The sequence below is a fragment of the Actinocorallia longicatena genome (genome assembly GCF_039534125.1).
In the GTDB taxonomy this organism is placed as follows: domain Bacteria; phylum Actinomycetota; class Actinomycetes; order Streptosporangiales; family Streptosporangiaceae; genus Actinocorallia; species Actinocorallia longicatena.
Genome location: NZ_BAAAUV010000003.1, coordinates 396,938 through 454,608 on the forward strand (window position 1 = coordinate 396,938; position 57,671 = coordinate 454,608).

Annotated in this window: 45 protein-coding genes (2 of these 45 running past the window's edge); 13 read left to right on the forward strand and 32 right to left on the reverse strand. The window is 70.4% G+C overall.

What is annotated here, in order from left to right:
- The 6 genes from ABD785_RS07485 to ABD785_RS07510 form a co-directional block, all read right to left on the reverse strand.
- A protein-coding gene (locus ABD785_RS07485) for an LLM class flavin-dependent oxidoreductase (protein WP_344823732.1) crosses the window boundary here: on the reverse strand, nucleotides 1-212 show its beginning. 646 nt of this gene lie to the left of the window's left edge; 212 of the gene's 858 nt are visible here — the first part of the coding sequence; the start codon lies at nucleotides 210-212; its stop codon lies off the left edge, out of view.
- Between the two features lie 70 nt (nucleotides 213-282).
- Entirely contained in the window at nucleotides 283-1,362 is a 1,080-nt protein-coding gene (locus ABD785_RS07490; RefSeq protein ID WP_344823735.1) for a hypothetical protein, read from the reverse strand.
- Nucleotides 1,363-1,528: 166 nt separating this feature from the next.
- On the reverse strand, nucleotides 1,529-2,401 hold the full coding sequence (locus ABD785_RS07495) for an aldehyde dehydrogenase family protein (protein ID WP_344823738.1): 873 nt from the start codon (nucleotides 2,399-2,401) through the stop codon (nucleotides 1,529-1,531).
- Nucleotides 2,391-3,812: an aldehyde dehydrogenase family protein gene (locus ABD785_RS07500; RefSeq protein WP_344824143.1), complete on the reverse strand. Its 1,422-nt coding sequence runs from the start codon at nucleotides 3,810-3,812 to the stop codon at nucleotides 2,391-2,393. The genes ABD785_RS07495 and ABD785_RS07500 overlap by 11 nt, the downstream gene beginning before the upstream one ends.
- 20 nt (nucleotides 3,813-3,832) lie before the next feature.
- Nucleotides 3,833-4,756, reverse strand: a complete 924-nt coding sequence (gene deoC / locus ABD785_RS07505; RefSeq protein ID WP_344823741.1) for a deoxyribose-phosphate aldolase — start codon at nucleotides 4,754-4,756, stop codon at nucleotides 3,833-3,835.
- A gap of 101 nt (nucleotides 4,757-4,857) precedes the next feature.
- Nucleotides 4,858-5,184, reverse strand: a complete 327-nt coding sequence (locus ABD785_RS07510; protein WP_344823744.1) for a thioredoxin family protein — start codon at nucleotides 5,182-5,184, stop codon at nucleotides 4,858-4,860.
- 117 nt (nucleotides 5,185-5,301) lie between these two features.
- Here ABD785_RS07510 and ABD785_RS07515 point away from each other — a divergent pair, with 117 nt between their 5' ends.
- Complete coding sequence (locus ABD785_RS07515; RefSeq protein ID WP_344823747.1) at nucleotides 5,302-6,177, forward strand: phenylalanine 4-monooxygenase; 876 nt, start codon at nucleotides 5,302-5,304, stop codon at nucleotides 6,175-6,177.
- A 632-nt stretch (nucleotides 6,178-6,809) separates the two neighbouring features.
- On the opposite strand, the gene ABD785_RS07520 is transcribed toward ABD785_RS07515, so the two are convergent.
- The 15 genes from ABD785_RS07520 to ABD785_RS07590 form a co-directional block, all read right to left on the reverse strand.
- Nucleotides 6,810-8,894 carry a hypothetical protein gene (locus ABD785_RS07520; RefSeq protein WP_344823750.1) on the reverse strand — a complete coding sequence of 695 codons (2,085 nt, stop codon included), beginning with the start codon at nucleotides 8,892-8,894 and terminating at the stop codon, nucleotides 6,810-6,812.
- The gene (locus ABD785_RS07525; protein WP_344823754.1) at nucleotides 8,887-11,163 is read right to left on the reverse strand and encodes an AAA family ATPase; all 2,277 of its coding nucleotides are present in this window, start codon (nucleotides 11,161-11,163) and stop codon (nucleotides 8,887-8,889) included. The genes ABD785_RS07520 and ABD785_RS07525 overlap by 8 nt, the downstream gene beginning before the upstream one ends.
- Nucleotides 11,164-11,186: 23 nt before the next feature.
- Nucleotides 11,187-12,692: a hypothetical protein gene (locus tag ABD785_RS07530; protein WP_344823757.1), complete on the reverse strand. Its 1,506-nt coding sequence runs from the start codon at nucleotides 12,690-12,692 to the stop codon at nucleotides 11,187-11,189.
- The gene (locus tag ABD785_RS07535; RefSeq protein ID WP_344823760.1) at nucleotides 12,658-16,002 is read right to left on the reverse strand and encodes a DEAD/DEAH box helicase; all 3,345 of its coding nucleotides are present in this window, start codon (nucleotides 16,000-16,002) and stop codon (nucleotides 12,658-12,660) included. Before ABD785_RS07535 ends, ABD785_RS07530 begins: the two co-directional genes overlap by 35 nt.
- Before the next feature lie 62 nt (nucleotides 16,003-16,064).
- Nucleotides 16,065-17,426 carry a protein kinase domain-containing protein gene (locus tag ABD785_RS07540; RefSeq protein WP_344823763.1) on the reverse strand — a complete coding sequence of 454 codons (1,362 nt, stop codon included), beginning with the start codon at nucleotides 17,424-17,426 and terminating at the stop codon, nucleotides 16,065-16,067.
- A 31-nt stretch (nucleotides 17,427-17,457) separates the two neighbouring features.
- On the reverse strand, nucleotides 17,458-18,153 hold the full coding sequence (locus ABD785_RS07545; RefSeq protein WP_344823766.1) for a vWA domain-containing protein: 696 nt from the start codon (nucleotides 18,151-18,153) through the stop codon (nucleotides 17,458-17,460).
- A gap of 995 nt (nucleotides 18,154-19,148) precedes the next feature.
- Nucleotides 19,149-21,998 (reverse strand): ATP-binding protein, encoded by a 2,850-nt coding sequence (locus ABD785_RS07550; protein WP_344824146.1) that lies wholly within the window; start codon nucleotides 21,996-21,998, stop codon nucleotides 19,149-19,151.
- A gap of 2 nt (nucleotides 21,999-22,000) precedes the next feature.
- On the reverse strand, nucleotides 22,001-24,793 hold the full coding sequence (locus ABD785_RS07555) for a helix-turn-helix transcriptional regulator (protein WP_344823769.1): 2,793 nt from the start codon (nucleotides 24,791-24,793) through the stop codon (nucleotides 22,001-22,003).
- Nucleotides 24,794-25,060: 267 nt separating this feature from the next.
- On the reverse strand, nucleotides 25,061-27,277 hold the full coding sequence (locus ABD785_RS07560) for an ATP-binding protein (RefSeq protein WP_344823772.1): 2,217 nt from the start codon (nucleotides 27,275-27,277) through the stop codon (nucleotides 25,061-25,063).
- A 57-nt stretch (nucleotides 27,278-27,334) separates the two neighbouring features.
- On the reverse strand, nucleotides 27,335-28,066 hold the full coding sequence (locus ABD785_RS07565; protein WP_344823775.1) for a class I SAM-dependent methyltransferase: 732 nt from the start codon (nucleotides 28,064-28,066) through the stop codon (nucleotides 27,335-27,337).
- An 88-nt stretch (nucleotides 28,067-28,154) separates the two neighbouring features.
- Nucleotides 28,155-28,907, reverse strand: coding sequence for an IclR family transcriptional regulator (locus tag ABD785_RS07570; RefSeq protein ID WP_344823778.1), 753 nt, complete (start codon nucleotides 28,905-28,907; stop codon nucleotides 28,155-28,157).
- 91 nt (nucleotides 28,908-28,998) lie between these two features.
- Complete coding sequence (locus ABD785_RS07575) at nucleotides 28,999-29,334, reverse strand: MerR family transcriptional regulator (RefSeq protein ID WP_344823782.1); 336 nt, start codon at nucleotides 29,332-29,334, stop codon at nucleotides 28,999-29,001.
- Between the two features lie 76 nt (nucleotides 29,335-29,410).
- Nucleotides 29,411-30,148, reverse strand: coding sequence for an enoyl-CoA hydratase/isomerase family protein (locus ABD785_RS07580; protein ID WP_344823785.1), 738 nt, complete (start codon nucleotides 30,146-30,148; stop codon nucleotides 29,411-29,413).
- 145 nt (nucleotides 30,149-30,293) lie between these two features.
- A complete protein-coding gene (locus ABD785_RS07585; RefSeq protein WP_344823788.1) occupies nucleotides 30,294-31,445 on the reverse strand; it encodes an acetyl-CoA C-acetyltransferase in 1,152 nt (383 codons plus the stop codon).
- 123 nt (nucleotides 31,446-31,568) lie between these two features.
- Nucleotides 31,569-33,563: an MFS transporter gene (locus tag ABD785_RS07590; protein WP_344823790.1), complete on the reverse strand. Its 1,995-nt coding sequence runs from the start codon at nucleotides 33,561-33,563 to the stop codon at nucleotides 31,569-31,571.
- Nucleotides 33,564-33,663: 100 nt separating this feature from the next.
- Between ABD785_RS07590 and ABD785_RS07595 the strand changes: the two genes are divergently transcribed.
- Both ABD785_RS07595 and ABD785_RS07600 read left to right on the forward strand, forming a co-directional pair.
- Nucleotides 33,664-33,822, forward strand: a complete 159-nt coding sequence (locus tag ABD785_RS07595) for a hypothetical protein (protein WP_344823792.1) — start codon at nucleotides 33,664-33,666, stop codon at nucleotides 33,820-33,822.
- Nucleotides 33,823-33,934: 112 nt separating this feature from the next.
- Nucleotides 33,935-34,609 carry a class I SAM-dependent methyltransferase gene (locus ABD785_RS07600; RefSeq protein ID WP_344823794.1) on the forward strand — a complete coding sequence of 225 codons (675 nt, stop codon included), beginning with the start codon at nucleotides 33,935-33,937 and terminating at the stop codon, nucleotides 34,607-34,609.
- Between the two features lie 7 nt (nucleotides 34,610-34,616).
- On the opposite strand, the gene ABD785_RS07605 is transcribed toward ABD785_RS07600, so the two are convergent.
- The 3 genes from ABD785_RS07605 to ABD785_RS07615 all read right to left on the reverse strand — a co-directional run bounded on the left by ABD785_RS07605 (nucleotide 34,617) and on the right by ABD785_RS07615 (nucleotide 38,746).
- Entirely contained in the window at nucleotides 34,617-36,770 is a 2,154-nt protein-coding gene (locus tag ABD785_RS07605) for an ATP-binding SpoIIE family protein phosphatase (protein WP_344823797.1), read from the reverse strand.
- 78 nt (nucleotides 36,771-36,848) lie between these two features.
- Nucleotides 36,849-37,550 (reverse strand): iron-dependent transcriptional repressor DtxR, encoded by a 702-nt coding sequence (locus ABD785_RS07610; protein WP_344823800.1) that lies wholly within the window; start codon nucleotides 37,548-37,550, stop codon nucleotides 36,849-36,851.
- Nucleotides 37,551-37,648: 98 nt separating this feature from the next.
- Nucleotides 37,649-38,746, reverse strand: a complete 1,098-nt coding sequence (locus ABD785_RS07615) for a citrate synthase 2 (RefSeq protein WP_344823803.1) — start codon at nucleotides 38,744-38,746, stop codon at nucleotides 37,649-37,651.
- A 106-nt stretch (nucleotides 38,747-38,852) separates the two neighbouring features.
- Between ABD785_RS07615 and pdxH the strand changes: the two genes are divergently transcribed.
- From pdxH to ABD785_RS07640, 5 genes are all read left to right on the forward strand, one after another.
- Complete coding sequence (gene pdxH / locus ABD785_RS07620; RefSeq protein ID WP_425547745.1) at nucleotides 38,853-39,524, forward strand: pyridoxamine 5'-phosphate oxidase; 672 nt, start codon at nucleotides 38,853-38,855, stop codon at nucleotides 39,522-39,524.
- Entirely contained in the window at nucleotides 39,521-40,777 is a 1,257-nt protein-coding gene (locus ABD785_RS07625) for an MFS transporter (protein WP_344823809.1), read from the forward strand. The genes pdxH and ABD785_RS07625 overlap by 4 nt, the downstream gene beginning before the upstream one ends.
- 11 nt (nucleotides 40,778-40,788) lie before the next feature.
- Nucleotides 40,789-41,904, forward strand: a complete 1,116-nt coding sequence (gene serC / locus ABD785_RS07630) for a phosphoserine transaminase (RefSeq protein WP_344823812.1) — start codon at nucleotides 40,789-40,791, stop codon at nucleotides 41,902-41,904.
- Nucleotides 41,905-42,004: 100 nt separating this feature from the next.
- Nucleotides 42,005-42,946, forward strand: coding sequence for a hypothetical protein (locus ABD785_RS07635; protein WP_344823814.1), 942 nt, complete (start codon nucleotides 42,005-42,007; stop codon nucleotides 42,944-42,946).
- A gap of 24 nt (nucleotides 42,947-42,970) precedes the next feature.
- Nucleotides 42,971-44,803: a hypothetical protein gene (locus ABD785_RS07640; RefSeq protein WP_344823816.1), complete on the forward strand. Its 1,833-nt coding sequence runs from the start codon at nucleotides 42,971-42,973 to the stop codon at nucleotides 44,801-44,803.
- Here ABD785_RS07640 and thpR read toward each other — a convergent pair.
- The 6 genes from thpR to ABD785_RS07670 form a co-directional block, all read right to left on the reverse strand.
- Entirely contained in the window at nucleotides 44,800-45,345 is a 546-nt protein-coding gene (gene thpR / locus ABD785_RS07645) for an RNA 2',3'-cyclic phosphodiesterase (protein WP_344823818.1), read from the reverse strand. The genes ABD785_RS07640 and thpR overlap by 4 nt on opposite strands.
- A gap of 1 nt (nucleotide 45,346) precedes the next feature.
- Nucleotides 45,347-46,915 (reverse strand): TerD family protein, encoded by a 1,569-nt coding sequence (locus ABD785_RS07650; protein ID WP_344823820.1) that lies wholly within the window; start codon nucleotides 46,913-46,915, stop codon nucleotides 45,347-45,349.
- A 3-nt stretch (nucleotides 46,916-46,918) separates the two neighbouring features.
- Nucleotides 46,919-47,491: a TerD family protein gene (locus ABD785_RS07655; protein ID WP_344823822.1), complete on the reverse strand. Its 573-nt coding sequence runs from the start codon at nucleotides 47,489-47,491 to the stop codon at nucleotides 46,919-46,921.
- A 47-nt stretch (nucleotides 47,492-47,538) separates the two neighbouring features.
- Complete coding sequence (locus tag ABD785_RS07660; RefSeq protein ID WP_344823824.1) at nucleotides 47,539-48,744, reverse strand: MFS transporter; 1,206 nt, start codon at nucleotides 48,742-48,744, stop codon at nucleotides 47,539-47,541.
- A gap of 38 nt (nucleotides 48,745-48,782) precedes the next feature.
- Nucleotides 48,783-49,202: a MarR family winged helix-turn-helix transcriptional regulator gene (locus tag ABD785_RS07665; protein ID WP_344823826.1), complete on the reverse strand. Its 420-nt coding sequence runs from the start codon at nucleotides 49,200-49,202 to the stop codon at nucleotides 48,783-48,785.
- Nucleotides 49,203-49,319: 117 nt separating this feature from the next.
- Nucleotides 49,320-49,868, reverse strand: a complete 549-nt coding sequence (locus ABD785_RS07670; RefSeq protein ID WP_344823828.1) for a DUF4396 domain-containing protein — start codon at nucleotides 49,866-49,868, stop codon at nucleotides 49,320-49,322.
- A gap of 119 nt (nucleotides 49,869-49,987) precedes the next feature.
- Here ABD785_RS07670 and ABD785_RS07675 point away from each other — a divergent pair, with 119 nt between their 5' ends.
- Nucleotides 49,988-50,323: a DUF2530 domain-containing protein gene (locus ABD785_RS07675; RefSeq protein ID WP_344823830.1), complete on the forward strand. Its 336-nt coding sequence runs from the start codon at nucleotides 49,988-49,990 to the stop codon at nucleotides 50,321-50,323.
- Here the strand turns inward: ABD785_RS07675 and ABD785_RS07680 are convergent.
- Both ABD785_RS07680 and ABD785_RS07685 read right to left on the reverse strand, forming a co-directional pair.
- Nucleotides 50,320-53,178: a sacsin N-terminal ATP-binding-like domain-containing protein gene (locus ABD785_RS07680; protein ID WP_344823832.1), complete on the reverse strand. Its 2,859-nt coding sequence runs from the start codon at nucleotides 53,176-53,178 to the stop codon at nucleotides 50,320-50,322. The genes ABD785_RS07675 and ABD785_RS07680 overlap by 4 nt on opposite strands.
- 93 nt (nucleotides 53,179-53,271) lie before the next feature.
- On the reverse strand, nucleotides 53,272-54,039 hold the full coding sequence (locus ABD785_RS07685) for a DUF3027 domain-containing protein (protein ID WP_425547747.1): 768 nt from the start codon (nucleotides 54,037-54,039) through the stop codon (nucleotides 53,272-53,274).
- A gap of 230 nt (nucleotides 54,040-54,269) precedes the next feature.
- Here ABD785_RS07685 and ABD785_RS07690 point away from each other — a divergent pair, with 230 nt between their 5' ends.
- The 4 genes from ABD785_RS07690 to ABD785_RS07705 form a co-directional block, all read left to right on the forward strand.
- Nucleotides 54,270-54,863, forward strand: a complete 594-nt coding sequence (locus ABD785_RS07690) for an HAD family hydrolase (protein WP_344823837.1) — start codon at nucleotides 54,270-54,272, stop codon at nucleotides 54,861-54,863.
- Between the two features lie 137 nt (nucleotides 54,864-55,000).
- Nucleotides 55,001-55,396, forward strand: a complete 396-nt coding sequence (locus tag ABD785_RS07695) for a cold-shock protein (RefSeq protein ID WP_344823839.1) — start codon at nucleotides 55,001-55,003, stop codon at nucleotides 55,394-55,396.
- A gap of 116 nt (nucleotides 55,397-55,512) precedes the next feature.
- Nucleotides 55,513-56,163, forward strand: a complete 651-nt coding sequence (locus ABD785_RS07700; protein ID WP_344823842.1) for a TetR/AcrR family transcriptional regulator — start codon at nucleotides 55,513-55,515, stop codon at nucleotides 56,161-56,163.
- Nucleotides 56,164-56,175: 12 nt separating this feature from the next.
- A protein-coding gene (locus ABD785_RS07705) for a helicase-associated domain-containing protein (protein ID WP_344823845.1) crosses the window boundary here: on the forward strand, nucleotides 56,176-57,671 show its 5' portion. It continues 808 nt past the right edge of the window; the window shows 1,496 of its 2,304 coding nt (coding positions 1-1,496); it begins with the start codon at nucleotides 56,176-56,178; the stop codon falls past the right edge of the window.

Sequence of the window (57,671 nt, forward strand, 5' to 3'; positions counted from 1 at the left end):
TGGGGCGGCCGCAGCGGCAGGCAGGCGACGTCGGGGAAGACCGTGATCCCGCCGGTCACGGCCAGGACCGTCGCCATCAGGGCCAGGCAGTCCAGCCGGCGCTGGTAGGGATGGTCCTGGACGCCGAGGAGGTCGAGGCCGAGGCGGTCGGCCTCGACGGCGACGCGGACGGCGTCGGGGCCCGGCGCCAGGAAATGGCCGAACTGCGGCAAGGACGGTCCTTCCGGACAAGCGTCAAGGCCCCTTCCCCGGAGGGAAAGGGCCTTGGACGGAACGCGGCTGTTACAGGTCGCCGTAAAGACCGGACAGGAAGCCCGCCTCGCCGGAGGCCGAGTGGTTCATCGGCTCCTCCACGACCACGACGGTGGCCGGGGCTGCGTTGCGGACCGCGGCGCGCCGGGCGGCCGGCTTGCGCGCCGGAGCCTTCTTCGCCGTGGTGGCCTTCGGACGGGTGGTGGCGCGAGCGGTGGTGGCCTTCTTGGCCGCCGCCGGCTTCTTCGCCGCCGAGGTGGTGCTCTTGGCCGCCACGGTACGCGTCGTCGCCGCCTTCTTGGCGGCGGGCTTGCGGACCGCGCGGGTCGCCGTGGTGGTGGCCTTCCTGGCCGCCGCCGTGCGCGTCGTGGTGGCCTTCTTCGCCGCGGCGGGCTTCTTCGCCGCTGTGGTCGCCTTCTTCGCCGCCGGCTTCCTGGCCGCCGTGGTGGCGGTCTTGGTGCCGGTCGTCTTCTTGGCGGCCGTGGCCCGCGTGGTGGTGGTCTTGGCCGCCGTCCTGCGCGCCGGAGCGGCCTTCGCGGCGGTGGTGCGGGCCCTGGCCGCGGCGGGCTTGGCCGCCGTGGCCAGCTTGACCGACTTGATGGCCTTGGCCGCGTCGGACATGGCCTTGGCGGCCGTCGCCATCGACTTGGTCGCCGTCTTCATGGCGGTCATCGCCGAGTTCAGGGCCTTGGCCGAGGTGCCGGCCTTGGTGGCGGCGGCGGTCATCTTGGTGGTGGCCGCCGTCATCTTGGTCGCCGCCGAGCCGACCTTGGTCGCCGCCGCGGCCGGGGTCATCCCCCTGGCCGCGGAGGAGCGCACCGGCGTGGTGCGGGCGGTCGTGGTGCGGGCGGTGGTCGCCCGCGCCGTCGTCGTCCGCTTGGCCGCCGTGGTCTTGCGGGCGGCGGGCTTGCGGGTCGTGGCGGTCTTCGCCGCGGTCCGCGTAGCGGGCTTCTTGGCAGCGGTGCTCTTGGCCGCCGGACGGGTCTTCGACGTCGAAGCCGTGCGGGCCGTGACGGTCCCGGTGGACTTCGCCGCCGCAGAGGTCCGCTTGGCAGCGGTCGCCCTCTTCGGCGCCGCCTTCCGCGCGGCCGTCGTGGTGGCCTTCTTCACGGTCGGCTTCTTGGCCGCCGCGGTGCGAGTCGTCGTAGTGCTACGGCGAGTGGTCGCACGAGTTGTTGATTTGGTAGGCACTGATCCATCCCCCCGTAGTGATCAGCTACGGGGGGAGGTATTCCACGCCTGCGGTAGATCTAAAACACGGAACTGCGAAACTCGTTTACGACCCGATGGGATGCCACACGGTTTTCGTCTCCAGAAGGGCCGTCATACGGGCCGTTCCCGGGTCGGCCGCCCAGTCGTTCGCGGCGGGTCGAAGGACACGCTTCAGATTGCCCGCAGCCTCGATTTCACAGGCCTTCGCGAGTTCTTCCGGAGCGCCCGTGAGGTCGATCGCGTTGACGTCCATGTGCCCCGCGAGCCACGGTGCGAGCTCGGCGTGGCGGCCCGTCAAAATATTCACGACGCCGCCGGGCAGATCCGAGGTCGCGAGCACCTCGGCGAAGGTGACGGCGACCAGCGGCGTCTCGGTGACGACCACGGTCGTGTTGCCGGAGACGATGGCCGGGGCCAGCACGGACACCAGTCCGAGCAGGCCGGAGTCGGTGGGCGCGAGGACCGCGACGACCCCCGTCGGCTCGGGCGAGGAGAGGTTGAGGAACGGCCCCGCGACGGGATTCGCCGAACCGGTGACGGAGCCGATCTTGTCGGCCCATCCGGCGTACCAGACCCACCGGTCGACGGCCGCGTCCACCTCGTTCTCCGCGGCGGCCACCGAAAGGCCCGTGGAGCGCAGTTCCTCGACGAACTGAGAACGCCTTCCCTCGAGCATTTCGGCGATCCTGTAAAGGATCTGACCCCGGTTGTAGGCCGTTCTCGACGACCATCCGCCGAACGCCTTGCGGGCCGCCACGACCGCGTCCCTGACGTCCTTGCGGGACGCCCAGGAAGCGTTGGCGAGGAAATTGCCCTTGCTGTCGTTCACGACGTAGGACCTGCCGGACTCCGAGCGCGGAAAAGCGCCGCCGATGTAGAGCTTGTAGGTCTTGCGCACGGCCAGCCGCTGCGATTCCTTCGACGACTTAGTGGGCAAGGTAGGCCTCCAGACCGTGGCGGCCGCCCTCGCGGCCGAAACCCGACTCCTTGTAGCCGCCGAAGGGCGACGCCGGGTCGAACTGGTTGAACGTGTTGGCCCACACCACGCCCGCGCGGAGCTTGTCGGCCATGGACAGGATCCGGGAGCCCTTCTCGGTCCACACACCGGCGGACAGGCCGTACGGGGTGTTGTTGGCCTTCTCGACGGCCTCGGCGGGCGTCCGGAAGGTCAGCACCGACAGCACGGGGCCGAAGATCTCCTCGCGGGCGATGCGGTGGCTGAGCGCGACCTCGGTGAACAGGGTCGGCGCGAACCAGAAGCCGCTCTCGGGCAGGTCGCACGGCGGCGACCACAGCTCGGCGCCCTCGTCGACGCCGCTGGCGACCAGGTCCCTGATGGTGGAGAGCTGCGCCGCGGAGTTGATCGCGCCGACGTCGGTGTTCTTGTCGAGCGGATCCCCGACGCGCAGCGTCGCCATGCGGATCTTCAGCTTGGCGAGGAGCTCGTCGGCGACGGACTCCTGCACGAGCAGCCGGGAACCGGCGCAGCACACGTGGCCCTGGTTGAAGTAGATCGCGTTGATGATGCCCTCGACGGCCTGGTCGAGCGGGGCGTCGTCGAACACGATGTTCGCGCCCTTGCCGCCGAGTTCCAGCGTGAGGCGCTTGCCGGTGCCCGCGACCGACCGGGCGATCTGCTTGCCGACCTCGGTGGAGCCGGTGAAGGCCACCTTGTCGATGCCGGGGTGCTCGACCAGCGCGCGGCCGGTCTCGCCCGCGCCGGTGACGATGTTGACCACGCCGGGCGGGAGGTCGGCCTGCTGGCACATCTCGGCGAACAGCAGAGCGGTCAGCGGGGTCGTCTCGGCGGGCTTGAGCACGACGGTGTTGCCGCAGGCGAGCGCCGGGGCGATCTTCCACGCGAGCATCATCAGCGGGAAGTTCCACGGGATGACCTGGCCCGCGACCCCGATCGGCCGGGTGCCGAAGCCGGAGTGCTCGAGCTTGTCGGCCCAGCCGGCGTAGTAGAAGAAGTGGGCGGCGACCAGCGGCAGGTCGACGTCGCGGGTCTCGCGGATCGGCTTGCCGTTGTCGATCGACTCCAGCACGGCCAGCTCGCGGGAGCGCTCCTGGATCAGCCGGGCGATCCGGTAGAGGTACTTGGCGCGCTCGCGCCCGGGCATGGGGCCCCAGACGGTGTCGAAGGCGGTCCTCGCGGCGGCGACGGCCCGGTCGACCTCGTCGGCGGTGGCGGAGGCGACCTCGGCCAGCACCTCCTCGGTCGCGGGGTTCACCGTCTTGAAGGACTCCTTGCCGGGGACGAACTCGCCGCCGACGAACAGCCCGTAGGAGTCCTTGATCTGGACGATGCTCCGGGACTCGGGAGCGGGTGCGTAGGAGAAGTCCACTGATTCTGACTCAGACATGTCTAGTCCAGCGTGAAGTAGTCGGGGCCGGAGTACACGCCGGTGGCGAGCTTCTGGCGCTGCATGAGCAGGTCGTTGAGCAGGGTCGACGCGCCGATCCTGAACCAGTGCGGGTCGAGCCAGTCCGGTCCGGCGATCTCGTTCACCAGGACGAGCTGCTTGATCGCGTCCTTGGTGGTGCGGATGCCGCCGGCGGGCTTCACCCCGACCATCCGTCCCCGCTCGGCGCGGAAGTCCCGGACGGCCTGGAGCATCAGCGCGACGACCGGCGCGGTCGCGGCGGGCTGGATCTTGCCGGTGGAGGTCTTGATGAAGTCGCCCCCGGCCAGCATGGCCAGCCAGGACGCCCGGCGCACGTTGTCGTAGGTGACCAGCTCTCCGGTCTCCAGGATGACCTTCAGATGGGCGCCCTCGCCGCCGTTCACCGACCCGGCGCACGCCTCCTTGACGGCCACGATCTCCTCGAAGACCTTGCCGTAGTTCCCGGCGAGGAAGGCTCCGCGGTCGATGACCATGTCGATCTCGGTGGCCCCGTCGGCGACGGCCTGGCGGGTGTCCTCGAGCTTGACCGCGAGCGGGGCGCGCCCGGCCGGGAAGGCCGTGGCGACCGAGGCGATCCCGACACCGGAGCCGCTCAGCTCGTCCGCGGCGATCTTGACCAGATCGGGGTAGACGCACACCGCGGCGACGGTGGGCGCCCCCGGCGCGGTCCGCACGGCCTTGGTGCACATCGCCCGGACCTTGCCCGGCGTGTCCGCGCCCTCCAGGGTGGTCAGGTCGACCATCGAGATGGCCAGGTCGATGGCCCGCGCCTTGGCCTCGTTCTTGATCGACCGGGTGCCGAGCCGGGCCGCCCTGGCGTCCTGGCCGACCTGGTCCACGCCCGGCAGCCCGTGCAGGACCCCGCGCAGCTGTGTTGAGCTCATCACAAGCCCAGCATCCGTCATGCCCATGCCCCCTAACAAACCCAACCTCGAAGTGCGGAGATAGACACTACTGGCAAACATGGGATGACCGGACTGTTTGGTCATTCCGCCAAAGCGGCCGCGATCCGCTGCGCCAGCTCGTCCTCGGTCCTCTCCCCGGCCGTCCTCATGATCACTTTGTCACCCCGCAGGAGCAGGAGGGTCGGCACGTTCGCGACCTCCAGCCGCTCGTCCTCCCAGGACGCCTCGTCGACGTCCACCTGGACGGCCGTGATCGCGTCCCCGAGGGAGCCCGCGAGGTCGTCCACCACGGGGACCATGCGTTTCGCGGCCTCCGAGTGGATCGCCGTGAACAGGGCCAGGACGGGCCGCGACCCGCCGAGCAGCTCGTCGAACTCGTCTTCCGATGCCAGTGAGCGAAGCGTCATGCACCCACAGTAACCAGACGGCGTGCCGGACTTGCCCTGGAGGCTCCCCGTCTGGTGTCCTCGGTCACACAACCTGTTTCACCAGATCAGGGCCGCTCTCAAAGAGGAGGCGCGGACATGTTCGAAGAAGCCCAGTACTTCGCTCCCGTGACCCGGGACGAACACGGGGCCGTAACGGTAGAACTGGCGCAGTCCCACCCCGGATTCGCCGATCCCGTCTACCGCGAACGCCGCAACACGATCGCTCATCTCGCCCTCACCCACCAGCGCGGCGAGCCGATCCCCGAAGCGCACTACACCGCCGAGGAGCAGGAGGTCTGGCGGATCGTCTCGGCCGAGCTCAAGGCCAAGCACGAGACCTACGCCTGCCGCGAGTACCTGGACGCCAAGGACCGGCTCCGGCTCCCCGCCGACCGGGTGCCGCAGCTCGAGGAGGTCTCCGGCCTGCTGGAGCCCCTGACCGGCTACCGCTACCTGCCGGCCGCCGGGCTCGTCCCGCTGCGGGACTTCTACGGGTCGCTGGCCGACGACTACTTCTACTCGACCCAGTACATCCGGCACCACAGCGTCCCGTTCTACACGCCGGAACCCGACGTGATCCACGAGGTGATGGGCCATGCCAACGCACTGGCCTCCGACCGTTTCGCCGCCCTCTACCGGGTCGCCGGGCAGGCCGCGCGGCGGGTCGAGACCACCGAGGCGCTCGAGTTCGTCTCCAAGGTCTTCTGGTTCACCCTGGAGTTCGGCGTCCTGCACGAGGCGGGCGAGCTGAGGGCCTACGGCGCGGGCATCCTGTCGTCCTACGGCGAGATCGAGGAGTTCCGCCACATGGACATCCACCCCCTGGACGTCCGCGAGATGGGCAGCACCGTCTACGACATCACCGCCTACCAGCGCCTGCTGTTCGCCGCCGACTCCCTCGACCACCTCGAGGACGTCGCCGGCACCTTCTGGGACACCTGCACCGACGACTCCATCGCCGCCCTCACCTGACGGAGGCGTCCGGAAACGGAAAAGCGAGGCCCCTTCCGCCTGGAACCTAGGACGGATCTTCAGACTCGCTCGGCGCTCCCTAGCAGCTCAGAGGCCCGATCCTGACGTCAGGGTCGGGCCTCTGATGGGTTGGGAGTCCAACTGGGCGACTGGGGCTTTTCGGGATCACCCGGGAAAATGCGGTTCATGGCCGTCGCACCCTCGTCCATGACGTAACGGATCTGGTGCCGGTACACCTTCTCCGTTACGGATGACCCTCCCACATGCCCGACGAGCCGGGCAATGTTCTGGATGGAAACGCCATCCGCCGACAGCAGAGATACGAACGTGTGCCAGAGAGCGACGCAGCTACCGCATCATTGCCCCTAGCTAGGCTTTAGAGGCTGCCGTACAGCAACCGCATCAGAGCGACGGGTATGCCCAGAGATGTTGAGAGACGAGCTACGGCACGTCAGCCTATAGGGCAGGAGTCCAGCAGAGTGACAGCCGATATTTCGGAACGAAAGGGCCGTGGGTTCGAATCCCACCACCCCGACCAGCGCAAAAGGGTTCTCCACTTGTGGAGGAACCCTTTTGTTTGTCTAGTGGCTGGGTTTCGGACGTCGGGTGACGGCCGATTTCGTGTCTTGATCTTATGTCGGTACTGGTGAGCAGCGGTTGCAGGTGGCCGATGATGGCTCGGGGCATTTGGAGCAGAGCGGGCAGAGCGTGGCCGCAGGGCGGATCCAGCAGCGGGATGTGAGCATTTCGCTGCCGAAGGTCCGGTCGAGAGTATCGCCGTGCGCGGGGGCCGGTGGCTCTTTCCGCGTGTGGAGGACGGGAAAGGGACTGCTGCATCCGGCACATCTGCGGATCTCCCAGGCTTGATCGCAGGAGACGCAGTGGGTCGCGAAAGTGTCGTTGTCGCGGAGGCGAACGGCTCGGATCGGGTCCGCGCACGGTGTGTGGCAGAGCGGGCACCGGGTGGTTTCCGAGGCCTCGAAAGCAGCTGCCGTCAGATCGGTACGGAGCTGATCGATACCGGCGGGACCGCGGGTGCCGACTCTGAGCGGGGCGCTCGATTCCACTCGGCGAACGGCGTCCTGTAGCTCGTACGGCGCCGGCGGCCTGCGAAGGAGCAGGCCATCGGGGGTCGCGGTCAGCCACTCGGAGCCCTCTGCGAGGGCGTTGGCGAGCTTCCTGTCGCACATCACCCGAACGGGGTAGGCCTCGACGCGTTCGCGGACGATCGCCCAGCGCAGGCTCCGTGCCAGCCGGATGACACTGTCGATCTCCAGTGGCGAGACGGGGAGCAGCGCCAATGGGCGGCCGCTGATCGTCGGTGCGGGTGCCTCACACCCTTGGAAGGCCCGGAGCCGAACGTCCAGCGGCAACACGGTGCGCTCCGAGTTCTCCCCGGGGTAGAGGACCAGGGTTCGGGCCGTCGGGCGGGCCGCCTGGAGCACGTCGATCTCGTGGCCGACCGGTCCAGCCTGCCGGGACGCGGTGAATGGATGGGCCAATGGAACCACGCGCAGCAGAGTCCTCGTCCCGCACCGGAGCACGAAGACATCGGCATCGTCCCAGTCCATGGCCAGGTCGCCCATGAGCAGCGTCCGGCCCCGCCCTAGGCTGCCGCTCGTCTCCAGACCGACCAGATCGAGCGCGTGCACGAGCAGCAGCCCGGCGTAGAAGGTAAAAGCCTCACACCATTGTTGTGGCCGCTCCGGATCCTCGGTTCCCGCACTCTCCGCGACCCAGACGCGCCGGAGGTCGGCCGCCTGCCGGTAGCGGGCGTCGTTGGTCAGCACGTTGGTGCTCCGCAGTGCGGATCCCAGATCGGCGTCCCTGCGGACTCCCGGCAGGATCGACGGCCCACGGAGACCGGCAAGCACGTCACGAAGGTCGGCGAAAAGGGCACTCAGCTCCTGGGCCTGCTTGTTCCTCTCGGATTTCTCATACAGGTCGGCGATGATGTGGAACAGGCGCTGGCTATCGCGCCACGGCCTCCCCCCAGCGGCATCCGCGTAGGTCCCGATCTCGCGCAGGAGACGAAAGATCCGTTCGACGTCGGAGAGCCGGTTACGTGCGTGAGCCCAGAGGCCGTCGACGAGCTGGGCGAGCATCCGGTTCTCGTAAAAGTCGAGGTCGCTCTCGCGGACCGGCGACAGGAGACGTGCCGGTCGGACACCGGAGGGAGTCATCCGGGCCCAGTCCTGACTGCGAGCGGAGAGCTCGGCGATCGCGCGAGGAACGATCTGGCGGACCTGACCGATGGGAACGAACCGCTCAACCGAACGCAGCCGGGTGACCGGGCGGTGGCAGGCCGAGCGCAGGGCCGGCAGCGTCTCGGTCAGCGCCTTGTCTAGCCGGAGGAGGTGCAGACGCTGGTCCAGCTCACTGCCGCCCATGAGGGGGGTGCGGACGGCCCATTGCTCGACCGGCTTGCCGTCAAGTTCCCGGAGCTCTCGCCCGAGATTGAAGATCACCTGGCCGCTAGTCGTATCGGCGTCCGCCCGCATGGGTTCGCCCGAGGTTGTGGTTCCGTTGTCCTCGTTTCGGAGAGTCCATGAGCGGTGCTGGATGAGATAGGAACCGGGCACTACCGGTACACCGTCACAAGTCAACGCCAGATCGCCGGGAGCGAAGTACAACCGTCCCGGCTGGACCTGTCCAGAGGGCATGGCGACTTCCGCTCCGGTGACCCGGTCGTGAATCCGCACGCGGAGGTCAGACATCTCCACGCAGCCTGATCTCGTCGTCGAGCTTACGCAGAGACCGGTCGGGCTCTGTGGAGAAGGCTTTACGCCACAGCTGTGGGAGGTCGTCGCGGAGCTCCTTCAGTGATCGGACGGGGATTTCAAACCTGCCGTGCAGCTTGCGCAGCAATCGGCTGGCGAACAAGAAATCGGCGGCTTCGCTCTCGCTGACCCCGGCGGCGCGCGCCACGGGCACGAACGAGTTGAGGTAGACATGAGAGCGAGAGCCGGAGGCGATCTGAAAGTCGCGCAGCATGCGGTCCGTCAGATCCTCATCGAGGAATGCGGCCACTGTCCGGGCTGAATCCCGATGCTCCTGACGCGCCCGCCCGAACGCGGCGTTCAGCGCGGTCAGTGACAAGGGCGGCCGGTCCTGGGTGGCCCTGGTCCGGAACCGCTGTGGCCTCGACGGCAGTTCGATGACATGCGCCCGGTCATAGGTCTTATCCGCGAACGCGACCGTCGTCTCGTCGTGATTGGCGGTACCGAGGAACCACAGATTCGGCGGAAGCACGAGCTTGCGCTCGTCCGCGAACCGGTCGGGAGCCGGTCGGACTGCGGTCGTCATCAAGGTGAGGCTGGGCGGCGGATCGCCGGGTCGGGTCTCCTGCCCGAGCTGGTAGAGCACCTCACTGAAGTACTGCTCGGGATGGGACAGGTTCATCTCGTCCAGGACGACGAAGAATGGCCTGGCCTGGAAGGTCGGGCTGCCGGCCCGATAGACAGCCTGGGTGAACTCCGACTCGTAGAACCGCCGTTCGAAGGCGTTGAAGTAGCCGACCAGGTCCTGCGGGGTCCGCCAGTCCGCCGTGACCGGCACCACAGCGGCCTGTGCGCCGAGGGCCCGCGCGACGACCAACGGAAGCTGGGTCTTGCCGATGCCGCTGATTCCCTGGAGCAGATGGAGCCGTGACGCCGCCAGCCCACCGAAGAAGGTCGCGAGGTCGCTGACGGAGTAGTACATAGCGAACCGGTCGGCGACGAACTCGTGCAACCAGTGGGTCAGCTCCTCCAGGTCGGGAGGGTCCTGCACGGTTTCCACGAGAGGATCGGCGTAGTCGCTGTCCATACTTGAGCACTGAGGGAACGCCGTTTCGTCCTGCTTGCGCTCGGTGAGGACTTCGATGTCCCTGCGGAGATCCTCGATGTGCGCGCGATAGGACCGGACTGTGGACTCGGCCGCATCGTTGACGGTGTTGAGTCGTTCGAGCTCCATGGCCGTGATCTGGTGTCCCTGGAGCCGACGGCGCAGGTGCTCGTTGTCCGCGATGAGCGTCGTTCTCTCCTCATGCCAGAACCGTCTGGCCTCCTCCAGATCGGCGAGCCTGGCCATGGCCGCCTCCGGCATGGTCGGCTGCTCCGCCAGCCGGGTGTTCCGGCTCCGCAGTTCCTCCAGTTCGGCGAGGACCTCTTCCGGGCTTCGGTGGTTGAACGCGCGGGCGGTCCGGTCATACTCGTCCAACTGCTGGCGCAGGGTTCCGGCATGATCGAGTAGGGCCTTGTTACGCGTTTCCAGATGGACGCATTGAAGCCGTGCCTCCGACGCCGCAGCTTCGGACGCGCGCTCCAGTCTCTCGTCGAAGAGCTGCCGGGCGTCCTCCAGGTCCTCTTCCCGGGCGACCAGCGACGTCTCCCAGGTCCTCAATCGGCCTCGCTCGGTTTTAAGAGCGCTCGCCTGTTCCGCCAGAGCGTCGCGTTGCATGTCGAGATCGGCCCGGAGCGCGGTCCTGGTCCGCTCGTGTTCCGCGGCCAGCGCGTGCTGCTGTTCCTCCACTTCTCGCCGTGCGGTCAGCAGGGTCTCCCTGGCACGCTGGAGGAGTGATGCCTTCTCTTCCTCCTGCCTCGTGAGAAGGTCGTGTTCTCCGTCCAGGAGGGCTCGTTCGCGTTCAGCGAGATCGCCCGTGCGCACGGCGAGTTCCGAGGCCTCGCGGGCCGCCTCCGCCAACCGGGCGGCCAGCTCCTCCTCGTGCCGGACCGTAGCGTTGCCACGGCTCTCCAGCTCCTGGACGGCTCGCCGGAAGATGGCGTGGAGCTCGGCGACCTCGGTCCAAGCGGCAGTGATCGCCCCCTCGTCCAGCGGCTCCGAAGGCTCCTGTGTCTCAGCGAGTTCTCCTTCGGTAATCAGCGCGGCTTCCAGCGCGGCCTCCCGAAGGGTCTCGCGGTGCTCCGGCGGTTCCGGGCGCCGGACCTGGGGGCTTCTCCGAGGTTGCGGGTTGGAGCGGCGATTCTTGGTGCGCTTGGACGACACAGCAAGGATTTCCTTTCTCGGGCTCAGGGCAGAAGAAGCAGAGTTCGGACGGCGAGGGCCGCCAGGTCGCGGCACCACCGGGCGTCTTCGGCCGTGGCCGGTTCACCGTCGGCGTGCGCGGCCCGGTTCCGCAGCTGGCCGAGGGTCGCCAGGTCGCTTAGTAGGTCCGGCCGGGACTGCGCCAGCGCGTACAGCGGGTGAGCGGGCGAGTGCGCGGGGGCCGCGGCGCAGGCGAGCACACCCGCCTCCTTCAAGAAGAGGTTCTTATCCGCGTTCAGGTTGCGGAAGCACTGCCCTAGATCCACCCTGAACAGGGAGGGAACACTCTGGAACCCGATCTCCAAAGCGGCCTTGTCGACGACGGCTGAGCTGGTCGCTGATGCCGTGGAACCGAGATGGGAAGGGGGAGGAAAGGCGACCACCAGCTCACGGAAGAGCACCTCGTAGAGCTGGTATGAAACTTGGGCGACTGGCTTGAGCTGATTCTCGAGTAGGGCCTTGTCGACGTTCTTCATCATGTTCAGGGTGTCGCCGACCCTCCGGATGCGATGTCCGAACTCAACGGTGAGCTCGTTCTCCAGCAGAGTGTCGATGTCCCGGCTTGCTTCGGTGAACTTCTTCTTCCTGTGCTCGGCCGTGTCCCGGGCCAGACCGGCGACGTCGGCCGCGAGCTGTTCGTCGGCACGGATACGTCCTTCGAGAAGCTCCTTGAGCATCGCGCTGGTCTCACCTCCGAAGGGGTCGCGGGCGACCAGCGCGCCGTCCGATGAGATTTCGGCGAACGCCAGCAGGAGAACGGGTTCGGGACCGTCGACGAAGGACACCCGGGAGAGGACTTGTGAGTCCGGATCAGGAGCGAGCCGGGCGGCCTCCGGCTGGGGCGCGGCGGCCAGGCCGGACACCTGCTCGAGCTCCCGGATGCGGTTGCGCTCCCGAGCGATCTGGTCAAGGCGCGCGACCTCGACGATCTGCAGTGGCCGGGGACGCGTCGGCAGCCGGTCTCCCGCGGGAAACAGCGTGGCCTCGACATCGTCCGGACGGCCGTGCGTACCGGTTCGCACCCCGATCCGGTCGCCTCTCCGCCAAACCGTCGGGGCTTCGGTCAGTTCGCCGGTCGTGCGCGGCCACAGGTCACCGTCATCGGGGGACTGGAAGACGTAACGGACAGACCAAGAGGTCTCCTCGGCGACGCTGCCGGTCCGCAGTGCGTGCAGCCCTGGGGCGGTGAGCTCGCCTGCGGGCTCCAGCAGCCCCCGATACCTCGCCTGGTCGATGATGTGGCGGCACAGCATCGGGTGCAGGCCGATCCGTGCGCCGATCGCGGCGGGCTCGCGCAGCCCCGATTGGCACAGTCCGAGCACCACCTTCTCGAACAGATCAAGGCCACGGCGCGGCAGCACCGGTGCGGTCACCCGATAGGCCCAGGCGGGAACTGCCACGCAGATCCGGTTCGAGCGGTCATCTGGCGGCTTCGAGAACTGGACCACGCGGGCCTCATGGGGAAAGGACGAGGCCATGATCACCTCCACACAACTGATAGAAGTCAGTGAGCGGCCGGACGTGAAGAGGAGCGGATGCCGGGGCGAACATGGCGGCGTCCCCCACCACGATCAGCATGCGCTTCTGCCGACTCATGGCGACGCAGAGCCGGTTGACCAGGGTGACGTGACCGTAGGTGCGCTTGATCCAGCTCTCATACACCGGGGTGCCGGGCTGTGGTGGCGACGGGTTTCGCGCCGATCTCGTCGCCGATAGCAAGACCACGTCGAACTCCTTGCCCTGAAAGGCGTCCACGCTGCCGACCTTGAGCCGGTCCGCCCTACGCCCCTGGCTGTCGTGCTGGAAGCGTTCGACGGGCTGGAAGCCGTCATCGGTTCGGGTGGCGAGCTTCTGACGAACCAGTTCTTTCCAGATCTCGTCTCGCTGCGAGGAATAGAAGGAGATCACGCCGAAGGTGAGGTCCGGTTCGGCCTTCTCGAGACGGGCCAGCTCCGCGGCGATGATCTTCGCCTCGGCGGGCCGCCGTTTGCTACGGCCTCCTTGCTCCGGACCCTTCTCAGCCGGGACGTTCAGCCATATCGCGACCTTGCCTGCATAGCCGGGAAGGTCATGCGCGAAATCCTCCGCCGGGCGAGGCGAAAGTAGATCATCTCCATAGAAAGTTGTGCTGACGAACTCTCCGAGCGTCGGGTGCATGCGGAACTGCTCGTTGAGGGTGACCGTCCGGGTGATCTCCGAGCTCTCCGCCAGGCTGTCGAACAGGCGTTGGAACAAGCTCTCGCGCAGGAGGCCTCGCGTGGCGGAATCCAGACTCTCGATCTGCTGCTCCACGTCCGGCTCGAGCATGTGCGGCAGCTGCTTGTGGTCGCCCACGAGAATGATCCGCTTGCCGGCCTGGATCAGCGGGATCATCAGGTCAAGAGGGTTCGCACGGGCGGCCTCGTCGATGATTACGGTGTCGAAGACGACGTCCTCCACCCGGGTCTCCTCCTTGGCGTCCCTAATGGCGGGGGACGCGGCCTGTTGAAGGGTCGCGGCGTAGGAGGCGGTGTAGGCGCGCAGCGTCCAGTCGACCGCCACAGGATCGCCGAGCAGGCTCTCCAGATAGTCGAGGATGGCAAGCTCGGCACCGTCTCCCGAGCTGTTGCGCACCTGGTCCTCCATGGCCTCGGCGATTTCGGCCAACAACTCGGCGACGTCGGGATCTACCGCGGGCGGTGCGTGCGCGTCGCCGCTCGGCTGAAGCAAATCGATCAGTCGGTCCCGTGCGGCGGCCATTTCATCGAGGAACGGAGGGGCTTCGTCGTCAGACGCCCAGTCGGCCGCCTGGGCGAGAAGCTCCAGGTCCGCCGCGGCCGCGTACGGGCGGCATCGGCGCCGGGCCTTGGCAGCGGCACGAGGGCCGTCGTCCAGGAACGACTCTGGTACGGTGCGCAACGCTCGCAAGGCCCGGATCGCCAGCTCACGTTCGTCGTCGGCGGTGGCCTGGATACGAGCCATCCCCAAAGTCCAGGCCATGGCCCGTAGCCGGTCGGCCAGCTCCGGCGGCAGAAGGGAGCCGCACAGATCGTCCATTCGGGACAGCAGCCGGGCGGTGCCGTGGGGTGGCGTGGGTGTGATGAGGTATCCAGCGCTACGGGCGGTGACCTCACGGAGCACGGCGAGTCTCTCCCCCACCGAGCCAGTCGCGATCTGGGCGCTCAACGCGGCCACCGTCTCCTCGCGCCACTGGTCGGCCAGGACCGTGGGGCCGTGCTGGACACGTTCCACCTTCTGCGCGGGCAGGCCCAGTACCATTGAGCGCTCGGCGACTTCGTCGACCGCCGCGTGCTGGAAGCTAGAGAGCAGGATGCTGCCCCTGAGCCCGGCGTAGCTCCTGTTCTCCTCGGCCAGCTGGACTTGAAGTGCGGCGATCACCTGCGTCTTGCCCGTTCCCGGCGGACCTTGGATCAGCGCGATGTCCGGCGTTCCCAGTGCAGTTTCGAGGGCCTTCACCTGGAGCGGGGTGGGCACACCGTCCTTGAAGCAGGCCCTGGCGCCTGCCGAGAGAGCGACTGTGCGGATTTCGCCGCCGACTGGTTTGCCCTCGAGCAGAGAAAGGAGGGTAGGAATCCCGGTGCCTCCGCGAAGGATGCGTTCGAAGGCATCCCGGCGACGCTGCATCTGCCTCCGGTCACCGCGGTAGGCCCGGTGCAGGAAGCCCGTCGAGGGAATGTCCTGCGCCTGATCCGCCCCGATACCCACGACGCGGCGGCGGTTCAGACGGATCACCCTGAGGTCGACGGTTCCCGAGTCGGGATCGGCGGCGACCACCTCACCCGTGATGGTCTCCTTGCCCAGGGTGTCGCCGAGCAGGGCCCAGCCCGTCCCGTCCCCGTCGGGCCCGTCGAGCACTTCGGGCCGCTTCCCGGACGCTTCGAGTTCCACTGTCTCGTTCCGATCTAGCTTGCGACGGACCCTCTCGGCGAAGGTCAGGGAATCCGGACCAGGATGCGCATCGACTCGGAATCGGTAGACGTCCTCCGCGATGTGCTCGACGACGTTGTAGGTGGCCTGTCCGAACGAACGGACCTGACGACGAACGAAGTGCGTCTCCAGTCGGTTGTAGTCGTTCCACATCGCGAGAAAACCCTGGCCGGTGGCCAACCGTCCTAGCTGATGACGCATCTCGGCGTGCATGACTGACGCCTGTGAAACGTCGGTGAGCGTGGCGTGGCATTCGGTGAGACGCAGATGGCGCTGTGCGCCGTCGGGCGCCGCACGCCGCAGCCGCGCGATGACGAGGCGGCCGTCGTCGGTGCGGATGTCCGCGATGACCCTCCGGCCGTGCAGACGGTATCCGCTGACATTCGGCGAGGCCTCGGCATGTCCGGCGGAGACGATGAGCCGGCGGGGCGCGTCCGGCCCGGATCCGGGTCTGGGCGGCAGGAACAGCTGGCCGGTCAACCAACGGAGGATCTTCTCTGGACTGTTCCGCAGTTTTGGCTCCATCTCCTCGATGGTCTTGATGACCCGGTCTCCGACGCCGATGGACTGCGGATCCATCGGAGGAGCCGACTCGTATCGGTAAGCGTTGAGACCGATATGCCGGATACCGTTGCTCTCACGAAGCGCGGACAGCAGAACGATTCTCGACCTGTTGGCCAGCGTCGCGGCCAGACGCTCGGTCCCATCACCGCCGTCGGGCACAACGCGGCCGACCTTTCCTCCGACGGAACCGATGACCTCACCGGCCGGGGTGCGAGAGAGGACGATCTCCGCCCAGTCCGGATCACGCCGGATCTCCGGACCGTCCCAGACCGCCCACCAGAAGTCCGAGCGTCCGGGCAGTGGATTCACGGGGGACGTCTGCTGACGTCCGGATTTCTGCCCACTCGTCTGGGGTCGGCGTGGAGGGCTCATCAGGAGCGTCCTTTGAGTGATCGGAAGCGGAGCATCCGGTGAATCTCGGACGGGGCGCCGAAATGGACGGTCCACTCCGGTACTGCCCCGTGGGCGGGAACGGAGATCTCACCATGCGGCTCAACGGACAGCTGAGGGCCGCCGGTGTCGCGGCGCAGCCAGATCGGGCCGTCCCCTTCATTCCGGATGACGAGATGGCGTCCCGGCTCCCAGTGGAGCCATGCCACATGCCTGCCGGGTGGATCCTCCGACGAGACGAGGACGTTGCGCGATCGGACACCGATCCATCGGCCCTGCGGAACGGCCAGCGCCTCGGACAGAGGGGATTCCTCGAGCGCACCCGGTACGGCCAAGCCCACGGCGGCGAGCAACGGTGGTGCGATCGGGGCCCCGCACCACGAGCACCGCGGGTTCACGACGTAGGACGCCTGCGCGCAGGCCGTACAGGGCACGAGGAGATCGGCGGCGGCGCGCAGTTTGGCCCGCCACTCGCCCAGACTGGGCCGGCGGCAGGGCCGATGCAGCCCTTCACCGAAGGTCCTGGCGGCGAGTTTGCGGAGACCCAGAGTGAGCACGACCTCGCGATCCAGTCCGTTGCTGGACCGGTTCCGCGCGTCGTCCGGATCATCGATCCAAGGGAGGCCGCCGGAGAAGGCCCGGTCCTGTTCCTCGGGCCCGGCCTCCTCGACGGCGTCGCCCAGGAACGGGTGAACCAGGGCGATCGTCTCGAGAACGATGACGGCGAAGGCGTGGGCGTCGGAGAGGCTGGAGATCCCGCCGGTTCCGGCGATGAGTTCTGGGGCGCCGTACCCGAAGGTGGCATAGCCGTGCTCGGGAACGTCAGACACGACCCCGAGATTGTCGGCATCAATCAGCCAGATCTCTTCATGAGCGGGATCAGCGGACACCAGAACGTTGGACGGGGAGGGATCCCCGTAGACGATGCCGCGGGCGTGAAGCCGGGCCAGCGCGTCCGCGGCTGCGGCGAGGAGGGTGAGTCGGCGACGCAACCCGCCCGAAGCCGCGTACCAGGTCAGGAGGTCGCGGCTACTGGGTGCGCTCAAAGCCCGGAGGGGGTCCATGTCCGCCAGAAGGTCCATCGTGTAACCGGCGTGGGGCTCCGCGAGCATGGAGTACGGCCTGGAGATCGGCAGCCCGTCCAGAGGAAGCCGCCGTACCACGCCGAGCCGCTCCCGAAGCGCCGCCCGTGCCCGAGGCGTCCGGGCGTTCAGCAGCTTCACCGCGACTCGCGACCCGGACGCCCACACTTCACCCTGTCCGCCCACCCCCAGCAGGCGGTCGAGCCGGAGCGGGCGGCCATGCTCATCTTTGACGACGGATCCCGTGCCCATGCCGCTCATGAGGCGCTCTCCCTTCGAGTCCTGGCCTGGATCAGCCGAGGAGATCGTCCAATTCGTCTTCGGAGAAGGGTGTGTTCGACTCGTTGGGCCTGGTGCTGCGCACTCGCATGGTGACCGACATCGTGACTGCGGCGAAGTAGCGTGAGAGCTCATGTGCCTCGTCGGCTCGACGAGGCCGCAGCGGATGCGCGAACGCGCTGAGAACATCAATCCCCTCGCCATCGTCGGCGCCGACGGACACGGCCATGCGGACGCTCTTGGCACCGCGCGGTGAGGCCAAAAGCCGGTCCATTGGCTCCTGCCACGGGTCGGTGGGCTGCCCATCGGACACGAGAATGAGGGTTGGGACGAATGCCCGGCGGCCGATGACGGCGTCATCGTGCAGGATCTCGTTGGCGAGAGTGAGAGCGTCGCCCATTGGCGTACGGCCGGACGCCCGCATTTCCTGCCACGTGATCCGGGTAGCGGGCTGGAACGGCTGATGGAGCTGAGCTCCTTCGCCGCCGAAAGTCACGACGCCCACATTGATCTCGCCGCGCACGACGTCCTCGGCAGCAAAGGACCGAATCATCGTCGCGACGCATTCGTTCAGCACTTCGATCTTGCCATGCTGACTCATGCTCCCACTGACATCGGCGAGCACGAGAACGGGCAGCGGACGAGGCATCGCTGCCGAGGGGCGCACGCCGCCATAGCCGTGAACCAAGAGAATCTCCTTGTCCCTCACTTCGAGTTAGCCTTACAGGATCTCTGGCAACTGACCTATATGTACGAGAATTTCAAATATTGTGAAATCTACTGTTCATTCCAATGATTCGGCCACCTAAATCACCACATACTTGCCATTCATTGGCGCTGGAAGACCAGAAGGCTGGTCCGAAGATTCTTCGGACCAGCCTTCTGCCGTTGAGAGATGCGTTCGGGGGTGACGAGGGTGGAGGGGCTGAGAGAGCGATGGTGAGGACGAAGGTGGCGCCGAGGGTGGGGCCGTCTTGGATGGTGAGTTCGCCGTTGTGGGAGGCGACGATGTTGTGGGCGACGGCCAGGCCGAGGGTCTATTCGTAGTCCAGGGTCTCCGAACGCGGATCGGGGATACGGGGTCAGCGATCCTCATGAGCAACGCCACCGCTCGATCCGGGGATCCCATCTTTCACCCATGTGTCTGCCTTGCTCGGGCTAGCGCGGTACCCAGCCGAGACTGGCGGGCGTCTACCTGGGTGACGACGGCCATGATCAACGGGAGACGTGCAGCTATGACTAGAGCCCTTCGGCCGCTGGCCAGGGGGTAGAAGGGCATGTGAAAAGCGAGGCCCCTTCCGCCTGGGACGCGGAAGGGACCTCGTCTTTGGGGCCTTTGACGTCCGAGGCCCCAGCCCCCGATCAGCCCGGAGGAGTCAACCCGCGACTCCCCTGGGTCGAAGCCGACCTATCTTCTGGTCGTGCTTCCTTGACCGGAACCAGCGGAACCGCGGGGTCCTGACGACCTGGTGGGCGGCCTCCGCCTGGTAACGCTCGGTCCGTGCGTTCATCTCCGCCCGGGTGAATTCGATGTGCATCTCGGTGTCCTTCGCTGGAGTGCTTCCTGCTGACACCTTCAATCTCTCTCTAAGACCCCCGCCGCCACATGGGGCGGATGCCCTATCTCCCGGGCTCAGATCACCGGGAGGGGCGTCTAAGCACCGTCTTAGGAGTGCTCTGCCCGTTCTAGGCGAGAAGGGCGGCTCAGACGGGGCCCACGCCCAGGCGGCGGGCGGTGGCGGCGGCCTCGGTGCGGCTGGAGGCGCCCAGCTTGGCCAGGATGTTGCTGACGTGGACGCTGGCCGTCTTGGCCGAGATGAACAGCTTCCCGGCGATCTCCTTGTTGGAGTCGCCGAGGCTGAGGTAGCGCAGGACCTCCAGCTCGCGGGCGGTGAGGCCGTGCGAGGGCGAGGCGCGGCCGCCGATGCGGCGGGCCAGGGCCACGGCCTCGGCGCGGAGCAGGTCGGCGCCCAGGCGCTCGGCGAGCTCCACGGCCCGGTCGAGACGGGCGGCGGCGCGCTCGCGCTCGCCCTGCCTGCCGTCGCCGCGGGCCGCGCCGACCAGGACGGTCGCCAGGGTGTGCGGCTGGCCGACGCGCTCCCAGCCGTCCAGGACCGGCTGCCAGTCGGCGACGGTGCCCAGCACCCGGGTCAGCTCCGCCTCGAAGGTGAGCTTCTGGAGTTCCTGGAGCGGCCCGTGCGTGTGCATCGCCTCGGCGCGCACCAGGAACGGCTCGAGCTCCTCCACCGTGGACGCGCACCGGGCGGCGACGATCAGCGCGGGCCAGGTGTAGCGGGAGTCGTCGGGACGGCCGCTGAACGGCAGCACCTCCGCGAGGATCTCCAGCGCCTCCCCCGGACGGCCTTCCGCTGCCGCGAGCTGCGCCTCGATCTGCACCATCGGCAGGTACTCCTGGAGCCTCCTGTCGATCTCCCACGCGCCGATCCGCCGGCACTGGGCGATCCGCTGGGCCGCGCCCTCGAGGTCACCGCGAGCGTAGAGGATGTGGGCCGCGAGCTGGAGGAGGCAGGCCTGGTGCGGGCGCGGCGGATCGGACTCCAGCGCCTGCTCCAGCACGACGAGCGCCTCGTCCCAGCGGCCGAGGGAGTACAGCGACTCGGCGTGGTTGATCGCCAGGAACGACCCCTGGGTCCGGAAGAGCCCCCACCGGCGGGCCTGGTCCATGGCCTTGTACGCCACGTCGACGCTCTCGGCGTGCCGGCCCGAGCCCTCCAGGAAGTGCGACCGGTTGACGGCCGAGCGCAGGATCAGCTGCTCCAGGTTGTGCTCGACCGCGATCCGCTCGGCCTCGTCGAGCTCCGCCGACTGCTCGGGCCCGTAGGCGAGGTGGCCGTGCAGGCAGGCCAGGGTCAGCAGCGCGCTGGACTCGGCCAGCGGGTCGCCGACCTTCCGCGCGGCCGTCAGGGCCTTCCCCGCGGCCTCGTAGGCCTCCTCGCTCGCCCAGCCCATGAACACGTACTGGGCGAACGCGGCGAGGCTGCGGGCCCCCTCCGTGGTGGGCTCCTCGGTGCTGCCGACCAGCCGGGCGGCCTGGCGCATGTCCTCGAGCCAGTCGTCACGGCCCGCGCGGTGCTTCATCCGGCCGCGCCGCTCCAGCACGAACGCCCGCTTGACCGGGTCGTCGCCGAGCTCCTTCAGCAGGGCGTTGGCGATCTTGATTCCGCGTTCGCTGTCGCCCGCGAGGTCGGCCGCGCAGACGGCCTGCTCGTAGACCTCCTGCAGCGGGCTGGAGATCTTCTCCGCGGCGCCGGGCACCAGATCCCACAGCTCCAGGACGCGTTCGAGGAAACGCAGGACCGAGGCGTAGGCGGCGGCCTTGTCCGACTCCGCCGCCGCCCGCCAGGCGCTGATCAGCGCCCATTCGGTGTTGTGCGCGGCGTACCAGTGGTGGGCCAGCTCGGCGGCGGCCCGGCCGGGCGGCACGAGCGTGGGGTCGTCCTCCAGCGCCTCGGCGAAGCGGGTGTGCAGCCGCGTGTGCTCCCCCGGCAGCAGATCCTCGTGGACGGCCTCACGGATCAGGGCGTGCCGGAAGCAGTAGCCGTCGCCGTCCACGGTCAGGATGTTCGCGGCCACGGCGGGCCGCAGGTCACGGGTCATGCCGACCTCGCCGAGCCCGCTCACGACGGCCAGCAGCCGGTGCTCGATCCTGGCCCCGCCCGAGCTGGCGATCCGCAGCAGCTCCTGGGTCTCCTCCGGCAGCCGCTGGACGCCCGCCAGCAGCAGGTCGCGCAGCGACTCGGGGAGATCGGGCGAGATCCGCCCGTCGGCCTCCATCAGGGCCTCGACGAACAGCGGGTTGCCCTCGCTGCGCCCGAAGAACTTCTCGACCTGGACCGGATCGGGTTCGCCGCCGCTCAGGCGCCCCATCAGCTCGCTGACCTCGCGCCGGCTCAGCCGCGCGAGCTCGTGCCTGCTGACCCGGTCGATGCGATCCAGCTCGGCCAGCAGGGGCCGGAGCGGATGGGTGCGGTGCAGCTCGTCCGACCGGTAGGTGACGACGATCATCAGCGCGGCCATCGCGCCCAGGTTCCGGACCAGGAAGGCCAGCAGGTCGCGGGAGGACTTGTCGGCCCAGTGCGCGTCCTCGATCACCAGGACGACCGGGCCCTGCTCGGCGAGCCTGTCGAGCAGCGTGAGGACCAGCTCGAACAGCCGCGCCTGGAACTGGCCGGTCTCGTCGGCCCCCGGCTCGCCGAACTCCGGCACCAGCCGCGCCAGCCCCTCGGTCCGCCCGCCGACCAGTGCCGCGATCCCCTCGGACCCCAGCTCCCTGACGAGCTGCCGCATGACGGCCGTGAAAGGCGCGAAGGGGAATCCGTCGACGCCCAGCTCGAGACAGCCTCCGCTGAGCATCCGGGCGCCCTGCCGGGAGGCCCGCTCGCCGAACTCCCGGATCAGCCGGGTCTTCCCGACCCCGGCCTCGCCGCCGACCAGGACGGTCCGGGCCGTGCCCGCCCGCACCTCGGCGAAGGCGGCGTCGAGCTCCCCGAGCTCCGCCCACCGCCCTACCAGTACCGGGCTCACCACCGACATCGTCACGAGTTAAATATGCCATCCAGTTCCGACAAAATTCCCAGCTGCCTGGCCCGGGCCGCCGCCTGTCCCCTCGTGGCCGTGCCGAGCTTGGTCAGGATGCTGCTCACATGGACGCTCACGGTCTTCGCCGAGATGAAGAGCGTCTCGGCGATCTCCCTGTTCGGCCGTCCCGAGGCCAGTTCCCGCAGCACCTCCAGCTCGCGCGGGGTCAGCCCGTGCGCGGGCGCGGCGGTGCCGAGCCGGGAGCGCAGCGACTGGACCCTGGCCAGCAGCGGCGCGGCCCCCAGCGGGGCGGCGAGCTCGACGGACTCCTCCAGCCAGGCCAGCGCCTGGTCGCGCGAGCCGTTCGCGGCGGCGTGCTCGGCCGAGTGGTAGAGCGCCTTGGCCAGGTCGTAGGGGTGGGACAGCTCCTCCCACGCCTTGCGGACGGAGTCCCAGTCGGGCTCCTCCCCGCGGATCCGGGCGGCGTGCGCGTCGAAGGTCAGCCGGTGCGCCTGCTGGAGGCATCCGCGCACCTCCAGGGAGGCGGCGCGGGCGGCGTAGGGCGCGAACTCCCCGGCGTTCGTGCAGGCCGAGGCCACGGCCGCGAGCCCGGGCCAGGTGTAGCGCGCCTCGTCGCTCATGTCGGCGTGCGTCCGCAGCGGCTCGGCGGCGGCCAGCGCCAGGTCCGGACGGCCCTCGGCCAGCCGCATCAGAATCTCGGTGTGGATCAGCGGGAGATGCTCCTCCGAGCGGCGCAGCCGGCCCATCGCGCAGACCTCCCAGGCCGCGGCCAGATCGGCGGCCGCCCGGTCGAGGTCGCCGCGGGCGATGTGGATCGTCGCGGCCAGGAAGCGCAGGCCGCCCTCGTGGCGCCGCAGCGGACGCCGCTCGAGGGCCAGGGCGATGATCTCCAGCGCCTCGGGCCAGCGGCCGAGCGCGACCATGGGCTCGGCCATGTTGATGCCGAGGACGGTGCCGGTGGTCCGCATCAGGCCGAACTTCTTGGCCTTGGCCACACCGAGCCTGGCCACCCTGATCGCGTCCTCGTGCCGTCCCATGCCCTCCAGGACGTGTGAGCGGGCCAGTTCCAGGCGCAGGACCTCGTCGTAGTCCTCGATGTGGCAGATCAGCGGCTCGATGGCGTCGAGCTGGCGCATCCGCTCCTCGTCCGGCTCCGCGCTGCGGACGGCCAGCGTGATCAGCGCGCTGGCCTCGGCGGTCGCGTCGCCGATCTTCCTGGCCACGACCAGGGCCTCCTCGGCGGCGGCCCTGGCCTCCGGGCCCCGGCCCGCCAGTTTCGACAGGTTCACCGCCAGCATGGCCAGCGCCCTGGCCCTGGCCACGTTCTCGTCGGGCAGCATGTCGATGGTGTCGCGCAGGTCGTCGAAGCCCTCGGGCCTGTTCTGGTCGTAGAGCAGCCAGCCGCGCATCCCGAGCAGGCTGGCCCGCTCGGCCGGGGTCTCGGCCTCCTTGAGCGCCTCGGTGGCGAGCTTGACGCCCCGGGCGTCCTCCCCTGCGAACCTCGCGAGCTCCACCGCCCGGCTCAGCACCTCGAAGTGCCGGACTCCGATCCGGTCCGCCTCCGGGACGCGGTCCCACAGCTCCAGGACGCGTTCGAGCATCCGCAGCGCCTCGGCGTGGGCGAACTGGCGGATCGCCTCCTCGCCGGCCTCCCACGCGCTCTCCAGGGCCTTGGCCAGCTCGTGCGCGGCGTACCAGTGGTAGGCGCGCTCACCGGCGGCCCGTCCGGGCGCGACCAGCGCGGGACGCTCGGTGAGCGCCTCGGCGTAGCGGCGGTGCAGCCGGCTCAGCTCCCCCGGCAGCAGATCGTCGTAGACGGCCTCGCGGATCAGCGCGTGCCGGAAGGCGTAGCCGTCGCCGTCGACCGACAGGACGTTCGCGGCCACCGCCGGGCGCACACAGCGGCTGAGCTCGGCGTCGTCCATCCCGACCACGGCCGACAGCAGCTCGTGCTCGAACCGGGTGCCGCCCGCGGCGGCCACCCGCAGCAGCTCCTGGGTCTCCTCCGGCAGCTTCTGGAAGGAGACGAGCAGCAGGTCGCGCAGCGAGTCGGGCAGCATACGGCCGCCGATCTCGGCGAGCGCCTCGGCGAACAGCGGGTTGCCCTCGCTGCGCGCGAACACCTGGTCGGTGATCCGCTCCTCGGGTCCGCGGCCGAGCACCTGGTGGAGCAGCCGCCGGGTCTCGGCGCGGGTGAAGCGGCGCAGGTCGATCCGGTCGACCATGTCGACCCTGGCCAGCTCGGCGAGCAGGGGACGCAGCGGATGGCCCCGGTCGAGGGCGTCGCTGCGGAAGGTGACCACGACCAGGACCTGCCCGCCGAGGTTCCGGATGAGGAACTCCAGCAGGTCGCGCGAGGACTTGTCGGCCCAGTGCGCGTCCTCGACCACGAGGACCATCGGCGCGAGCCGCTCCAGCAGCGTCAGGACCAGCTCGAACAGCCGCGCCCTGGACTCGACGGTCGTCACGTCGGCGTCCCCGAACTCCGGCAGCAGGCGGGCCAGGCCGCTGGCCCCCGGCAGGAGCTCCCGGACGCCGTCCGCGCCGATCTCCCGGACGAGCGACCGCAGCGCGGCGCTGAACGGAGCGAAGGGGAGCCCGTCGGAGCCCAGCTCGACACAGCCGCCGCTGAGCACCCTGACCCCGGCCTGCGCGCCGAACTCGCGCACCAGGCGGGTCTTGCCGATTCCGGCCTCGCCCCCGACCAGGACGGCCGCCGGCGCGTCGGTGAGCGCCTTGCGCAGACGCTTCATTTCCTTGACGCGGCCTACCAGGGGGTTAGAGGTCACCCCTTCAGCATGCCAGGCGAGATGTCCGTTCTCAGAATGAATATCTTGCTGACTCCACGACAGGGAGGCCCCCTCCCGCCTCCTTGCCGCAGAGCCGTCGGACCACACGGGAACCTGTGGCGGCCTTCGGGAAGTCCGATCCGGGGCAGACCCGTCCCGCATGATGCCCAGCGCTGGACGGAGAGGCGGCCGGAAATCCTTTCGAGCCACTCACAGTCTCGACCACGCGGGTGAGAAACGCATCGGGAGACTCCCGGATCCGTATACCTATTCGCGGATACCTAGCCGCGCCACCCAGGCGGCGACCTGGGCACGGGAGCCGAATCCCAGTTTGTCCAGGATGTGCTCGACATGGGAGTCGACGGTCCGCTTGGAGATCACGAGCCGTTCGGCGATCTCCCGGTTGGACAGGCCCCCCGCGACCAGCTCGGCGATCTCCTGCTGGCGGTGGGTCAGGACCCGCTCGATCTCCGGGCCCGGCCTCGGCTGGGGGATCTCCTCGCCGAACGCGTAGCCGAGGGCGTCCTCGAGGGTGAGCCCGGCGCCGAGCGCGAACTCCGCCTCGAACCGGTCCCTGCCGATGAGGGCGTGCGCCCTGCCCTCCGCGCCGCGGCGCGCCGCGACCAGATCGGGCGAGCCGAGCTGCGGCAGCCCGAACGTGCGCCACAGCCGGTGGGCGGCGCCGAGCAGCCGGGCGGTGCGCGGGCCGTCGCCCTGCTCCCCCGCGACCGCCGCGAGCAGGTCGACGGCCATCGCGACGCCCGCCCTGTCGTACAGCTCCCGCTTGACCTCCAGGGCGGCGAGGGCGTGTGCGGCGGCGGCCGCGGGGCGTCCCATCCCCAGCTCGGTCAGCCCGTAGATCCAGTCGCCGTAGGAGCGGGACCAGCGGTCGCCCCCGGCGGACGCCAGCGCGATCTGCTCCTCCAGCATCCCGATGGCCCGTTCCGGCTGGCCCTCCATCGACAGCGCGAAGGCGTGCCCGGCGAGCGCGAGCGCGGTGCCCGGCAGCGGCGCGCCGAGGCCCCGGTAGCCCCGCAGGGCCGCCGCGTACAGCCGCCGGGCCTCGCTCAGGGCGCCGAGCAGGACCTTGGCGTTGCCGAGGACGTACCCGGTCCATGCCTGGAACTCCGCGTCGCCGTGCCCCTCGGCGGCGGCGGTGAGCTCCTCGATGTCCCGCGGGTCGATGCGGCCCTGGAAGGTCGCCAGCCACATCCGGGCGGTCAGCGCCTCCACGTGACGGTCGGAGGCCAGGATCCGGTCGAGGTAGTAGGCGCCCTCGCGGACCATCCCGAAGGCGCCCCAGAAGAACCGCAGCCGGACGGCCAGCTCCCGGCCGGCGTCGAGCTCGGCGGGCTCGGCCAGGCAGAAGTCGAGGGCCGCGCGCAGGTTGGGGAACTCGGCGTGCATCCGGTCGAACCAGACGAGCTGCTCGGGACCGCCCCAGTCCCGGTCGAAGCGGCGGGCCAGCCGCAGGTAGTGGTCGCGGTGGCGGCTCAGCAGCTGGAGGTCGTCGCCGAGGCTGACCAGCCAGTCCTCGCCGTACTCGCGGACGGTGTCGAGCATCCGGAACCGGGTGGTGCCCGGCTCGCGCGTCACGATGGACTTGTCGACGAGCCCGCCGAGGGCGTCGAGGACCTCGCCCGCGGGCAGCGAGGCGTCGGAGCAGACGAACTCGGCGCCCTCCAGGTCGAAGTCCCAGGCGAACACCGAGAGACGGGCCCACAGCAGCCGCTCGCGCGGCGTGCACAGCTCGTGGCTCCAGCCGATGGTGGTGCGCAGGGTCTGGTGCCGCGTCTTCCCCGGCGACGGGGTCTCCAGCAGCCGGAACCGGTCGTCGAGCCGGACCAGGAGCTGCTCCGGCGTCAGCGTGCGGAGCCTGACCGCGGCCAGCTCGATGGCCAGCGGGATCCCCTCCAGCCGCTCGCACAGCCGCTCGGCGAGGGACCGCTCGCAGTCGAAGGCCTGGTCGACGCCCTGGGCCCGCTCGTAGAAGAGCTCAACGGCGTCCTCTGCCAGCGGCTGCACCCCGAGGACGCGCTCACCGGGGACCCCCAGCGGCTGCCTGCTCGTGACGAGGATCACGACCTTGGGCGCGGCCGACAGCAGCAGCTCCGCGAGGGCGGCGCACGGCCCGACCATGTGCTCGCAGGTGTCCAGGACGATCAGGGTCCGCCGGCCGGAGAGGAACTCGGCCAGCACGTCGGCCTGCGGCCGTACCGACTGGTCCTGGAGACCGAGGACGCCGCCGATGGTGTGGGCCAGCAGCTCGGGATCCTGGAGGCCGGACAGCTCGACGAACCAGACGCCGTCGGGGAAGGCCCGCCTGCTCTCCAGCGCGGCCCTGAGCGCCACCCGGGTCTTGCCGACCCCGCCGACGCCCGTCAGGGTCACCAGCCTCGCCTCGGCCAGCCGGCGGCGGACGTCGGCGATCTCCTGACGTCGTCCGACGAGCCGGTTCAGCTCGGCGGGCAGATTGCCGGTCACGGATCGAAATGATACTCCGCGACCGGCCGATCACACTGGGTTCGGCCGCGACGCGACCTACTCGGGGACGCGGGCGACGGCGAACACCGTCTGGCCGAACGGCGGCCGGACGAGCTTCTCGATGAGGCGCGTCGTCGGGATGACGGTCCGGTCGTAGATCTTGACCAGGCGCGGGTCGGGGTAGCCGACGCCGCCGCGGCGGACGGCGGCCCACCAGGCGATCCCGCCGAGGAAGTTGATCGGCTTGAGGACGTCGGCCTGGAGCCCGGCGGCGGCGATGGTCGCGCCGAGGGTCTTGGGCGTGTAGCGGGTGACGTGCCCGACCTTGCGGTCGAACTCTCCGTAGAGCTGCATGTAGCCGGGCACCCAGATGACGATCCGCCCGCCGGGCTTGACGGCCGCGGCGAGATCCTTGAGCGCCTGGACGTCCTCGGCGATGTGTTCGAGCACGTTCATCATGACGACCGTGTCGACCTTCTCGCGCACGTCGACGGTCGCGGGCAGCGCCAGCGACAGCACGTCGACGTCGGGGTTGTCGGCGTAACGCTTCTGCAGCTGCTCCACGCAGTACGGGTCGTTGTCGCTGACGCACAGGTAGTCGAGGCGTCCGGCGAACTGCTCCGAGAAGTGGCCGAGTCCCGACCCGATCTCCAGCAGGGACCTGCCGACGTGCGGCGCCACCATGTCGTACTCGTACTGCCGGTAGTTCTTCGCCTCGTCACCGCCGAGGTGGTTCTCCAGGGCGCCCTCGCCTGCGGCCGGCTGTACGGGCTGAATGTTCTCTGACATGGGGTCCGCTCGTGATCGGGTCCGTGAACGGGCAGAGTTTACCGGCAGACCGGTAACGCCGACGAGGAAAGGCCGTTACAGAACGCTCTCAGGTCAGCGCGAGCGCCCTGTTGATCTGTTCGGCGGTCTCCCGCATCCGCGCGGCCCCCGCCTCCACCCTGGGCAGACGGCTCGCCCGGCACGACACGGCCAGGGCCCCGACGACGCCCCCTGTGGCGTCGGTCACCGGCACGGCGGCGCAGCCCGTCCCGATGGCGTACTCCTCCTTGTCGAGGGAGACCCCGTCGGGCCGCAGCGTCCTGGTCAGCCTGGCCTCGCTCGTGATCGTGTGCGGGGTCAGGTCGACCAGGGGGTGGCGGGACAGGTAGTCGGTGCGGGCGGCGGGACCGAGCTGGCCGAGGACGCACTTGCCGATCGCGGTGGCGTGCGCGGCGTCGTCGAAGCCGACCCAGAGGTCGACGCGCGGGGTCTTCGGGCCGTCGGCGACGTCGATGATGCGGATCTCGTCCTCTTCGTGGACGGCGAAGTAGGCCGCGACGCTGAGCTCGTCCCTGAGCCGGGACAGCAGCGGGCGGATCCGCGACAGGACGCCCTGGGTCCTGCCCTGGGCGTGCAGCGCCTCGACCCGGTCGCCGAGGACCCACACGCCGTCGGAGAGCTTGGTCACGTAGCCCTCGTGGGCGAGGGTGCGCAGCAGGTGGTAGGCGGTGGCGAGCGGCAGCTTGGCCTCGCGCGCCAGCTGCTTGGCGGGTGCTCCGCTCGGATGCGAGGCCACGGTCTCCATGAGATGCAGCGCACGCTGGACGGAGGCTATGAGCGTGGGTCTGCGTGTCTCGTCCATCACGGAAAGCGAACACCGCCGGGAACGACCGGTCAAGCGGTTTGCGCAACTTCCTCGACGGACCGCGCGGGAATCCGGGCACGGCCCCGGTTCAGGGGATGAACCGCTCGTCGAGGGGCGGGACCGAGGCGCGCTTGCGGGTCTTCGGCATCCGCTTGAGCGCGTCCTCCAGCTCGCGCACCCGGTCCTCCAGTTCGAGGATCTTGCGGACGGCCGCGAGCGTCATGCCCTGCTCCACGAGGTCGTGGACGTACTGGAGCCGCTGGATCTCCAGCCGGGAGTACCGTCGCTGACGGCCCTCGGTCCGCGACGGTGAGAGCACGCCGTGCTCGTCCAGCCTGCGCAGGAACGCCTGCTGGACGCCGAGCATCGATGCCACCTGCCCCACGGTGTACAGGGGTGCGTGATCGTCGTCGATGGCCAGCATGATCAGTAACGTAGACGGCCGTTCCTCACGCTCGGGTGAAATCACGACCGCGCGTCGGTCAGCGGAGGGCAGCCCGTCAGGTGCCGGTGAAGTCGGGGGCGCGCTTCTCCAGGAAGGCCGTGATCCCCTCGCGGGCGTCGTCACTGCCCGCGAGCTCGACGAGCTCGCCGAGCAGGGCCTCGACCTGCTCCTCCAGGGGCATTCCCGCGGTGGCGAAGAACGCGGCGCGCCCTCTGCCGAGCCCGAGCGGGGACTTCGAGGCGATGGTTCGGGCCAGCGCGGCGACGCGGCCGTCGAGGTCGGCGCGCGGCACGGCCTCGGTGACGAGCCCGATGGCGACGCCCTCGGCCGCGGAGATGTACTCGCCGGTGTAGTAGAGCTTGAACGCCTGCTTGGGCGCGATGTTCCGGTTCAGGATCGCCATGATCATCATGGGCCAGAGCCCGACGTTGACCTCGGGCGTCCCGAGTTTCACGTCGTCGGCGGCGATCACGATGTCGGCGCTGACGGCCAGCCCGAGCCCGCCCGCGACCGCGCTCCCGTTCAGCCGCGCGATCAGCGGCTTCCCGAGCCTCGGCGCCGCCGTGAACAGCTTGTACGGCGCGCTGTCCCGGATCGCCCCGCCGGCCCCGTCCAGCCGCAGGCTCCCGAGATCGGCTCCCGAGCAGAACGCCCGGTCCCCGCTCCCGGTCAGCACGACCACCCGCACCTCGGGATCGCCCTTGGCCTTCTCGAACGCGGCCAGCAGCTCAAGGATCATCGCCTCGGAGAGCGAGTTCCTGGCCTCCGGCCGATCCAAGGTGATGGTCGCCACGTGATCGCTCAACTCATACCGAACCGTCACGGGCGACCATCACCTTTCACGGCAGTCACGCTGCCACCGCGGGTCTTCTCAGCCGTCGCCCCGGCATCCCGGCAGGACGGGTGTCCCCGCCGGGCGCCCAGAGCGACGGGCCTCATCAAATACGCTCGATGATGGTGGCGTTGGCCTGGCCGCCGCCCTCGCACATGGTCTGGAGGCCGTAACGGCCGCCGGTGCGCTCGAGCTCGTGCAGGAGCTTGGCCATCAGGATGCCGCCGGTGGCGCCGAGGGGGTGGCCCAGGGCGATCGCGCCGCCGTTGGGGTTGACCTTGGCGGGGTCGGCGCCGAGCTCCTTCTGCCAGGCCAGGACGACCGGGGCGAAGGCCTCGTTGATCTCGGTGACGTCGATGTCGGCCATGGACAGGCCGGACCGCTTCAGCGCCTTCTCGGTGGCGGGGATCGGGCCGGTCAGCATGTAGACCGGGTCGGAGCCCGCCAGGGCGAGGGTGTGGATGCGGGCGCGCGGGGTCAGGTTGTGGGTGCGCACGGCCTCTTCGGAGGCGATGAGCAGCGCCGACGCGCCGACCGCGATCTGGGAGGAGACGGCCGCGGTGATGACGCCGCCCTCGCGGAGGGTCTTGAGGCCCGCCATCTTCTCGAGGGTGGTGTCGGGGCGGGCGCACTCGTCGCGCTCGAGGCCGTTCAGCGGGGCGATCTCGCGGTCGAAGTAACCGGCCTCGATCGCCTTGCCGGCGCGGACGTTGGACTCGAGGGAGAACGCCTCGAGGTCCTCGCGCGACAGGCCCCACTTCTCGGCCATGAGCTCGGCGCCGCGGAACTGGGAGATCTCCTGGTCGCCGTAGCGCTCCTTCCAGCCGGTGCCCCAGGGCATCCCGGCCTTGGCGTTCCAGTTCTCGTCGAGCGGCACCGACGAGCCCATGGGCACGAGGGCCATGTTCTCGACGCCGGCCGCCACGACCAGGTCCTGGGTGCCGGACAGGACGCCCTGCGCGGCGAAGTGGATCGACTGCTGCGAGGAACCGCACTGCCGGTCGATGGTGACGCCCGGCACGGACTCGGGCAGGCCCGCCGACAGCCACGCGGTGCGCGCGACGTCGAGGGTCTGGGCACCGACCTGCATCACACAGCCCATGATCACGTCATCGACGGCTGCCGGGTCGACCCCGGTCCGCTCGATGAGGGACCTGAGCACGTGCGCGCCGAGATCGGCGGAGTGAATGTCCTTGAGAGCACCCTTCTTGGTGCCCACAGGGGTACGGACCGCACCGACGATGTACGCCTCGGCCACGACGCCTCCAATTAGGTCTAGGGGGTTCCGTCCCAAACCGAACGATGTTCGGTCAGTGCGAGCTTACCTCTTCCGGTTCGCCCGCCCAACGGTGACCCTAGACACTGGGGCAGGCGGTGGCACTCAGTCGACGAGGGACTCGGCGTCGGACTCGGAACCGAGGGAGGTGCGGGCGAGCTTTTCCAGAAGCCCGCCCAGTTCCGGGTGCTTCTCGGGCTCCCAGCCGTCCAGGAGGTGCTCCAGACCCTTGCGGCGGGCCTCGACGAGCCGCTCGTTGACCGCGCGGCCCGTATCGGTCAGGACCAGTTCCTCGCCGACCCGGTCGATGTAGCCCTCGGAGACGAGCTGGTCGGTGAACTGGCGGCCGTCCTCGCGGGTGGTGTCGCCGCGGTCGGCGAGGGTCTGGCCGGAGATCGTCCCGTAGGTGGCGACCCGGGACAGCGCCCAGATGCCGCCCGCGGGCAGGTCGAGCCCGGCGCGGTGGCCGAGCTGGGTGTAGAGCACCCGGGCGTCGGGGTCGCGGCGCAGCAGCCGGGCCAGCGCCAGCTCCAGCTCGGCCAGCGACGACCGGGCGCTGCCGGCGCCGAGCGACTCCGACAGGTCGGCCTCGCGGTTGGAGGTCTTCAGCGGGACCTCGCGCAGGAACCAGCTCAGCACGAACGCCACCGCCGCGATCGGGATCGCGTACAGGAAGACGGTCTGGATCGCGTCGGTGTAGGCGCCGAGGATCGCCTCGGAGTCCTGCGGCGGGAGCTGCTTGATCGCCGAGGCGTTCTGCTGGAACGTGCTCGGGTCGACGCCCGGCGGCAGCGTGATCGTCTTCAGCGCGTCCGCCATGTTGGCCGCGAGCTGGTTGCTGAAGACCGCGCCGAAGACCGCGACGCCGAACGAGCCGCCGATCGACCGGAAGAAGGTGTTGCCCGAGGTCGCCACGCCGAGGTCGGCGTAGGGGACGTTGTTCTGCACCGCGATGATCAGCACCTGCATCACGCAGCCGAGCCCGATGCCCAGCAGCGCGAAGTAGACGCTCTGGACCAGGGTGGTGGTGTCCGGGGACAGCCGCGACAGCAGGAACATCGCCAGCGTCGTGATCGCGGTTCCGATGATCGGATAGATCTTGTACCGGCCGGTCCTCGTGATGAGCTGCCCCGAGACGATCGACGTCACGAGCAGGCCGCCCATCATCGGCAGCAGCGCCAGCCCCGACATCGTCGGCGAGACGCCCTTCACCACCTGGAGGTAGACCGACAGGTAGGTCAGGGCGCCGAACATGCCGAAGCCGATGACGAAGGCGATCAGCCCGGCGATGTCGAACACCGAGCTCTTGAACAGGTGCAGCGGCAGCACCGGCTCCGCGGCCCGCCGCTCGGCGAACCACCAGCCCACCAGCAGCAGGACGGCCGCGGCGAACAGCCCGATGATCACCGGTGAGTCCCACGGATACTCCGTGCCGCCCCAGGTCGTGGCGAGGACCAGGCAGACAGCGGCGGCCGCGAGCGTGAAGGTGCCCAGGTAGTCGATCGTGTGCTTGGTGCGCTCGGACTTGGAGTGCAGCGCCGTCGAGATGACGATGAGCGCGATCGCGCCGAGCGGGATGTTCACGTAGAAGACCCAGCGCCACGACAGGTTGTCGACGAAGAACCCGCCGAGCAGCGGCCCCGCGACGCTCGCCACCCCGAAGGTCGCGCCGAACAGGCCCTGGTACCGGCCGCGCTCACGGGGCGGCACGACGTCGCCGACGATGGCCATCGCGAGCACCATCAGTCCGCCGCCGCCCAGGCCCTGGACGCCGCGGAAGGCGATCAGGGACAGCATGTTCCACGACAGGCCGCACAGGATCGACCCGACCAGGAAGATCAGGATCGAGATGATGAACAGCGGCTTGCGCCCGTACTGGTCGCCGAGCTTGCCCCACAGCGGTGTCGAGGCGGTGCTGGCCAGCATGTAGGCGGTGACGACCCACGAGAGGTGGTTCAGCCCGCCGAACTCGCTGACGATCGTCGGCAGAGCGGTCGAGACGATCGTCTGGTCGAGCGCCGCGAGCAGCATCCCGAGCATGAGCGCCACCAGGATCAGGCCGATCCCGCGCTCCTTGGGCGCCGCGTGCTGTCCGGACATCGGCCACCGCCTCTCTGCTAGTCCTCTCCTTCCCTGCTACCCCTGTTGATCTTCAACGGAATCCACAGCGATCCCCTGGAAACCGTCTACTGTGGGCGACATGGACGGCATTGTCATGCTCGTACTCCTCGCCATTCTCTGCGCGTTCGTGGTGCAGAAGGTGACCGGCTGGCTGCGGCTGTCGACCCCCGCCCGCGGCGCCATCATGATCGTCTTCGTGCTGGTCGTGCTCGCGCTGTGGGGGCAGTCACTGAAATGAAAGAGGGGTGAACCGTTGGGCCGCCCGCTCCGTCTCATTGGGTTGGACACCGCGGGAGCCCCCGCGGTGCGCGATCCCACGCGTGGGGCACGAGTTGGACAGGAGGCGAGCGATGACGATCGCCGCTGCGGGCACCCTGGCCGCCTTCCTCGACCGCCTGATCGAGTTCGCCGAGCCCACCCCCGCCGACCACTGCCTGGACGTCGCCTACGGGCCCAGCCCCGTCGCGTCCGCCCTGAGCCCCTCGGTCGGCGACGTGACGACCGTGGGCATCGGCCCCGAGCACTCGGGCGACCTGTCCTCCCACCCCAGCGCGCTCCCTTACAACGACGCCGTGTTCTCGCTGGTCACCGCCCGGTTCTCGCTGCACCGCCTGGCCGATCCGGTGGCCGCGCTCCGCGAGATGATCCGGGTCTGCCATCCGGCCGGGCGCATCGTGATAGCCGATCTCGCCCGCACCAACCACTCGTCGGACCACCGCGACGCCCTGGAGCGCGTCCGCGATCCCAGCTACCGCTCGACGCCCCCGATCGGCGACTTCACCGCCATGATCGAGAGCGCCGGGGCGACCGTCACCCGGCTGGATCTCGTCACCGTCGAGCGTCCGGCGGGGCCCTGGCTGGCCGCGGCCCAGACCCCGCGCATCGCCGACCACCTGCGCGAGGCGCTCATGGCCGAGACCGGCGGCGGCCCCAAGACGGGGGCCCGCCCGCGGCTCATCGGCGGCGAGCTGTGGTTCACCCAGACCTGGGCCCACATCGCCGCCGTCCCGCACCGGGCCCGGTAGCCGGCCCTCAGGTCAGGGGCAGTTCGAACCAGACGGCCTTGCCGTCGGCGGTCGGACGCGAGCCCCAGCGGGTGGCGAGCTGGTCGACCAGGTAGAGGCCGCGGCCGCCCTCGTCGGTCTCGCCCGCGTTGCGGATGCGCGGCAGCCGCAGGTCGGGGTCGAAGACCTCCACCCACAGGGCGTCGTTGCCCTTGCGGAGCCGGAGCCGGAACTCCTGCTTCACCGGCTCGGGACGGCCGAGACCGTTGCCGAGGTCCCAGTCGTCCTCGTCGAAGCTGAGCTCGGGCGCGCCGACCAGGGCCCGTTTCGGGCTCGGGACGTTCGTGGCGTGCAGGACCACGTTGGTGACGACCTCGGACACGAGCAGGCACGCCATCTCGGCCTGGTCGTCGTGCATGCCCCAGGCGGCGAAGGTCTCGGCGGCCAGCCGCCGGGCCTCGGAGACCATGATGGGCTCGGCGGGGAAGATCCGGTCCTCGACCGGGAGCTCCTCGGCCGCCGTACGTATGACGACCAGGGCCACGTCGTCGTCGATGTCGCCCGGAATGGCGTTGAAGATCGCGTTGGCGACGGTCTCGACGTCACGGCGGGCCGCCACGGCGACGGCGTTCTCGATGAGGGTCTTGGACTGCTCCGGCGTGTAGAAGGTGCCGTCGTCGCGCGGGCGCCGCTCGATCAGGCCGTCGGTGTACAGGACCAGGGTGCTCCCCGGGCTCAGCACGACCGAGTCCTCGTTGAACATGATCTCGCCGCCGACCCCCGAGGAGCGGATGCCGAGCATCGCCCCCCGCGCGTCGTTGAAGTCCAGCTCGCCCACGTTGCCGTTGACGACCAGCAGCGGCTGGTCGTGCCCGGCGTTGGCGAAGGTCAGCTCGCGCGACCAGGCGTCGTAGATGAAGTAGGTGCACGACACCAGCGGCGGCCTCGGCCGGTCCGGCTGGGTGACCGTGCGGACCCATTCGTCCAGCTTGCGCATGATGTCGGCCGGGGACTTGTCGTCCTGGGCGAAGGCGCGCAACGCGGCGCGCAGCTGCCCCATGACGGCCGCGGCCATGGCGCCGCGCCCCTCGACGTCGCCGATGACGATCCCGACCCGGCCCGCCGACAGCGGGATGACGTCGTACCAGTCGCCGCCGACCTGGGTCTGGATGCCGTGCGACTCGATCGGCTTGGCCGGCTCGTACCGCCAGGCGATCTGCAGGCCGTCCAGGCGGGGCGGGGTCTCGCCGGGCAGCAGGTGCTTCTGGAAGGCGAGCGCGGTCTCGCGCTCCTCCTCGAACAGCATCGCGTTGTCGACGGCCAGCGCGACCCGGCCGGCGATCGCGCCGACGAGGTCGCGGTCGAAGCCGTCGTAGTGCGGGTCGGGACGGCGGCCCAGATGCGACAGGGCCAGGTTCATGACGCCCAGGAGCTCGCCGCGCGCCACCAGCGGAGCGGCGATCATCGAGGTGACGCCCAGCTCGGCGGAGACCCCGGTCACGGTGTCCTCGAGCACGGCGTCGCGGCGCTGCATGGCCTTGGCCGCCTGGTGCTCGGACGGGTAGTGGACCTGCTCGCCGTTCTCGGCCCAGGTGCCGGGCGGCGGAGCCCAGCCGTCGGTGTGCCGGGACGCCCTGCGCACCAGCTTGTCGCCGGTGAAGAGATCGATGAAGACATGGTCGGCGAACTGCGGGACCAGGGTCTCGGCGACCTGCCGGAGCGTCACCTCGAGTTCGAGGGAGCCCGCGAGCCGGGTGCCGATCCGCTCGAGCAGCCCGTACCGGTCCTGCTCGCGCTGGTTGGACCGCAGGGCCTCGCGGGCGAAGATCGCCACACCGTCGATCGCCCCGGACGGATGACGCAGCGGAACCGCGTGGGCGCGCGTGTAGACCGAGGTGCCGTCGTCCCGCAGGTTGCAGAACGTGCCCTCCCACACCCCGCCCTTGAGCACGTGCTTCGCGAGCTCGGTGGCCTGCTCGTGGTCCTCCTCGGCGATGCCGAGGGAGAGCACGCTCTGGCCGATGAACTCGCTGCCCCCGAAGCCGAACAGCTTCTTCGCGAAGGCGTTGATGTAGATGACGTTGCTGAAGCGGTCGCAGACGATGACCGCCATCTCCATCTGGTTCAGCACGGTCTCAGGCGGTAGCTGAGCCTCGAAGGGCGGTTCGCCCCAGTGCTTCATCCGCTCACCTCCGGCGCCCATTGAACGCCGTATGCGAGGGCGGCGGTGTGAAAAACGCGGAGATCCTCAGCCAAGGTGTCAGCGTTTCGCGACAAAGACGTGCTCGGCGATGCGCCGAGGAAGCTCCGTCGCAGGCCCGTCCGCTGAGTCGTCACAGGTCACTCGCACACCGTCGTCGCCAACCGCGAGGGTCACCTCACGTCCGGGTTGTATCCCGACCTGCTTGAGTCTAAGCATCAGATCGTGGTCGCTCTGTACCTGCTCGGAGATCCGGCGGATGACCGCGTGCTGTCCGTCACTGCTGGCGGCGACCGTCATGGCCTGCAGGCGCTCGGTGCCGGCCTCCTCCGCCGGGCCGCCGAGTTCCTCGAGGCCGGGGATCGGGTTGCCGTGGGGACAGGTGGTGGGGTTGTTCAGCAGCTTGACCAGCCGGGTCTCGACCTGCTCGCTCATCACATGCTCCCAGCGGCACGCCTCGACGTGGACGTCCTCCCAGGGAAGGCCGATCACGTTCACGAGCAGGCATTCGGCCAGCCGGTGCTTGCGCATGACCCGTACGGCCAGATCGCGGCCGGTTTCGGTCAGTTCGAGATGGCGATCCCCCTCGACGCGCAGCAGTCCGTCCCGTTCCATACGAGCAACGGTCTGGCTCACCGTCGGCCCGCTCTGGGAGAGGCGTTCGGCGATTCGGGCGCGCAGCGGGACGATCCCCTCCTCTTCGAGCTCGTACACCGTACGGAGATACATCTCCGTGGTGTCGATCAGGCCGTGTGAGGTCAAGGGTTTCCTCCAGAGTTCCGCTGACGAGTCTACTTGAAACAACGACGCCCCTCGGGAGCTTCCCGAGGGGCGCGTCAAGAGAGCCGGCGGCGGAATTTCTACAGGGCTCCGGCGCCGGTCACCGCGCTGATCGCGCGGGTGCCGGGACCGGTGTAGCGGGCGCTGGGCCGCACGAGCCGCCCGGTGCGCTTCTGCTCCAGGATGTGCGCGGCCCAGCCCGCGGTCCTGCCGCAGGTGAACATGGCGGGCATCATCGCGGTCGGGACCTCGGCGAAGTCGAGGATGACGGCGGCCCAGAACTCGACGTTGGTCTCGATCGGCCGGTCGGGACGGCGCTCGCGCAGCTCGGCGAGGGCCGCGTCCTCCAGCGCCTTGGCCGCCTCGTAGCGGGGTGCGCCCAGCTCGCGGGCGGTGCGCCGCAGCACCCGGGCCCGGGGGTCCTCGGCCCGGTAGACCCGGTGACCGAAACCCATGAGCCGCTCGCCGCCGTCCAGGATGTCGGTGACGACCTTGCGGGCGTCGCCGAGCTGCTCGACCCGCTCGACCATCGGCAGGACACGGGCGGGCGCCCCGCCGTGCAGCGGGCCCGACATCGCGCCGATCGCCCCGGAGATGGAGGCGGCGACGTCCGCGCCGGTCGAGGCGATCACCCGGGCGGTGAAGGTGGAGGCGTTGAGGCCGTGCTCGGCCGCCGAGACCCAGTAGGCGTCGATCGCCCGGACGTGCGCCGGGTCGGGCTCGCCGCGCCAGCGCACCATGAACTGCTCGGTGATGGTCGGGGCCTGGTCGATCCGGCCCTGCGGGACGGCGGGCAGGCCGATCCCCCGGGCGCTCTGGGCGACGAACGACAGCGCCTGGACCGAGGCGCGGGCCAGGTCGGCGCGGGCCTCCTCGTCGGAGATGTCGAGCAGCGGGCGCATCCCGTAGACGGTGGCGATCGTCGGCAGGGCCGCCTGGACGTCCACCCGGACGTCGCCGGAGCGGACCGGCAGCAGATGCGGCTCCGCGGGCGCCAGCCCGGGATCGAAGGAGTCGTCGACCAGCAGGCCCCAGACCCGGCCGAACGGCACCTTCCCGACGAGATCCTCGATGTCGACGCCCCGGTAACGGAGGGAACCGCCCTCCTTGTCGGGCTCGGCGATCTCGGTCTCGAAGGCCACCACTCCCTCTAGGCCTGGCTTGAACTCATCGGACATAGGGTGTGCCTGCCTCTCGGTCCCCCGCACTCGTGATCGGAGGGGCCATTGAACCGCGTTGGTTACTGGCCAGTACCCCAGGGGTTGCGGTCCTACGCCCCGAAAAATGAGAGGCTGGGATGTTGTGGATCGTTCCCCTGCCGACCCGGCCGCGCTGCGCGAGTCCTACGAGGACGGCGAACTCGTCGAGTCCGTCGCGCCGCCGGAGCCGTTCTCGCTGTTCACGGGCTGGTTCGCCGACGCCGTCGGAGCCGGTCTTCCCGACCCCAACGCCATGGTGCTGTCCACCGCGACGGCCGCCGGGGAGCCGCACGCGCGGACCGTCCTGCTGAAGGGCTTCGGCGCCGACGGGTTCCGGTTCTTCACTAACCACACCTCCCGCAAGGGCCTGGACCTCGCGGAGAACCCCAGGGCGAGCCTGCTGTTCCCCTGGCACGCCCGGCAGCGCCAGGTGATCGTCAACGGGACCGTCGAGCGGTTGCCGCAGGCCGAGACCGCCGAGTACTTCCACTCCCGCCCGCACGGCTCCCAGCTCGGCGCCTGGGCCAGCCACCAGTCGACGGTGGTGTCGTCGCGCGAGGAACTGGAGAAACGGTTCACCGAAATCGAGGCCCGCTGGCCGGAAAAGGACAGCGTTCCGGTTCCGGACTTCTGGGGCGGATATCTGGTGGTCCCGACCACCGTCGAGTTCTGGCAGGGCCGCAAGAACCGCCTCCACGACCGGCTCCGTTACCGCCGCGACGACGGCGCCTGGATCCTCGAACGTCTCTCCCCGTGAAGCTGTTCATCGACACCGCCCCCCTCAGGCACGCCGCCTACCGCCGGCTCTGGATCGGCCAGGTCGTGTCGTTCACCGGCGCGCAGGTGACGGCCGTGGCCGTCCCGGTGCAGGTCTACGCGATGACGCGCTCGTCGTTCTGGGTCGGCGTTCTGGGCGTCGCCGGGTTCGTGCCGCTGCTGGTGTTCGGGCTGTGGGGCGGGGCGATCGCCGACCACTTCGACCGGCGCCGGGTGCTGCTGATCTCCTCGCTGGTCTCCTGGGCCGTGACCCTGCTCCTGCTGCTCCAGGCGCTGCTCGGGCTCGACAGCCTGGCCCTGCTGATCGTGTGCGTCGTCGTCCAGTCCGGGGCGTTCGCCATGGCGTCGCCGTCGCGGAACGCGATCATCCCCCGGCTCCTGCCTGACGAGGACATCGCCCCCGCGATGGCCCTCGGCTCGACCGGCATGCACTCCTCCATCCTGCTCGGCCCCCTGCTGGCCGCCGCCGCCCTCACCGCCGACCGCTACTGGATCGCCTACCTGATCGACGCCGTCCTGTTCACCGTCGTGCTGTGGGCCGCCCTGCGGCTGCCCGCGGTCCCGCCGCTCACGACCGCCGACGCCAAGATCTCCGGCTGGCGCTCGGTCAAGGACGGCCTGCGTTACATGTCCTCCCAGCCGGTCCTGCTGATGTCGTTCGTCGTCGACATCATCGCCATGACCGTCGCCATGCCCAGGGCCCTGTTCCCCGAGGTCGCCGACACCCACTTCGGCGGCAGCTCGGCCACCGGCCTGCTCGTGGCGGCGCTCGGCCTCGGCGGGCTGGCCGGCGGCCTCGTCTCGGGCTGGATCGGCCGGGTCGACCGTCAGGGGGCGGCGCTGATCCTCATGGTCGCCGTCTTCGGCGCGGCCGTCGCCGCGGCCGGGCTGACCCGGTCGCTGTGGCCGTGCGTGCTGCTGCTGGGGGTCGCCGGGGCGGCCGACATGATCTCCGGGGTGTTCCGGCAGGCGATCCTCGCCACCTACGCCCCCGACGAGATGCGCGGACGGCTCCAGGGCGTGTTCGTCGTGGTCGTCGCGGGCGGGCCGCGCATCGGCGACCTGCGGGCGGGGGCGATGGCCGCCTCCCTCGGCGCGTCGGCGTCCTGGATCCTCGGCGGCATCGGGTGCGTGGTCCTCGTCGTGGCCGCCGGGCTCGCCTTCCCCGCGCTCCTGAGGTACCGCGTCTCGGCATCCGATACCGGGAAGCGATCTCTTGAGCAGGTCACGTAGGCTTCGGTGACGTGAGCGACATCGTCATTCCCGCAGAGATCAAGCCCGTCGACGGCCGCTTCGGATGCGGTCCGTCCAAGGTCCGGCCCGAGCAGCTCGAGGCGCTCGCCGCCTCCGGTGCCACCTACTTCGGCACCTCGCACCGGCAGAAGCCCGTCAAGTCCCTGTTCGGGCGGATCCGGTCCGGCCTCGGTGACCTGTTCCAGCTTCCGGAGGGCTACGAGGTCCTGCTGTCCAACGGCGGCACCACCGCGTTCTGGGACGCCGCCGCGTTCGGCCTGGTCCGCGAGAAGTCGCAGCACGTCACCTTCGGTGAGTTCTCCTCCAAGTTCGCCAAGGTCGTCGGCGGCGCGCCGTGGCTCGGCGAGCCCACCGTGATCTCCAGCGAGCCGGGCACCCACCCGCTGCCCGTCGCGGAGGAGGGCGTGGACGTCTACGCCCTCACCCACAACGAGACCTCGACCGGCGTCGCGATGCCGATCAAGCGCGTGTCCGCCGACGCCGACTCGCTGGTGCTGGTCGACGCCACCTCGGGCGCGGGCGGCCTGCCGGTGGACGTCTCCGAGACCGACGTCTACTACTTCGCGCCGCAGAAGTGCTTCGCCGCGGACGGCGGCCTGTTCGTGGCCCTCGCCTCGCCGCGCGCCCTCGCCCGGATCGAGGAGATCGGCACGTCCGGCCGGTACATCCCGGAGTTCTTCAACCTCAGGACCGTGGTCGACAACTCCGGCAAGGACCAGACCTACAACACGCCCGCCGTGGGCACCGCGATCCTGTTCGCCGAGCAGATCGAGTGGATGAACAAGAACGGCGGCCTGGCCTGGACCACCGCCCGCACCGCCGACTCGTCCTCCCGGCTGTACGGCTGGGCCGAGAAGTCGGAGTTCGCCACGCCGTTCGTGGCCGACCCCGCCCAGCGCTCCCAGGTCGTCGGCACGATCAACTTCGCCGACTCCGTGGACGCCGCGGCCGTCGCGAAGGTGCTGCGCGCCAACGGGATCGTCGACACCGAGCCCTACCGCAAGCTCGGCAAGAACCAGCTCCGCGTGGGCATGTTCCCGGCCATCGACCCCTCCGACGTCGAGGCCCTCACCGCCTCGATCGACTACGTGGTCGAGCGTCTCTAGGGTCACGTAGGCTTCGGGGCGTGTATCGTCCGTCGCGCTGGCTGCTGCCCACCGTCCTGACCATGCTTGTTCTGGCCGTGGTCGTGGGTACGTTGCTGAGGTGAGCCCGATACTGAACGTGCTGGTCGCCGCCGCCCTCCCGCTCTCGGGGGGCGGCGGCGCACAGGTCGCGTTCACGATCAAAGATCCCGCGATCACCGAGTCGTCGGGGCTGGCGGCCTCCCGGAGGCATCCCGGGATCGTCTACACCCACAACGACTCCGGCGGTTCGCCGAGGATCTTCGCGCTGGACTCCGACGGCCGCACCGAGGCCGTCTTCACCATCGCCGGCGCGAACGCCCGCGACTGGGAGGGCATCGCCCTCGGCAAGGACGAGAAGGGCCGCGACGCCCTGTACATCGCCGACATCGGCGACAACATGCACGGCGCCTGGCCCTACGTGACCGTCTACCGGGTCACCGAGCCCGCGCAGATCAGAAGCCGGACGCTCCAGGCGACGGCCTTCCGCTTCACCTACGCCGACGGCGCCCGCGACGCCGAGACGATCATGATCGATCCGCGGGACAACCGGCTCTACGTCGCCTCGAAGCTGCTCGGCACCGGCAAGCTCTACCAGGCGCCGAAGAGGCTGAGCACGTCGCGGAAGAACGTGCTGAAGCCGGTCGGCTCGGCGCACTCCTTCGCCACCGACGGCGCCTTCGCCCCGGACGGAAGCTCGTTCGTGATCAGGGGTTACTTCTCGGCCACCCTTTACAGCGCTCCGGGCAAGCGCCTGTCCTCCCTGTCGCTGCCCTCGCAGGAGCAGGGCGAGTCGATCACCTACGCCCCGGACGGCCGTTCCCTGCTCGTCAGCTCCGAGGGCGAGGACCGCAAGGTCTGGCGGGTTCCGCTCCCCGAGAAAGCCCTGCCCTCTCCCGAGCCCGTCTCCCAGGACGATGAGACGGAAAAGACACCTGGTAAGGGAACCAATAAGGGGCTCGGGCTGTTCGTCTTGGTTGGAGTGGGTGTGGCCGCGGTCGCGTACGCCCGCAGACGAAAGTGAGTGGAGCGTGTCACTATTCCTCCTGTGGACCACGAGCTCGTCGGCCTGAGGGCTGAGGGCCGGCGCCCCCCGGGGGGTGCCCCCTTCGTCCTTCTGGCCTTCGCCATCGCCCTTGTCCCGATCGACCCGTCCTGGTTGTGGGCGCTGGCCGTCATGGCCGCGGCCCTGGTGCCGCTCGTCGCCCCCGGCGCGCGGCCGGGACCCTCCTGGAAGCTCTCCGCCGACGGCCTCGAGGTCGTCGGGCATGACGGCGAGGTCCGGCAGAACTACGCCTTCGAGCGCATCCAGGAACTGTCGATCACCGCCGACGAGCAGGTGCTGACGGTGCACCACAAGTTCGGCACGACCCAGCTCGGCACGCTGCCGGAGATGGGCTTCGAGCCGCACACCTTCTTCGTCACCGCGCGCCGGCTCGGCCTGCGGATCAGGGTCGTCGACGGCGACTACGCCCCCGACCCCGACGAGGAGCAGGACTACCTGGACGTCGAGGCGGCGCTGATGTCGGCCGTCGTCGAACCGGCCGAGCCCGCGGGCGAGCCCGTGACCCTGACCTCCCAGACCGCCCGCCGCTTCCGGACCAGGGCGCTGCTGGCGACCGGGAGCTTCGTGCTGGTCGCCGCGCTGATGGTGGCCGGGGCCGCCGGGACCGAACCGTCCTTCACCACGCGCTTCGGTGCCGGGCTGTGGGCGCTGGCCGCCTCCGGCGCGCTGTTCGCGGCCCGCCGCAGGCTGCGCAGGTCGGCCCCCAACCGCTGGACGATCTCCGCGACCGCGCTGAAGGACCTGCCCGCCGAGCAGATCGGCGCCGTCCTGGTCGGCCCCGGCCCCGAGCTGAACCCGCTGACCGGCGAGCCCGACTACGCGCCGCTGACCGCCGTCGTCTTCGACCACAGGCTCCGGGTCATGGCCCAGCTCAACGCCCGCGGCCTGGACGAGTTCCAGCTCACCCACACCCTCGACGAGCACGGCTACCGGGTCGTCAGCACCGCCCCCGCGGTGATCAGGCCGTCGGAGTACGGCCTGGACGGCCTGCCGGAGATCTTCTCCCAGGTGCCGGGCGGCCGGCTGGTCGTCGCGGAGGACGGCCTCGGCTGGGCCGACATGGCCGGTGACGTCCTGCTGAAGATGCCCGCCGACCGGATCGGCGCGATCGAGCTGCTGACCGTCGACGGCCACGCCTGGCTGCGGGTCTACGACTCCGACGGTGAGGAGTTCCTGGCCGCGCCGCTCAAGGCCCTGCGGATCGCGCGCACCGACCTGCGCGAGCAGGCCCGCCAGGCCGGGCTGCCGATCACCGACGCCGAGTACGAGGCCTACCTGAGCGCCGCCTTCCACGGAGCGGTCTCCACGATCTCCGCCGACCCGCTGCTCCTGCCGACCCCCGAGGGCGGCCCCGGAGCGCTCCTGGACGCCACCACGCGCTCCCGGGTGTGGGGCTACGGCATGTTCAGCGCCCTGGGCTTCCTCGTCGCCCTGACGATCACCTGGTTCGCCGGGAAGCTGTCCCCCGCGCTGTTCTGGACCGTCCCGGTCGGGATCCTCGCGGGGATCGGCACCGGCTGGCTCCTCGACCGCAACCGCAGCCAGCTCAAGATCAGCATCCATGGGATCGCGTCGGTCACCCGCCTGGGCAAGACCGACTGGAGCCTGCGCCGGGAGACCGTCGGCGGCGTCGGCATCGACCACGGCGGCGAGGGCATCCCCCGCCTGGTCGTCTGGAGCCCCGCGGGCCGTGTCCTGCGCCGCGTCACCTTCGCCCCCGACCTGTCGGAGCTCCGCCGCGCCTGCGAGCAGTACGGCCTGCCCTGGGGCCCGCCCGACTCGGCGGGCCCGGCCTCCCCGCCGCCGGAGATCTAACCGCTCAGCGGATACGAGGTCAGAGTCTCGTAGGCGGCTCGGGGCATCTGGCTGTGGATGAGGGCCACCGAGGCGGCCTGCCAGGGGCGTCCGGCGAAGGAGGCGAGGCGTTCGGTCAGGGTCCGGACGTCGGTGGGGACACGGCAGCGGGCCAGGGTCAGATGCGGGCGGAACGGCTTGGGGTCGGGAGCGCCCGCGCGACGGCCCGTGGCCGCCAGGGAGGCCGCCAGCTGGGCCAGGGGGCGCCGGTCGCCGTAGACGCCCGTCCAGACCACCCGGGCGTGGACTCCGCCGCCGGGGAAGGCTCCTGCGCCCGCGAAGGACAGGTTCAGCACCGGGGTCCGGGACGCCGAGCGCTGGAGGCGCGGCAGGAGACGTTCGTAGGAGCGTTCGTCGGTCTCGCCGTAGAAGGCGACGGTGACGTGCCACAGTTCGCGTCCGGCCCAGCGCAGCTCCGGCCATTCCTTGCGGAGCGGTGCGGTGTAGGCGTCCAGTTCGTCCAGGATCTCGGCGGGCGGGACGAGCGCGGCGAAGAGTCTCATCTCAGGCGCGCTCGATGGCACGGGCGTGTGCCGACAGCACGTGCTGGAGCAGGGAGGGGGCCTGCAGCGCCCCGCCGTCCGGGAGGACGTCGGGGACGAGGGTCCAGTCGCCGCCCACCCAGGCGTCCGACAGGGTGCCGGGCGTGGACGGGAGCGTGTGCGAGGCCTGCCTGATCCGCAGCGCGCGAACGGACTCGCCGGTGAAGGTCTCGTTGTTCACGCAGATCACCGGGACTCCGGCGGCGGGGCCCTCGTCCACGAGCCGGAGGATCTTGTCACCGTGCTGCTCGATGGCCGCGCCGACGTCGAACAGCACGACCAGCCTGACCGGGGGCGCGCCCGCCAGCAGGGGACCGTCCTCGCCGCCGACCGAGCGCAGGTCGATGAGGTTGAGCAGATGGTCGAGGCGGGGCCCGACGGCGGAGCCGTGGGCGACCCCGGCGCCCGCGAGGGGGTGCGGGAGGGAGTTGACCCAGCCGCAGCCCGACAGCCCCGACGGGTCGATGATCTCCAGCGCGGAGCTGCCCGGCGGGACGGCCGCGAAGAACCGGGTGACCAGCGACCAGGCGTAGGCGATCGGGTCGCGCGGGGCGGCCCCCTCGTTGATCCAGATGGGCCGGCGCCACGGCAGCCGCAGCACCAGGGGGATCTGGAGCGCCGGGGTCTCCTCCGCGGTCAGGTCGCCCAGCAGCAGGCCGGGGCCGAGCTCGGTGAGCGGGCCCCAGGTCAGCCAGGACGCGCTGGAGAAGGGGGCGAGCTCGGCGCCGACCCTGCCCTCGTGCTCGGCGAGCTCGCCCGCGAGCTGGGACATGTCGGCGTGCATGCGCTCGGCGGCGGCGGTCATCACCTGCTGGGATCTGCCGGGGACGGCGCGGCCGGCCACCTCGTCGTCGCGGATCGTCAGGGCGTGCTGGACCGAGGAGCGATAGGACTCCAGGGAGCGGCTCGCGTCCTCCCAGACCATCCAGACCCGGTCGGCGTAGGCGAGCTCCCGGGCCCCGGACGGGACGGCCGTCGGAGGCGGGGGCGGGGGCGGAGGAGGGGGCGGCAGGTCGGGCGGATGGACCGTGCGCGGCAGCTCGGGCATGACCGGCGCCGGTTCCGCGGCGGGCTCGTCCACCTGGACGCCGTGGTCGGCCAGCAGCTCGGCGAGACCGCCGGCGTAGCCCTGGCCGACGGCGCGGACCTTCCAGGCGCTGTCGCGCCGGTAGATCTCGAGCGCGACGATCGCCGACTCGGGGCCGAGCCGGTCGGCGGTGAAGGAGTGCTCCTCGACCCGGACGCTCGGCGGCGTGAGCCCCCCGAACGTGCCCTGGTCGAGGCTGAGGGTGATCACGACGGCGTGGACGTCCGCCGGGACCGCGGTGAGGTCCACGGTGACGGCCTCGGCCGTCCAGGTGACGCCGCCCGCCGCGGGGGCGTTGTAGAAGACCAGGTCGTCGTCCGTGCGTGCCTTCATGTCCCGGCCGACCAGCAGCGCGCTGAGGTCGGCCGGGGCGGCGCAGGCACAGGTCACGGTGACCCGGGTGGCGCTCAGCGGGGCGTTCGCGCCGCGGACGAGCTCCGCCATGGCTCAGGCGTGGGCCGCGATCGCCGGAAGCATGTCCTGGAAGGTACGGCCCATGGACGGCTCGCCGATGGCGCCGAGCTTCCACTCCTCGCCGTGCCGGTAGAGCCGGGACATGACCATTCCGGTGTGCGCGCCGCCGCCGGTGAGCGTGTAGCGGGCCAGCTCGGCGCCCGACGACTCGTCGACCAGGCGGCAGAAGGCGTTCTCGACCTCGTTGAAGGTCTGCCCCTGGAAGGAGCTGACGGTGAAGACCAGCGAGCTGATGTGCACCGGGAGGCGGTTCAGATCGACGATGATCGACTCGTCGTCGCCCTCGCCCGCGCCGGTCAGGTTGTCGCCGGTGTGCCGGACGGAGCCGTCGCGGCTGACGAGCTGCCCGAAGTAGACGACATCGGCGATCTGCTGGTCGGCGAACATCACCACGGAGGCGTCGAGGTCGATCTCCTGCTCGCGTGAGCCGAAGAACCCCTTCTTCTTCACCGCGTCCCAGCCCAGGCCCATCCTGACCAGGCTCAGGCCGCCGCCGCCGGGCTTGTTCAGCGAGATCCGCTGACCCTTCTGCAGGGAGACAGTCACGACGTCATCCTCCTCTTACGTTTCGGTTGCCGTCGGGGAGCCCCAGCTTATGGGGTCGCAACCCGCTTTTCCCCATATCGGATAATTGTGATCACGGTAGCGGCCGTGGCGATCGCCACGCACCCTCCCCCGATGATCGACGCCCGGGGCCCGAACGTTTCGGCCACCCAGCCCACCACCGGCGAGGCGATCGGGTTGGTCCCCATGAACACCAGCATGTAGAGGCCCATGACGCGGCCGCGCATGTCGCCGTCCACGCTGAGCTGCAGCGTCGCGTTCGCGGCCGTCGTGAAGGTCATCAGCGCGACGCCCGCGGGCGCCAGCATCGCCAGGAACAGGATCCAGGACGGCATGATCCCGGCCAGCACCTCGAAGATCCCGAAGACGAAGGCCGCCCCGTACAGGAGCTTCCTGCTCGGGGCCGCCCGCCGGGCGGCCAGCAGCGCGCCGGTCAGCGCGCCGACGGCGAGCATCGTGCTGGCCAGCCCGAACTGGGACGCCCCCCGATGGAACACCTCGGTGGCGATCAGCGCGGTCGTGATCTGAAAGTTCATCGAGAAGCCCGCGATCAGCGAGACCGTGACCAGCACCATGACCAGGTCCGGACGGCCCTTGACATAGCGCAGCCCCTCCCGCAGCTGGCCCTTCCCGCGCGGAACCGGCTCCCGGACGCGCAGCTCCCGTTCGCGCATCATCGCCAGCCCGATGATCACCGCGCCGAAACTGGCCGCGTTGACGAGGAAGACGGGGCCCGTGCCGATGAGCGCGATCAGGACTCCGGCGACGGCCGGGCCGAACACGCGCGCGCCGTTGAAGGTGGCGCTGTTCAGGGCGATCGCGTTGGGCAGGTCCTTGCGGCCGACGAGCTCGACGACGAAGGTCTGCCGGGCCGGGTTGTCGAAGACGGTGGCGACGCCGAGGACGAACGCCAGCACGTAGACGTGCCAGACGGCGGCCGTCCCGGTGAGGGCCAGGACGCCCAGCAGCAGCGCCGGGACGCCCATCGCGACCTGGGTGTACATCAGCAGCCTGCGGCGGGGGTACCGGTCGGCGATCACACCGCCCCACAGGCCGAACAGCAGCATCGGCAGGAACTGGAGGCCGGTCGTGACGCCCAGGGCGGTGCCGCTGTTGTGGGTGAGCTGGAGGACCAGCCAGTCCTGGGCGATCCGCTGCATCCAGGTGCCCGTGTTGGAGATCACCTGGCCGGACATGTAGAGCCGGTAGTTGCGGTTGCGCAGGGACCGGAACATCCCGCCCCTGTTCCCCGCGTCCCCGTCCTTACGGGCGTTCAGCTCCGGCTGAGCTTCTCCAGGATCGGCGTCGCCGCCTCCAGGATCTCCCGCTCGCGTTCGGTCAAGGACTGGAGCCTCTGCCACAGCCACGCCTCCTTCAGCCTGCGATGCTCGGCGAGGAGGGCGCGGCCGGAGTCGGTCGCCACCAGGACCACCTGACGGCCGTCCGTGGGGTGCGGGCTCCTGACCACCAGGCCCTCCAGCTCCAGGGCCGCGACCGTCCTGGTCATCGACGGGGGCTGCACCTTCTCGTGGTCGGCGAGCTCGCGGGGCGTCATCTCGCCGTGCTTGTCCAGCACGGCCAGCGCCGCGTACTGGGTGAACGACAGCCTGCCGTTCCCCTGGTTCCGCAGCCTCCGTGACAGACGGGCCACGGCGATCCGCAGCTCCTCGGGCAGTCCCGGCCTGTTCGTCATCTCGTCCATCATCGTCAAAATCGTTAGCAAGAGTCATTACCCTCGCTAACGACCTCCTCCTTCTGCCTATTCCCGGCCGACGGGCCCCCGGGAATACTCCCAGGGACCCCTTCCGGCTCAGGCGTGGTGACCGTGATCCGCGTGGCCGTGATCCGCGTGGCCGTGATCCGCGTGGCCGTGATCCGCGTGGCCGTGGTCCGCGGTGCCGTGGTCGGCGTGGCCGTGGTGGTAGGCGTGGACGACGGCGTGGCCCCGGCCCCTGGCGATCAGCGCCCGGTTGACCGGGACGGTGACCACGAAGGCGATGACGAAGCCTCCGAGCAGCGGGGCCCAGAACAGCACGTCGGCCAGGCCCGCGTGGAGCGCGCCGGGGACGGCCATCATGAAGCCGTTGTCGACGATCTCCATCACCGCGATCGAGACCGTGTCGGCGGCCAGCGCCACGGCGAAGGCCCTGCGCAGCGGCAGCCCGGCGGCCAGGACGGGACGCATCGTCAGCCCGTAACCGAACACGAACGCCAGGCCGACGGCCAGCGCGATCGACGGCACGTCGGGCAGGCCCAGCGCGGTCGCGATCACCATGCCGAGGATCTCGCCGACGGCGCAGCCGGTGAGGCAGTGCAGGGTCGCGCTGACGGCCTGCCGGGTGAGGCTCTGCTGCTTCATCGTCGTTCTTCCTTTCGGCGGGGTGCGTTCGACTCGAGGGAACGCTATACCCCCAGGGGGTATTTCGCCACCAGGGTGTGACCGTGGTCATATCGTGACGGGTGGGTAGTCTGATCGTCATGGCACGACCGCGACAGCCCGAACCGGAACCGCTGAAGACCAATGACGTCCTCATCGCGGTCGCGGGGACCCTCGCGTGGGCGATGGCGCTGGTCGTCCTGCTGGTGATCGGGCTGCCCGAAGACGAACGCTGGTGGTACTGGGTCTGCGGCGCCGGCGTCGTGATCGGGCTGTTCGCCTCCTGGTACACCCCGCGGCTCACCCGCTCCCGCGCCGCCGACGAGGCCCGCCGCGCCGCGGACCGGGCCACGCCTGAGCAGACGACGCCTGAGCAGACGACGGCGGAGCGGACAGCCTCGGACTGGGCGGCTCAGGACCAGGCGGCTCAGGACTAGGCCAGGTCGAACTCGGCGAGGTCGACGGCCGCGGAGCCGGGGTCGGCGAGGATCGCCGAGAGCAGGTGGCGGTCGGACCAGCGGCCGAGTTCCCAGGCCATCGCGCGGGCCAGCCCCTGCGGGGTGCTCGCGTGCGGCGCGCCGTCGTACCACCAGGAGACCTCGTGGCCGTCGACGACCAGCGGCGCGTGGTGGAAGTAGGTCTCGGGCGCCTCGGGGAACAGGTCGAGGACGGTCTGTGGCACCGGCCGCACGGTCCCCTCCGAGGTGATCTCCCCGGCGAGCTCGTCGGTGGCCAGCGGCAGGTCGAGCAGGTCCGACAGGGCCTCCGCCTCGGTGTGCGGCAGCAGGACGAGCGGCTGGGTGATCAGCAGCGGCAGCGTGTAGGGGGCGTCCACGATGATCGCGTCATCGGCCGGGACGATCTCCATGGACTCCCCGACGACGGCCCTGACGCTGTCCGGCGGGGCGAGGTCGGAGGCCCCCGCCAGCCAGGTCCACAGCTCGCGGAGCTGGGTCCGGGTGACGGTGCGCGCCGGGTCGGCCAGCCGGTCGAGGAGCTCGTCGGGCGGGAGGTCGTCGAGGAAGCGGCGGACGCCCAGGGCGCGGGCGAACTCCGGGTCCAGGCCCTCGGGGGCCAGGTCGTAGAGGCCCTCCAGGATCGGGTCGGCGTTCGGGGCGCGGCGCGGCCCGCCCAGGACGTCGTGGGCGGTCAGCCACCACGACGTGTACGACGGGACGGTCGTGCCGTCCAGCATCCGCAGCGGTTCGAGGACGACCTCGCGCAGCGGCGGCGCGGCCAGCAGGCGCAGCGCCGCGGGCCAGTCGCGGACCAGCTCCAGATCGCGGACGGCCGCGAGTTCGGGCAGATGGCCCTGCGGCAGGTCCCAGGCGTCGACGCCGTCGAGGTCGAGCTCGTCGAGGTCGGGGTCCTCGGCGCGCAGGACCGCGAAGGTCCACAGGACGCCCACGGCCTCCAGCGCCGCACGGCCGTAGCGCTCGACCAGCTCGTCGGAGACGATCCCGAAGGGCGAGTCCGGACCCATGATCTCGACCAGCGGCGAGTCGGCGAACAGCAGCTCGCCGGCGGCGTAGGGTTCGCCGTCCCGGCCGGTCAGGGCCAGGTCCGACAGCCACGGTTCCAGGGCGTCGAGGCCCTCGGCCAGGCGCAGGATCGCGTCGGCGATCTCGCCGGAGTCCTCGAAGGAGTTCTCGACCGCGATCCGGACGGCCGGGTCGGACAGGACCTGCCGCGGCCCCGCCTCCACGGCCCCGAGCCTGGTGAGCAGCGGGTGGTCGGCCTCGGGGTCGGCGATCCGCAGGCCCAGGACGTCCAGCCCGGACGGCAGGTCGCGGCCCAGCAGCACGCCGCGCGGTCCGCGCACGACCCGGCCGTCGACCAGCGGGACCGGCAGCGCGCCGAGCTCCCCGAGGTCGCCCGTGGCCAGCACGTCGTACGTCCCGCGCCACCAGGCGGCGTCGCGGCGGACCCCGGCGAGGGCGTCGACCGCGTCGGCGATCCCGATCCGCCGCACCCCCAGCGCCCGCAGGCCCGGGTTCCTGACCGGCCAGCGCTCCGGCAGGACCCCGTCGACGACCTCGCCGACGATCTCCGCGAGCCCCGGCGGGCCGTCGACGACGGCGGCGTCCCTGCCGCGGACCCGTCCTCCCTCGAAGGGCAGCACGGCGGCGCCGGGCAGCAGCCCGGTGATCACGTGGCGCAGCGCGGCGTCGACGGTCCCCGCCGCGACCGGTCCCGGGACGAGCGCGAGCAGCTCGGGGCCGTCGAAACGGCGCAGAAGATCCAGGTAGGCCTCGGCCGCCCGGTCGACGAGGAAGCCGGTGAGCGGGCCCTCGGCGACGTGCCTCCGGTCGGTGCCCATGGGGAAGCCCGCGATCAGCAGGGCGGGCAGGTCCAGCGGCTCGGCGCTGGGCGTGGGGGCGTGGACGACGCGCTCGCCCCAGGTGAAGTCGTCCCTGACGGCCCATCTGACCTGCCAGAACGGGCGTTCACGTTCCTCGACGGGCCGGTCGGCCAGCAGTTCGGCCGCGATCTCGCCGTGCGCCTCGACGGTCCGCCACACGGTGACCTCCGTGCCGACCCCCGAACCGTCGCCGCCGAGCGTCACGGCCGTCTCGGTGATCGTCACATCGCCGTCGCCCGCCCACTCAGAGGCGAGGGTGCGCGTCCCGTTCGCGGTGGTCACGGTGAGGCTCGACAGGCCCGGAAGGGCCAGCAGCAGCGCCGCGCCCACCGCCTCGAGCTGCTCCTCGACGGCCCGGACGGCCTCGGCGGAGGCCAGGGGCAGGGTCACCCGGGTGGTGAAGCCCTCCGGCACGATCCCCGGGACGCCCTCGTAGGGCAGCCGCAGCAGCGGCACCTGGCCCTTGCGGGCCTCGAGCTCCCCGGCGAGCGCGGCGATCCCGGCCACCTCGGCCCTGGTCCGCTCGGCCGACCAGGCGACGGCCGCCCCGCCCGAGGTGATCGAGGGCTCCTCCGACACGGCCACGACGGCGCTGAAACCCACTCCGAACCGGCCGACGGCACCGGTCCCCCGTTTGGTCGAGACCCGCAGCGTGGACAGCGACTCGACCCCGGCGGCGTCCAGGGCGCTGCCGTTGTTGTCGGCGGTCAGCACGTCCCCGGCGAGGCTGAAGACGACGTGCCCGGGCACTCCGGCGCGCACGGCGGCGTCGGCGGCGTTCTGGGCGAGCTCGACGACGACCCGTCCCCGGTAACCGCCGCGCCCGAAGTCCTCCTCGGCGTTCGCGTCCTCGCGGAACCGCGCCGCCCCGGCCTCCCAGCCCGCCAGAACCCGCCGCCGGATCTCGCCGGTCCCGAACACATCGCTCATCCCCCCACCCCATCAGACTTTGACCCGCCCCCGTGCCACCCGGGTGGGGGGACGGGGCGGGCGGGTGGATCAGCGCAGGTGGACCGGGGTGGATCAGTCCTCGGGGAACTGGTCGTAGGCCATCTCGTCGAGGATCAGGGGCGGCGCCTCGGCGGCCGAGGGGACCTCGACGGCCTCGGAATGGCCGCCGCAGCCGTGGTCGACGGCCACGACGCGGCCGTCGTCGGGCACGTAGGCGTTGGCGCAGACACCGAAGAGCTGGCGGAGATCACCGGCCAGCGGGATGAAGAAGCCGCAGGTGCTGCACTGGGCGGGGGCCGAGGTCGCGATCGGGGTGCGGGGACCCGCGGTGCCCTCGTACCAGCGTTCGGCGGCCTGGTCGCGGCCCTCGGGAGAAAGGACGCGGGCGCGGCCGAGGCCGAGCTCCCAGGTGGCCTGCCGGTCGGTCTGCTCGTCCTCGGGCTGGGTGAAGCCCGGGGTCAGGCGGGCGTCGTCGGCCGCGGTGGGCAGCAGGTCGCCGGGGCCCATGTCGCCGGGGCGCAGGCGCTCCAGCCAGGGCACCCAGGCGGGGGGCATGACGGCCTCCTCGCCGGGGAGCAGGACCGCCTCGCTGACCGTGACGTTCTTGGCGCGGGAGGCGCGGGTGACCGTCACGGCCCAGCGCCAGCCCTTGTAACCGGCGTCGGTGCAGGCGAAATAGTGGGTGACGACGCGGTCGCCCTCCACGGCGTGGCCGAGCGGTTCGCCGACCTCGGACGGGGCGGCCACCTCGCGGGCGGCTTCCAGCGCCAGCTCGACGGCCTCGACGCAGGCGGTGTCGGCGGCCGCGGCGCGTGCGCGGCGGGCTGGGGCGGGACGCAGTGAGCTCACCCCCCGATTGTCGCTCATCGGGAGGGATGACCGTGCACCGAGGCGAATGCCGGGAGGGTTGGACGATCCGCCCCCGGGTATATCCGGATCACGGAACCTCTGGTTTCGGACTGGCCGAATTGGCTGGTGCAGTACAGGGCCGCCCGTGTTCTTCCACTCGGATCCCGTCGCATCGCCACTACCGGAAGGGCGCGGGCGAGCCGTTTTCTAGACTGATGCCCATGATGGTGGGTTTCGATCTGGACATGACCCTCGCCGATACGCGCAAGGGAATCGGAGCGGTCTATGCCGCTCTTTCCGCCGAGACCGGCGTTTTCATCGACGTTCCCCTCGTGACGTCCCGGCTGGGGCCTCCGCTGCAGAGCGAACTCGCCCACTGGTATCCGGCCGAGCACATCCCGGCCATGGTCCTGCGTTTCCGCGAGCTGTACCCCGATCTCGCGATTCCGATGACCGAGGCCATGGCGGGGGCGCTGTCCGCGCTGGAGGCGGTGATCGCGGCCGGCGGCCGGACCATGGTCGTCACCGCCAAGAACGAGCGGGACGCCCGGGCCACCGTCGCCTTCCTCGGCCTGCCGGTGGACCTCGTGGCGGGCGGCCTGTGGGCCGCGGCCAAGGGCGTTGCCCTGCGGGAACACGGCGCGGTGACCTACGTGGGCGACCACACCGGCGACGTCGACGCCGCCCGCGCGGCGGGCGCCTTCAGCCTGGGCGTGGCCACGGGCCCGATCGACGCCGAGGCCCTGACGGCCTACGGCGCCGACCACGTCCTGGCCGACCTGACGGCCTTCCCCGCCTGGCTCGCGGGAACCTGACCGGAACCGTTCCTTCCGACCCGGGTCAATCACGATCCTGACCCGGAACAGAGACGGGTCAATAAGGTGTATCGCCCTTTTGCGTTGGCCCGGTAGCCTTGTACGGATCCAGAAGACGCAGACGACAGAGGTCAACCGTGCCCAGTGGCAAGGTCAAGTGGTACGACACCGACAAGGGCTTTGGTTTCCTCACCCGCGACGACGGCGGTGAGGTCTTCGTCCATTCCTCCGCCCTTCCCGGCGGGGTCACCGCTCTCAAGCAGGGGCAGCGCGTCGAATTCGGCGTGATCGAGGGAAGGCGCGGCCAGCAGGCGCTCCAGGTGAGGGTGATCGACACTCCTCCGTCGGTCGAACGGACCCTCGCCAAGGCCAAGCGGAAGAAGCCCGACCAGCTCGCCGAGATGACCGAGGACCTCATCAAGCTGCTCGATCACGTGGGCGACGCCTACAAGCGCGGCAAGTATCCGTCCGGCGCGGAGGCCAAGAAGATCGCGACGGTCTTGCGCGCCGTCGCCGACGACATCGAGCTCTGATCACCGATCCCGCGGACCGGGAGAGGCCTTCACCTGCGGCGGTTCCCCTCCGTGCGGCGCCTGCGCGCCCGCGGGAGGGGACCTCACAGATAGGCTGTTGGGGGAGGATCACAAGAATGAGCATTTCGACGCGCGAACGGATCGTGGCCGAGGCGCTGCGCCTGTTCGCCGACCGGGGCTACGCGGCGACGTCCGTGGCCGAGATCGAGGCCGCCTCGGGCCTGTCTCCCGGCGCGGGGGGCCTCTACCGGCACTTCCCGTCCAAGCAGGAGGTGCTCTCGGCGGCGATCCGCGAGCACATCGACAGGACCCGCGAGCAGGTCGTCACCGTCCTCGCTCAGTCGGAGACGCTGCAGGACAAGCCCGTCGAGCTGCGGCTGCGGATGACCTGCCACGCGGGCATCGCCAAGATGCGCGAGGAGCAGGACCTGATCCGGGTGCTGTTCCGCGATCTCGACCAGTTCCCGCAGCTCGTCGCCGACCTGCGGGACGGCGTGGTGAACCCGCTGTACGACGGCATCGCCATCTGGCTGGGCAGCCAGCCGGAGTTCAAGGACCTCGAAGAGGACTGGCAGGCCATCGCGGCCGTGCTCGGCGGTGCCGTGGTCAACTACTGGCTCGCCAACGAGTCTCTCTACGAGACGCCGATCAAGACCGACGAGAAACGGTTCGTGGCGGCATGGGCCCGCCTCGCGCTGGGCCTCATCGGCGACGTCAGCGTGCACCAGACGGCCCCGGCGGCGGTACCCCAGGCCGGCGGCAAGTAGTACGAGCGGCGTTTGGACAGTTACGGGGACTGGCTGCGCGGGCGCACCGACGAGGAGTTGCGCGCCCTCGTCTCCGCACGCCCCGAACTGATCTCTCCCGTCCCCGCCGACCTCGGCGGGCTCGCCGCCCGCGCCGTGACGCCCGCCGCCGTGGCCCGCGCCCTCGACCGGCTGAGCAGGGCAGAACTCGCCGTGCTGGAGACCATCCTGGTCCTCCCTTCCCCCTCCATCACAGCAGTCCGCAAGGCCCTCGGACCGGCCGCGGCCGAAGTCGTGGACGGCCTCCGCGCCATCGGCCTGGTCTGGAAGGGCGAGCCGTTCTCGGCGTCCAGGCGGGCCTCCCGCGAGAAGCTCCAGGTGGCACCGGGCGTCCGCCAGGCGCTGCCGTCCCCCGCGGGGCTCGGCCCTACCGCCCGCGACGCCCTCGGCGCCGTCCCGCGCGACCGCCTGATCACCCTCGCCGAGGACCTGGGCCTGTCCACCTCGTTCGCCAGCGCGACCGGCCTGAGCGAGGCCATCGCCGAACGGATCGCCGAGCCCGCCGACCTCATCGAGGACGCGGGACCCGAGGCCAGGGCCGCCCTGGAGCAGCTCGCCTGGGGCCCGCCGACCGGCCGGATCGACAACGCCCGCCGCCCCGTCGACCTGGCCACCGCCGGCAGCCCGATCGAACGGCTGCTGGCCAGGGCGCTGCTGGTGGCCACCGACGACCGCACCGTCACCCTCCCCCGCGAGGTCGCCCTCCATCTCCGCCGCGACGTGGTCTTCCGGGACGATCCGCTGACCCCGCCGCCCGCGACGGGCACCGAGCGAGGCCTCGCCCTGACCGACCAGATCGCCTCCGGCCAGGCCTTCACCGCGCTGCGGCTGGTGGAGGAGCTGCTGGAACGCTGGGGCGTCGATCCCCCGCCGGTGCTGCGCTCGGGCGGGCTGGCCGTGCGCGACCTGAAGGCCGCCGCGACCCTCCTGGACGTCTCCGAGGCCGACGCCGCCTTCGTCGCCGAGCTCGCCTACGCGGCCGGCCTGCTGGCCAAGGAGTCGGACTGGATCCCCACCCGCTCCTACGATCTGTGGCTGCTCCGCGACGCCGCCGAACGCTGGACCGAGCTGGCCAACGCCTGGCTGGAGACCGACCGCGTCCCCGGCCTCGCGGGCGCCCGCGACGACCGCGACAAGACCGTCAACGCCCTGGCCGACGAGTCGGTCCGCACCACGGCCCCGTGGATCCGCCGCGAGGTCCTCAACGCCCTGCCCGAGGGCCTGGCCCCGACCGAGCGGGCCGTCCTCGACCGGCTCGCCTGGCGGCACCCCCGGCGCACCGGCGGCCTGCACGACCGCATCGTCTCCTGGACGCTCCGCGAGGCCGCCTTCCTCGGCCTGACCGGTTTCGGGGCGAGGGCCTCCTACACCGGCCCGCTCCTGGAGGGCGCCGACATCCGGCCCGACCTGGCGAGGCTGCTCCCCGACCCGGTCGACCACGTCCTCCTCCAGGCCGACCTGACGGCCGT

What these genes read in the sequence shown, in the direction of transcription:
- ABD785_RS07595 (WP_344823792.1), top strand. Translation starts at nt 33,664, where the DNA reads ATGGACGGCATTGTCATGCTCGTACTCCTCGCCATTCTCTGCGCGTTC.
- ABD785_RS07510 (WP_344823744.1), bottom strand. Translation starts at nt 5,184, where the DNA reads ATGACGCTTCGCTCACTGGCATCGGAAGACGAGTTCGACGAGCTGCTC.
- ABD785_RS07570 (WP_344823778.1), bottom strand. Translation starts at nt 28,907, where the DNA reads ATGGACGAGACACGCAGACCCACGCTCATAGCCTCCGTCCAGCGTGCG.
- ABD785_RS07660 (WP_344823824.1), bottom strand. Translation starts at nt 48,744, where the DNA reads ATGTTCCGGTCCCTGCGCAACCGCAACTACCGGCTCTACATGTCCGGC.
- thpR (WP_344823818.1), bottom strand. Translation starts at nt 45,345, where the DNA reads ATGAGACTCTTCGCCGCGCTCGTCCCGCCCGCCGAGATCCTGGACGAA.
- ABD785_RS07575 (WP_344823782.1), bottom strand. Translation starts at nt 29,334, where the DNA reads ATGCTGGCCATCGACGACGATCACGCACCCCTGTACACCGTGGGGCAG.
- ABD785_RS07665 (WP_344823826.1), bottom strand. Translation starts at nt 49,202, where the DNA reads ATGACGAACAGGCCGGGACTGCCCGAGGAGCTGCGGATCGCCGTGGCC.
- ABD785_RS07700 (WP_344823842.1), top strand. Translation starts at nt 55,513, where the DNA reads ATGAGCATTTCGACGCGCGAACGGATCGTGGCCGAGGCGCTGCGCCTG.
- deoC (WP_344823741.1), bottom strand. Translation starts at nt 4,756, where the DNA reads ATGAGCTCAACACAGCTGCGCGGGGTCCTGCACGGGCTGCCGGGCGTG.
- ABD785_RS07615 (WP_344823803.1), bottom strand. Translation starts at nt 38,746, where the DNA reads ATGTCCGATGAGTTCAAGCCAGGCCTAGAGGGAGTGGTGGCCTTCGAG.
- ABD785_RS07670 (WP_344823828.1), bottom strand. Translation starts at nt 49,868, where the DNA reads ATGAAGCAGCAGAGCCTCACCCGGCAGGCCGTCAGCGCGACCCTGCAC.
- ABD785_RS07675 (WP_344823830.1), top strand. Translation starts at nt 49,988, where the DNA reads ATGGCACGACCGCGACAGCCCGAACCGGAACCGCTGAAGACCAATGAC.
- pdxH (WP_425547745.1), top strand. Translation starts at nt 38,853, where the DNA reads ATGAGAGGCTGGGATGTTGTGGATCGTTCCCCTGCCGACCCGGCCGCG.
- ABD785_RS07680 (WP_344823832.1), bottom strand. Translation starts at nt 53,178, where the DNA reads ATGAGCGATGTGTTCGGGACCGGCGAGATCCGGCGGCGGGTTCTGGCG.
- ABD785_RS07540 (WP_344823763.1), bottom strand. Translation starts at nt 17,426, where the DNA reads ATGAGCGGCATGGGCACGGGATCCGTCGTCAAAGATGAGCATGGCCGC.
- ABD785_RS07550 (WP_344824146.1), bottom strand. Translation starts at nt 21,998, where the DNA reads ATGTCGGTGGTGAGCCCGGTACTGGTAGGGCGGTGGGCGGAGCTCGGG.
- ABD785_RS07650 (WP_344823820.1), bottom strand. Translation starts at nt 46,915, where the DNA reads ATGGCGGAGCTCGTCCGCGGCGCGAACGCCCCGCTGAGCGCCACCCGG.
- ABD785_RS07690 (WP_344823837.1), top strand. Translation starts at nt 54,270, where the DNA reads ATGATGGTGGGTTTCGATCTGGACATGACCCTCGCCGATACGCGCAAG.
- ABD785_RS07515 (WP_344823747.1), top strand. Translation starts at nt 5,302, where the DNA reads ATGTTCGAAGAAGCCCAGTACTTCGCTCCCGTGACCCGGGACGAACAC.
- ABD785_RS07590 (WP_344823790.1), bottom strand. Translation starts at nt 33,563, where the DNA reads ATGTCCGGACAGCACGCGGCGCCCAAGGAGCGCGGGATCGGCCTGATC.
- ABD785_RS07565 (WP_344823775.1), bottom strand. Translation starts at nt 28,066, where the DNA reads ATGTCAGAGAACATTCAGCCCGTACAGCCGGCCGCAGGCGAGGGCGCC.
- ABD785_RS07600 (WP_344823794.1), top strand. Translation starts at nt 33,935, where the DNA reads ATGACGATCGCCGCTGCGGGCACCCTGGCCGCCTTCCTCGACCGCCTG.
- ABD785_RS07520 (WP_344823750.1), bottom strand. Translation starts at nt 8,894, where the DNA reads ATGTCTGACCTCCGCGTGCGGATTCACGACCGGGTCACCGGAGCGGAA.
- ABD785_RS07605 (WP_344823797.1), bottom strand. Translation starts at nt 36,770, where the DNA reads ATGAAGCACTGGGGCGAACCGCCCTTCGAGGCTCAGCTACCGCCTGAG.